Origin of the sequence: Streptomyces sp. I05A-00742 (assembly GCF_013055795.1) — a bacterium.
Taxonomy (GTDB): Bacteria; Actinomycetota; Actinomycetes; order Streptomycetales; family Streptomycetaceae; genus Streptomyces.
In genome coordinates this window covers 56,676-112,641 of record NZ_JABETO010000016.1, presented here as the reverse complement: position 1 = coordinate 112,641, position 55,966 = coordinate 56,676, and the positions used below count along the sequence as shown (strand labels likewise).

Below are 55,966 nucleotides of genomic sequence, written 5' to 3'. Positions count from 1 at the left end.
CCTCCGCCGACATCCAGGTCGACGGCGAAGAGATCCACGAGGCCCGCTGGTTCTCCCGCGACGAACTCCGCACCGCCTTCACCTCCGGCGAAGTCCTGCCCCCCACCGGCATCTCCATCGCCGCCCGCCTGGTCGAACTCTGGTACGGCGAACCCCTGCCGTAGGCCGCCCGGCCCCGGACGCGAGAGAGCCCCCGCCGCGGCGGGGGCTCTCTTCGTGATCCGGTCCCTGTAGTCTCAGACGCCGATCTTGCTCTTGACCTGGGCCAGCGACGGGTTGGTCAGCGTCGAGCCGTCCGGGAACAGCACGGTCGGGACCGTCTGGTTGCCCCCGTTGGCCTTCTCCACGAAGGCGGCGGACTCGGGGTCGAGCTCGATGTTCACCTCGGTGTACGCGATTCCCTCGCGGTCCATCTGGCTCTTGAGGCGGCGGCAGTAGCCGCACCAGGTGGTGCTGTACATCGTCACGGCGGACATCGGGGCTCCTTCAAAAGCGGGGGCTGAACGGGTGAGCAAAGCTCCGGTGGTAGAACGTGCGCCCCCCTCGGGCCATTCCCGTCCCGTCGCGCGCCCGGGCCGGGCAAGGTCGGTGTCGAATAGTACGACCGCGGGGTCCCGCCTGTGGACAGCGTTCCCGGTCGTCTCCGGGAACCTGGCAGCATGGCTGCGTGACAGCAGCAACGCACTCCCCTCTCTTCCCCCAGGTGCCGGAGACCGCCGACGCCGTGCTCGACGGGCTGGACCCGGAGCAGCGCGCGGTGGCGACGGCACTCGGCGGGCCGGTGTGCGTGCTGGCGGGGGCCGGTACGGGCAAGACGCGGGCGATCACTCATCGGATCGCGTACGGGGTGCGGGCCGGGGTGTTCCAGCCGGGGAGTGTGCTCGCCGTCACCTTCACCAACCGGGCGGCGGGCGAGATGCGCGGCCGGCTGCGCCAGCTGGGGGCGGCCGGGGTCCAGGCCCGGACGTTCCACTCGGCAGCGCTGCGCCAGCTGCAGTACTTCTGGCCCAAGGCCGTGGGAGGGGAGCTGCCCCGGCTGGCCGAGCGGAAGATCCAGATCGTCGCGGAGGCGGCGGCCCGCTGCCGGCTCCGCCTGGACCGCAACGAGCTGCGGGACCTGACGGCCGAGATCGAATGGTCGAAGGTCACCCAGACCGTCCCCGAGGACTACCCGGCCGCGGTCGCCAAGGCGGGCCGCGAGGCCCCCCGCGACCCGGCGGAGACGGCCAAGGTCTATGGCGTCTACGAGCAGCTCAAGCGCGACCGGGGCGTGATCGACTTCGAGGACGTCCTGCTGCTCACCGTCGGCGTCCTCCAGGACCGGCAGGACATCGCCGAGACCGTCCGGCGCCAGTACCAGCACTTCGTGGTCGACGAGTACCAGGACGTCAGCCCCCTTCAACAGCGTCTGCTGGAGCTGTGGCTGGGCGACCGGGACAACCTCTGCGTGGTCGGCGACGCCAGCCAGACCATCTACTCCTTCACCGGAGCCACCCCCGACCACCTGATCGACTTCCGCGCCCGCCACCCCCGGGCCACGGTCGTCCGGCTCGTCCGCGACTACCGCTCCACGCCGCAGGTGGTGCGCCTGGCCAACGGACTGCTCGCCCAGGCCCGCGGGAAGGCCGCGGAGCACCGCCTGGAACTGGTCTCCCAGCGGGACGGCGGCCCCGACCCCGCCTACACGGAGTACGCGGACGAGCCGGCCGAGGCCGAGGGGGTCGCACGGCGGGTCCGCGAGCTCCTCGCCACGGGCGTGCCCGCGAGCGAGATCGCGGTGCTGTACCGGATCAACGCCCAGTCCGAGGTGTACGAGCAGGCGCTCGCGGACGTCGGCGTGCCCTACCAGCTGCGGGGGGCGGAGCGGTTCTTCGAGCGCCCCGAGGTGCGCGAGGCCCAGCTGCTGCTCCGCGGCGCCGCCCGGGCGGGCCGGAGCACCGATCCGCAGCTGGCCGGCGTCGAGGACCTGCCCGCCCAGGTCCGGGCCGTGTTCTCCACCCGGGGCTGGACGGCGGAGCCGCCCGCCGGATCGGGCGCGGTCCGCGACCGGTGGGAGTCCCTCGCCGCCCTGGTCCGGCTCGCCGAGGACTTCGCCCGCGCCCGTCCGGGCGCCACGCTCGCCGATCTGGTCACCGAGCTCCAGGAACGGACGGAGGCCCAGCACGCGCCCACCGTCGAAGGTGTGACTCTCGCCTCACTGCACGCCGCCAAGGGTCTGGAGTGGGACGCCGTCTTCCTGGTCGGGCTCACCGAGGGCATGATGCCGATCACCTACGCCAAGACCGACGAACAGGTGGAGGAGGAGCGCCGGCTGCTCTACGTCGGCGTCACCCGGGCCCGTCGACACCTGACATTGTCGTGGGCCCTCTCCCGGTCGCCCGGCGGCCGCCCCTCCCGGCGCCCCAGCCGCTTCCTCAACGGACTGCGGCCCGGTTCCCCGGCCTCCGGGCCGGGCGCGCCGGGCCTCCAGGGGGCGCGCGGCCACGTCTCCTTCGGTTCCGGCTTCGAGGACGGCGTCCGGTCCGCCGGCGAGCGCGATGCCGCCCCGGCGCGGGCGCGCCGCAGACCGGCGCGGTGCCGGGTCTGCGGCCGGACGCTGACCGACGCGGGCGAGATCAAGCTGATGCGCTGCGAGGACTGCCCCTCCGAGCTGGACGAGGGGCTGCACGAGCGGCTGCGCGAGTGGCGGGCGGAACAGGCCCGGCAGCTCGGCCAGCCCGCCTTCTGCGTCTTCACCGACAAGACGCTGCTGGCGATCGCCGAGGCCGTACCGGGAACCGAAGCGGAGCTTTCCGTCATCTCCGGTGTCGGAGGGCGCAAGCTCGGCAAGTTCGGAGCCGACGTCCTGGCGCTGTGCGCCGGTCGTGAGCCGGGGCAGTGCGAGGGCCCGGAAGATTCTCCGAAAAAATAGTTTGCGCGCTTGGACGGCCTACCCATAGCCTTCCGAGCAGGGAAGCAACGGCCCCTCGCGGGATCGTTGACTCTGTGCTGTACTGCTGTATTCAACCGAACACGACGGACCCCGGTCCGTCCCGATGCGCCGAGAGGAGGCGAGCCCAATGATCAGCTTCATCACCAGCAGCAAAATGACCGATCGTCCGGTCTTCGCCATGCGTCCGCTCGGTGCCGAGGCGGGCATTCTCGCCGCCTCGCCGTTCGGTTCCCTCAACGGCACCCGTCTGTCCTCCGTCAAGCTGCCGATCTTCGAGTCGGCGCTGGGCAATGAGCGACCGACCGAGGCGCCCGAGGTAGCGGAAGCAGCAGCACTGGCACAGGCCCGTGCCTTTGCGGCGGAGACCGACGGCGCCGGATCCCGGACCAAGCAGTACCAGCACCACACGATGTGGGCCTTCCGTGGGCTCGAACCCTGGAGAGATCCAGCCTGATCGGCAGATCAGGTCGGCACCTTCCAGGGCCGCGGAACCCACACCGGGATCCGCGGCCCTTTTGTTTGCCCCCCCGCCAGGGGGACCCAGCCCGGCCACCAGCCGGAAAACACACAGACGAGGAACACACACCGTGCACATCAAGGCACACACCCCGTCAGTAGCCACCGACCTGATCCCCCCGCCCGTCCCCACGGAGGACACCTTGACCCCCCTGACCGCGCTGACCGACCTCGACGACGCGATCGAGAACCTCGGCACCCCCGTGCCGTGCCGCACCTACGACCCCGAGGTCTTCTTCGCCGAGACCCCGGCCGACGTCGAGTACGCCAAGTCGCTCTGCCAGACCTGCCCGCTGCGTGAGGCCTGCCTCGCCGGGGCCAAGGACCGTCGCGAGCCGTGGGGCGTCTGGGGTGGAGAGCTCTTCGTCCAGGGCGTCGTCGTGGCCCGCAAGCGGCCCCGTGGCCGCCCGCGCAAGAACCCGGTCGTGGCATGAACCTCCACGGCACCATCGACCGCCCCGTGACGCACGACCCCCAGAAGCAGGATCCGACGATGCAGCGCCCGTCCCCCGAGCCGGCCGGCTCCACCCTTCCCCTCCGCGAAACCTCCGGTGCGATCGTGTCGCGCCAGAACAGGAACCTCGAAATGCAACTCATCCCAGAAGTCCTGGCCCGAGCCCATATGAACGACCTCATGCGGGAGGCCGACTCCGAACGCAGGGCCGTACGCCTCGCCGCCGCCCGCCGGATGCAGCGCCGCGCCGAGCGCGCCTCGCTGCGTGCCCGCAGGGCCTTGGCCATGGCCGTTATGCAATAGACGGTCGAACATCGCTTGGTGAACCGAGGGGTCGGTCCGAACGGACCGGCCCCTCGGTGCGTCGGGGTGCGTCGGCCGCTCACCGGCCGTTCACGGGGATATCGTCTGGGAGTGGACCAGAAGACGCCTGATTCAGCGCAGTTGGACCCTGAGACCACCGGCCCGATCACGTGTGCCCGCTGCGGCACCAAGGCCGACGGCCCGCCGCCGACCTGGACCTGCTCCGTCGAGAACGGCACCCGCCGCTACTTCTGCGACGACTGTGCCCGCGCCAACATCAGAGCGATCGAGGGCCGCCTCGATTCCTCCTGGTGGTGACGGCCGGGGCCCGCGCCCCGCGGGCCCCGGAACACCCCTGTCAGGCGGGGGTCTCCTGGCTCCGGCTCTCGGCCGCGAACCCCGGGACCCACGCCTCCATCTCGTCACGCAACCGTACGGTCGCGCCCAGCTGGCACAGCACCCCTATGGTGCTCGTGGTGACCCGGTGGATCAGCAGATAGGCCGGCGGCAGATTGAGCTGGCGGGCCAGCTGGTAGGCGGGGGAGCGCGGGTCGGCGATCCGCGTCGCCTGCGCGCGCATCCAGTCCCGGGTGAAGGTGAACTCCTCCACCTGGGCCGGTTCGATGATCGGCAGCAGATAGTCCAGCACCGCACCCGGGTCGAGCTCGATCTCCGGCTTGACGAACCCCTCCTCCCGGAGCAGTTCATGGACCGCCTCCGCCTCGCCCTCCAGCGTCAGCCGCAGCACCGTCCCGATCTCCGGGGGGAGCCCCTGCGGCAGCCGGTCCACCGTGCCGAAGTCCAGGACGCCCAGCCGCCATCTCTCCGGCGGGCCGTCGGGCGCGTCGCCGGTCAGCAGCCGGAAGTTGCCCGGGTGCGGATCGGCGTGCAGCAGGCCGGTGCGGGTGGCGCCCGAGAAGAGGAAGCGCGCCAGCAACTGCCCGGCCCGGTCCCGCTGCTCCTGGGTGCCGTCCGCTATCACCTCGGACAACGGCACCCCCTCCAGCCACTCCGTCACCAGCACTTGGTCGGTGTGGTGCACCACGTCCGGGACGGTCACATCGGCGTCCCCGGCGAACTCCCGCGCGTGGGCGGCCTGGGCGCGCGCCTCCAGCCCGTAGTCCAGCTCCTCGGAGACCCGGTCCCGCAGCTCGGTGATCAGGGGCTTGATGTCCATGCCCGGGACCAACGGCCCCAGCAGCCGGGCGAACCGGCCCAGTTGGGTGAGATCGGACAACAGCGCCTCCCCGGCCCCCGGATACTGGACCTTGACCGCGACCTCCCGCCCGTCGTGCCAGACCGCCCGGTGCACCTGCCCGATCGACGCCGCCGCCGCGGGCCTGTCGTCGAACTCCTCGAACAGGTCCCGCCAGTCCTTCCCCAGCCGCTCCGCCAGGGCAGCGTGCACCGACTTCACCGGCATCGGAGGCGCCGCCTCCTGGAGCTTGGTCAGCGCCGCCCGATAGGGACCGGCGACCTGCTCGGGAAGCGCCGATTCGAACACGGACAGTGCCTGGCCGAGCTTCATCGCCCCGCCCTTGAGCTGGCCGAGCGTCACGAACAGCTGCTCGGCCGTGCGCTGCTGCAACTCCGCGGCGATCAGTTCCGCCGGCCGCCCCCCGATGCGTTTGCCGAGCCCGAGCGCGGTCCGCCCGGCGAACCCCAAGGGCAGCGCGGCCAACTTGGCGGTACGAGCGACCGCCTTGCGCGGTAGATCAGACATGCGCCCCTCCAACTAGCTGAACAGCCACGCCGCGGACGGCGGTTACCCGTGCATTGTCCCGTGCGGGGCCCCCGCGACCCGGGCACGGACCCCCTCGGGGCGCCGCGCCGCGCCGCACGGACACCGCGGGTGCGGCTCGACCGGACGCGAGGACCACTCCGGACCCGGCAGAGCCAGCTCCAGGCGTGCCCCCGCACCCGCCACGGACCCGGTGTCGAGGAACGCGAGCGCCCACGACACGGTCAGTCCCGCCACCACCGTGGCCAGTGCCATGTCGCACGACGGTACTCCCGCGCGCCGTCCGGACTTCCACTGGGCGACCATCCGGGGCCACGCCGCGTCCCGCTCCGCACGGCCCAGCCCCACGCACTCCGCGCACGCCGACCGGCCCGGCAGCACCAGCGGGCCGACCACCCCGGTGGCCTCCGCCACCCCCGCGTACAGGTGAGGCGTCCCCGCCGCCATCGTCTCCCGTGCCCCCGCCGGGTCGGGCGCCCACACCGCCACCCCGTCGCGCGGCGCGAACACCGTCAGGGCCAGGGGCGGCCCAGGCTCCCCGGAGCCATCGGCCCGGGCCCGCGGCCGGGCCAGCGGGGCCGCCTCCCGCACCACCCGCCGGGCCGCGGCGTCCCGCCGCTCGCCCGTCCGCTCCGCACCCACCCCGCAGGGGCTCACATCCCACGGCTCGACACAGCCGCCGTCGATCACGTCCACCCGTCCCACCCCCGACGCCGACAACAGCGCGGCCACCGCGGCACCCACCCGGCCCGCCCCCCGCACCTGCACCCGTCTCTCCTGCCGCGCGGCCATCAGCCCCATCGCCGCACCCGGCGCCGGATGCAGCACCGACAGCGACGCCAGGTCCGGACGCAGCCGCTCCAGGGCACCGCCGCGGTTCCGCAGCGCGATGCCGCCCGTGCCACCGCCGCGTGCGTCGTCCAGCACGCCCGCCCGTGCCAGCCGCTCCACCAGCGCGTCCGCCCGGCCTTCCGGAAGCCCCATGGCGGCCGCCTCCGCCCGGAGCAGCGGAAGGCTCCGCGTGCCGTCGAGCAGGCCCAGGAACGACGCCGTCGCCGGGTCCACCGGCCCCATCACCGACGCATGGGCCCGGGTCATCCCCAGCTGGAGGACGTCCCGGCTGCGCCAGGCCCGTCGCAGCGCCGGCTTCACCATCGGATGCGCGGCTCCCGGACCGCCCTCGGCCACTGCCGCTCCGCACATGCCGTCCGTCCCCATGGCTCCCCCTCATCGCCCTCATCGCCCCTCGTCGCCCCTCGCGGCCGGGCACACTCCGCCCCGCCGCCGGCGGATCCACCCGTCCGCCGCCCGTGGACCCAGCATGCAGGGCGGCACGGATCGGCGTGCGGAGTTGTCCACAGGCACGGAGTGATAGTCGTACTAGTGACGTGCTCCGGTGGGGATTCACCGCCCGCCGGGCGGCGGCGGGACTTCCCGCGCTGCCGACGGGGTAACGTCGGGGCGTGCCCGTCGACCCCCTGCACAGTGCCGCACGCCCACCGCGCAGCGCTCAGAATCCACTCGGCCCGTCCTTCCAGGGAACCGAGGCGTTCCCGGCGGCCGAGGCCCGCGCGGTGGAGGTCCGCCGGAGCGCGCGCCGGCGCAGAACCGTCTCCGCCTACCGCGAGGGCGACCGTACGGTGGTCCTCATCCCGGCCCGGATGTCGGACGCCGAGGAGAAGCGCTGGGTGACCGTGATGCTCGACCGGCTCGCGGCCCAGGAGAGCAAGCGGATACTCGGCGACACCGAGCTCGCGGAACGGGCGGAGCGGCTCTCCGGGCAGTACCTCGGTGGCCGGGCGCGCCCCGACACCGTCCGCTGGGTCACCAACCAGAACACCCGCTGGGGCTCGTGCACCCCCGCCGAGGGCAGCATCCGCCTCTCGCACCGCCTCCAGGGCATGCCCGAGTACGTCGTGGACTACGTCCTCCTGCACGAGCTGGCGCACCTGCTCGTCCCCGGGCACGGGCCGGCCTTCTGGCGGCTTCTGGAGGCCTATCCGCGCACCGAGCGCGCGCGGGGTTACCTGGAGGGCGTGGTCGCCGCCGGCCGGCTGCCGCACCTGCCCGCCGCTCGCGGTGAGTGAGGCAGGCGGGTGCGGCAGCCGGCCGGCGCCGCGGCGCTACAGCAGCGCGCGCACCCGCTCGACCAGGCGCACCACCGAGGCGTCGGCCACCGAGGCCACCTCGTCGTAGCCGAACCAGCGCAGGTCCAGCGACTCGTCGCTGATGGCCCCCTCGGCACCCGCGGGCGCGAGCGCCGCGTACTGCACGTCCAGGTGCCAGGCACAGGGCGTGTGGTGCCGGTCCAGCCGGACCGGACCGCCCGGCAGCAGCGTCAGCCCCGCGGCGATGCCGGACTCCTCACGGGCCTCTCGGAGAGCGGCCTCCGCCAGCGTGGCGTCCTCCGGCTCGCAGTGGCCGCCCATCTGGAGCCACATCCCCAGCTTGCGGTGGAGCGTGAGCAGCACCCGCCCGCCGGCCGGGTCCACCACCAGGGCGCTGGCCGTGACGTGCCCGTCCCGGCACGCCTTCCACATGCCGTCCGGCCGGCTCTGGAGGTGATCCAGGTAGGCCAGCCGCAGGGCTTCCTGTTCCGCGTCCCCGGACGGGCCGGACCACTCCTTGAGCACCCGCTCCGCGTCGTCCCGGAGGCTCACTCGCCGTCCTCGCCGTCCGTCGGGCGCTTGCCCTCGGGGTTCTCGGACGTGCCGTCCTTCTTGAGGTCCGGCTTGCCGTGGCCACCGGCGGCCTCGCCGAGCATCTTGTCCAGCTCGGAGAAGTCCAGGTGCTCGCGGTGGACGAAGCCGTCCGGGTCGTCCAGGTCGGCGGCGGTCGGCAGCATGTCCGGGTGCTCCCAGAGCGCGTCGCGGCCCTCGGCGCCGCGCGCGTCCGTGAGGGAGGCCCACAGCCGCGAGGCGTCCCGGAGCCGGCGCGGACGCAGCTCCAGGCCGATCAGCGTGGCGAAGGTCTGCTCGGCGGGCCCGCCGGTCGCCCGGCGCCTGCGCAGCGTCTCGCGCAGCGCCCCGGCGGACGGCAGGTGCGGCGCGGCGGCCGCGTGCACCACGGCGTCCACCCAGCCCTCGACCAGCGCCAGGGCGGTCTCCAGCCGGGCCAGGGCCGCCTTCTGCTCCGGCGAGTCCTCCGGCTGGAACATGCCCTGCTGGAGCGCTTCCTGCATCTGCTCGGGGTGGGTCGGGTCGATCTGGCCGACCACGTCCTCCAGCTTGGAGGTGTCCACCTTGATGCCCCGGGCATAGCCCTCGACGGCACCGAAGAGGTGCGAGCGCAGCCACGGCACGTGTGCGAAGAGCCGCTGGTGGGCGGCCTCGCGCAGCGCCAGGTAGAGGCGCACCTCCTCCTTCGGCAGACCGAGGCCGGAGCCGAACGCCTCGATGTTCACCGGCAGCAGGGCCGCCTTGCCGGCCGGGCCCAGCGGCAGGCCGATGTCGGTGGAGCCGACGACCTCGCCCGCCAGCACGCCGACGGCCTGGCCGATCTGGGTGCCGAACATGGCACCGCCCATGCCGCGCATCATGCCGAGCAGCGGGCCGGCCATGGCCTGCATCTCCTCGGGCAGCACGTCGCCCATGGCCGAGCCGACGCGCTCGGCGACCGGGTCCACCAGCTCCTTCCACACGGGCAGGGTCGCCTCGACCCACTCCGCGCGGCTCCAGGCCACGGCCGTGCCGGACCCCGAGGGCAGCGACGTCACGCCGTCCAGCCACAGGTCGGCCAGGCGCACGGCCTCCTCGACCGCCGACCGCTCGCCCGCGGAGACGCTGGCGTCCTTGGTGCCGTCGGCAGTGCCCTGCGCGACGGTCTGCCGGGCGATGTCCTTGGCCATGTCCCAGTTCACCGGGCCGCCCTCATAAGAGAGCATCTGCCCGAGCTGCTGGAAGGCGGCGCCCAGATCGCCGGGGTTCATGCCGCCGAACGCCGGGTTCGCCCCGCCGAACAGCGCGGCGAAGGGATTGTCCCCGCCGCCCGCACCGGCTCCGAACCCGAACGGGTTCGCCGGCCCCTGACCTGCACTGCCGCCACCCTGGTCACCGCCCTTCTTCTTGCCGTTGTCGCCGTCCTCCGGCTCCTCCGGCGGAAGACCGAATCCGAATGGGGTGTCACTCACGGGTTTCCTCGGCTCGTAGGGCCGCCGGCGAAGGCCGACGGCGAATGCCCGACAACACCACCCAGCGTAGACACCTCCCCGGTATCGGGGCTTGGTGCTCCACCGGCTCGGGGCCTGCGGCAGGATGGACGTCACCTGGTACGTACGGGTCATGACACAGGTGATGACGCATACGTACTGAAGACAACCGCTGGAGACGCCCGGTGAGTTCCCCCGACCGAGAAGTTCGCGCAGCGCGAAACGGTTCCGCGCGAGACAGTACGAGCCCGCCCGGCCGACGGCCCGTGGTCGCGGTGACCGGTGCCGCACGCGGCGTCGGCGCACTGCTCACCCGGCGGCTCGCCGCATCCGAGGAGGTCAAGCACGTCCTCGCCATCGACGAGCGCCGCGGTGACGTCAGCGAGGCGCAGTGGCACGTCCTGGACGTCCGCGACCCGGCGATCGCGGAGAAGCTGCGGGGGGCCGACGTCGTCGTCCACCTCGCGCTCGACCTGGACCTGGAGACCGACCCCGCCGCCCGTACCGCCTACAACGTGCGCGGGACCCAGACCGTGCTGACGGCCGCCGCGGCGGCCGGGGTGCACCGCGTGGTGCTCTGCACCTCGGCGATGGTCTACGGCGCGCACCCCGACAACGACGTGCCGCTCGACGAGGACGCCGAGCTGCGGGCGACCGCCGAGGCCACCGGCGTCGGCGACCTGCTGGAGATCGAACGGCTCGCGCGGCGCGCGCCCCGCGCGCACCCCGGCCTGAACGTCACCGTGCTGCGGCCCGCGGTGCTCGTCGGCGGCACCGACACCGCCCTCACCCGCTACTTCGAGTCGCCCCGCCTGCTGGTGGTCGCCGGATCCCGTCCGGTCTGGCAGTTCTGCCACGTGGAGGACCTGGTGAGCGCGCTGGAGTTCGCCGCCCTGGAGAAGGCGGAGGGCGAGCTGGCGGTCGGCTGCGACGGGTGGCTGGAGCAGGAGGAGGTCGAGGAGCTCACCGGCATCCGCCGCATGGAGTTGCCCTCGGCCGTGGCGCTGGGGGCGGCCTCCCGGCTGCACCGCCTGGGCCTGACGCCGTCCCCCGCGGGCGATCTCGAGTACACGATGCACCCGTGGGTGGTCAGCGGCCACCGGCTGCACGCCGCGGGCTGGCGGCCGCGCTGGACCAACGAGGAGGTCCTGGCGGAGCTGCTGGAGGAGGTGGCCGGACGGCACACGGTCGCCGGGCGGCGGCTCGGCCGCAAGGACGCGACGGCGGCGGGGGCCGCGGGGGCGACGGTGGCGCTGCTGGGCACGGCGGCACTGGTGCGGCGGGCGCGGAAGGCCCGGCGCCGGGTCTAGGCGGCCGGTTTCGGGGGGAGGGGCCGGGGCACGTTTCCCTCGGTCCTCCCGGGTCCCGGTGCGCCCGCGTACGGCACGATGGAACGCATGTCCCGTACGTACGAAGATTCCCCCGTGTCCGCCGGGCCGGGCCCTGTCCGGCTCGTAGCCGTCCGTGACACCGCGCTCTCCCTGGACGAGGTCTTCGCCGCGGTGGGCGACCCCGCGGCGGGGGGTACCGCGCTCTTCGTGGGCACGGTCCGCGACCACGACGGCGGTGCGTCCGTGACCGGCCTCGGTTACTCGGCGCACCCCTCGGCCGAGGACGGGCTGCGACGGGTGGCCGAGAAGGTGGCCGCCGACTTCCCCGTGCGGGCGCTGGCCGCCGTGCACCGGGTCGGTGAGCTGGCCGTCGGGGACCTGGCCGTGGTGGTGGCGGTCTCCTGCCCGCACCGGGCCGAGGCGTTCGCGGCCTGCCGGCGGCTCATCGACGACCTCAAGCGTGATGTGCCGATCTGGAAGCACCAGGTGTTCTCGGACGGGACAGAAGAGTGGGTCGGCGCGTAGCGGTGTCGTTGACGGGTGGGTGGGTCGGCGCGTAGCGCCTTGCTGGGGCCCGCGGTGCCCGGATTGGGTCGCTCAAGTTGCGTAACCCGCCCCCTGACGTGAGCGTTGAGACGGCAGACGATTAATGTGCTCATCGGTAAGTCGCGAGGAGTAAGAGGTCGGAGGCCGTTATGGCGGCGCTCGCTTGGTTGCTGATTCCGGTTGCCGCGGCCGTGGCCGCCGCCCTGTGGGGAAGCTGGGCGGCCCGGAACCGCAAGGCAGGCGATGTCTCGGAGCTCGCGGGGTACGCGAAGTTCCGGGAGGCCATGGAGCGCTCGGATTCGGGGGCCGGGTCCGCGTAGCGCCCCGCGATTCCGGGTAGCTCTTCACAACACGGCCTTCGTCAGGGGCCCCTGCCCCGTACGGACCGCCCCGGGAGTGGACTGTCGGACCCGTCCCGTACTGTCGTTCCATGCCCCGCCGCACTGCGACGATGCTCGCCTCCCTGCTGATGCTGATCGCGCTGCTCTGCGCCGGCGTGCTGATCCCCGTGCCGTACGCGGAGATGTCGCCGGGCCCGACCGTGAACACCCTGGGCGATCACGGCGGCGAGCCGGTGCTGCAGATCTCGGGGCGCAAGACGTACCCGACCCGGGGTCACCTCAACATGACCACGGTCCGGGTGACCGGCTCGCAGTACCGGATGAACATGGTCGAGGCGGTCTACGGCTGGCTGAACCACGACAAGCTGGTGGTGCCGCACAGCACGCTCTACCCCGACGACAAGTCCCCTGACCAGCTCAACCAGGAGACCGCCGAGGAGTTCAGCCAGTCACAGGAGAGCGCCAAGGTGGCGGCGCTCAAGCAGCTGGACATCCCCGTGGGCACCCGTGTCGTGGTCTCGTCCGTGGTCAAGGCCAGCCCCGCCGAGGGTCTGCTGCACGCGGGCGATGTCATCAAGTCCGTGGACGGCGCCGAGGTCAAGGAGCCCGGTGACGTCGCGAAGTTCGTCACCCGGCACAAGCCGGGGGAGAAGGTCGCCTTCCGGGTCGTCCCGGCCAAGGAGGCCGCGGCGGCGGAGAAGGAGAAGCGGCAGCCGCGGGGCGAGGAGACCGTCACGGTGGTGACGCGCGAGGCGCCGGGCGAGAAGCGGGCGATCGTCGGCATCCAGGCGGGGACGGCCCACACCTTCCCGTTCGCGATCAACATCAAGCTGGCGGATGTCGGCGGTCCGAGCGCGGGCCTGATGTTCGCCCTGGGAATAGTCGACAAATTGACACCGGACGATCTCACCGACGGCAAGTTCATCGCCGGGACCGGGACGATCGACGACAACGGCAAGGTCGGGCCGATCGGCGGGATCGAGATGAAGACGGTCGGCGCCCGGGAGAAGGGCGCCCAGTACTTCCTGACGCCCAAGGACAACTGCGCGGCCGCCGCCAAGGACACCCCGTCCGGGCTGACGCTCGTCAAGGTGGAGACGATACGTGACGCGGTGAAGTCCCTGGAGAAGCTCCGCAAGGGGGACGCGGCCGGCCTGCCGCGGTGCACGGCAGGCTAGGCGCGTAGCGAGCGGGGGAGCCCCGGGAGCCTCCGGGGCGGCGGCTCAGTCCGCGAAGGTCGCGGCGAGCGCCTCGGCCAGGCCCGGCACCAGGTCGGGGCCGGTGAGCACCTCGGTCGGCGAGTCCTTCTCGCGCAGCCGGACGGCGGATTCGCGGGCTCCGTCGCGCAGGACGGCGACCGTCATCCGCACCTCCTGCCGCTCCGGGTGCTTCGCGACCCACTTGGCGAGCTGCTTCTCGTTCATCCCATGAGGCACCGAGCCCTCGGCGGACGGCGGCAGCATCAGCCGCTCCACGGTCAGGGCGCAGCCCGTCACCGCGTCCGGCCAGGCGATCGTGGCGAGGAATTCGTCGAGAGCGCCGCCCGCGGGCAGCTCGTCCTGCTCGATGGGGGTGTAGGAGGGGGCCGACGCGCCCGGCGTGCCGTCCAGGCCGAGCTGGGCGGCCAGGGCGGGCTCCTGGGAGCGGAGCTTCGCGGTGTCGACCAGGGCGAAGAGCCGGGCGGGCTGGTCCCAGCCGAGGCCGGAGGCGTACTCGTCGATCTCGAGTACGGCGCGGGTCAGCGGGCTGGCGGCCATGTGCGGCGTGCCCGGTTCGGGACGATCGGGGTGGCTCGGGGAGCCGGCGTTGCTGGACATGCCCAATATCGTGCCCTGACAGGGGCCGAAATCGGGAACCGAGTAAAGCCTCGGTAAGTTGCCACACTGGGTCCTACTATCGCCAGGGCCTGATCGACAGCTCCCTTCACAGCGAACTTCGAGGTGCGCACCTTGGCTTTCCAGATGCCGGACCGCGGCGGAGGCCCGACAGGGCCACGGATCAGAGTCGGCCGACCGTCCCGGCGCGTCCGGACCCTGCTGATGACCTTGGGTGTGCTGGCCGCGCTGGCCATGCTCTTCGTCATGTTCGCGGGGTTCTGGACGGACTGGCTCTGGTACCGCTCCGTGCACTATTCATCCGTCTTCACCACCACCCTCGGCACCAAGATCGGTCTTTTCGCGGTCTTCGGACTGCTGATGGCCCTGGCGGTGGGCTTCAACATCTGGCTGGCGCACCGGCTCCGGCCGCCGCTGAGCGCCATGTCGGCCGAGCAGCAGAGCCTCGACCGGTACCGGATGAGCATCGCGCCCTACAAGAAGTGGGTGCTGCTGGCGATCACCGCGCTGGTCGGGCTGGTGGCGGGCGCGTCCGCGGCGGGGCAGTGGCGCACCTGGCTGCTGTGGAACAACGGAGTCCCGTTCCACCAGCGCGACCCGCAGTTCCACAAGGACATCTCCTTCTACACCTTCGACCTGCCCTGGTACCGCTTCCTGCTGAGCTTCGGCTTCGCCGCCGCCGTTCTCTCGCTGATCGCGGCGGCCCTGGTGCACTACCTCTACGGCGGCCTCCGGCTGACCAGCCCGGGCCACCGGGCCACCGCCGCGGCCACCGGTCATCTCTCGGTGCTGCTGGGCCTGTTCGTCTCGCTGAAGGCCGTCGCCTACTGGCTGGACCGGTACGGGCTCGCGGTGAAGTCGAGCGGGCTGCGGTCGACGGACGGCTGGACGGGTCTGCGCTACGTGGACGCCAACGCCTATCTGCCGGCCAAGACGATCCTTTTCATCATCGCGCTGATCTGCGCGGTGCTGTTCTTCGCGACGCTGTGGCGGCGCACGTGGCAGCTGCCGGTCATCGGATTCGGCCTGATGGTGCTCTCGGCGATACTGATCGGCGGGCTCTACCCGGCGATCGTGCAGAAGTTCCAGGTCCAGCCGAACGAGCAGGCCAAGGAAGCGCCGTACATCAAGAAGAACATCGAGGCCACGCGCGAGGCGTACGGGATCGAGACGGCGGACGTCACCAAGTACAAGGGCGAGAGCAGCCTGTCGGGCAAGGACCGCGAGAAGCTGCGCTCCGAGGTCAACTCGACGGCCGCCCTGCGCCTTCTCGACCCCAGCGTCGTCTCCCCCGCATTCCAGCAGGAGCAGCAGGTCAAGGGCTACTACCAGTTCCCCTCCACGCTGGACGTCGACCGGTACACGGTGGACGGCAAGGAGCAGGACACGGTCGTCGGTCTGCGTGAGCTGAACCTCAAGGGAATTCCCGAGCACAACTGGATCAACGACCACTTCAAGTACACCCACGGTTTCGGTGCCATCGGGGCGAAGGGCACCTCGACCGACACGGCGGGTGCTCCGGACTTCTCCGCCAAGAGCCTTCCGACCGAGGGCTTGTTCGGCCCGTACGAGCAACGCATCTACTACGGCGAGAAGACGACGCAGTACTCGATCGTCGGCGGGCCGCAGAAGGAGCTGGACTACCCGTCCGAAAAGGGCGAGCAGAGCTACAGCTACAAGGGCCGAAGCGGCGTCAATCTGTCCAACCCCATCAATCGCGCGGCGTACGCGGTGGCCTTCGGGGAGCCGCAGATCCTCTACTCCGGTGCCATCGGAGAGGGTTCGCGCATCCTCTACAACCGCACGCCGAAGGAGCGCGTCGAGGCGGTCGCCCCGTGGCTGACCATCGACGGCGACGCGTATCCGGCCGTGGTGAAGGGCCGCGTCCAGTGGATAGTGGACGCCTACACGACGACCAACGGCTATCCGTACGCCTCGCGTACGACGTTGGGTGACACCACGGCGGATTCGCTCACGTCCGGCCAGCGTGCGGTCGTTGCCCAGCAGAACCAGGTCAACTACATCCGTAACTCGGTCAAGGCGACGGTGGACGCCTATGACGGCTCGGTCAAGCTGTATCAGTGGGACGCCAAGGATCCGGTGCTCAAGACCTGGATGAAGGCGTTCCCGGGCACCGTCAAGGCGAAGAGCGAGATCAACCCGGACCTGATGAACCACCTGCGTTACCCGCAGGACCTCTTCAAGGTCCAGCGTGAGCTGCTCTCCCGCTATCACGTCACCGACCCGGAGACGTTCTACACGGGCAGCGAGCGCTGGGAGGTCCCGGACGACCCGACCAACGACAAGGGCAACGCGGTTCCGCCTTACTACCTGAGCATGAAGATGCCCGGGCAGGACAAGCAGGCGTTCTCCCTGACGACGACCTTCGTGCCCAAGAACCGGCCGAACCTCGGTGCCTTCATGGCCGTGGACGCCGATGCGAAGAGCGGTGACTACGGGAAGATCAGAATCCTCAAACTGCCGTCGGAGACCTCGGTCTGGGGTCCACGGCAGGCGCAGGGCAATTTCAACAGTCATCCGCCCGTCGCCGACCAGATCAACATCTGGAAGAAGGGCGATTCCGAGGTCGAGTACGGAAACCTGTTGACCGTGCCGTTGGACGGCGGGCTGCTCTACGTCGAGCCCGTCTACCTGAGGGGTGCGAATTCGAATTACCCGCGCCTGAAGAAGGTCCTCGTCAACTACGGTGACAAGATCGCGTTCAGGGACACCCTCGACCAGGCTCTCGACGAGATCTTCGGTGGCAACGGCGGGCCGGGTACGACCAAGCCCGACAGCCCGCAGAAGCCCAGTGGCCCGTCCCAGGACCCGACCGTCAAGCAGGCCCTGAAGGACGCTCAGGAGGCGTTCGACAACGCGCAGAAGGCCCTGGACGAGAAGGACAAGGACTGGGCCAAGTACGGACAGGCGCAGAAGGCCCTGAAGCAGGCGCTGGAGCGCGCCGCCAAGGCGGAGGCCAAGGCCGCCGAGAAGCAGGCGAAGCCGGCGGACGGGGGCGGCGGCTCCTGACCCGTCCGAGCCCCACCCCGCGCCGTGGTACGGTTGTTCCACAACAGCGCGGGGTGGAGCAGCTCGGTAGCTCGCTGGGCTCATAACCCAGAGGTCGCAGGTTCAAATCCTGTCCCCGCTACTTGAAGACAAGGCCCGGAGTCTCGGACTCCGGGCCTTGTCGTGCGTCCGGAGCACTGCTCCGGGGCCGGCGGACGAGGGACCACCGTTCGCATCCGGCGCCACGCTGCTCTGTGCGGGTTATGTGCGGGCCTTTTGATTAGAGTTTGGGACATCGCTGTGTCGGGAAGTCGGGAAGTCGACAAAACGCTGAAGTGACCTCACTGGCTGCGGCATTCCAGGTGTACACAGGTTGCGGGAGTGCGACGATGGGACGTATGGGGGACAAGGCGAGGCTGGTGGAGACACGTCGGCTTGTAGGGGCTCCCGCCCACGGGAGCGACCAGGACGGGCAGCACCCGTCGTCGTACGGCCCGGGGTCGGCGGACACCTCCGGTGCCACCCCGACGGGCGCGTCCACCGACGCCGCCGACCTGGAGCTGGAGACCGCCCGCCGCCGCGCCGAGTCCGGCGACCCCGCCGCCCTGAGCATGCTCGGGGCCCTGCTGCTGCGCCGCGGTGACCTGGACACGGCCGAGCGCCACCTGCGGGCCGCCACCGCCGAGGGGGACCGCTCCGCCGCCAACAACCTGGGCGTCCTGCTCCACCAGCGCGGCTACCCCGACGAGGCGGCCGGCTGGTGGCGGGTGGCCGCGGTCGCCGGTTCCGCCGCCGCCGCGCACGCGCTCGGCCGCTACCACCGCGAGCGCGGCGACGAGCCGGCCGCCGAGTACTGGCTGCGCCAGTCGGCCGAGTCCGGGCACGCCCTCGGCGCGTACGCCCTCGCCGACCTGCTGGAGCACCGCAGCGACGTGGGAGCCGAGCGCTGGTTCCGGTCCGCCGCCGAACGGGGGCACCGGGAAGCCGCATACCGACTGGCCCGCATCCTCGACGGCCGGGCGCCCGGTGCCGCCGCGGCGACCCGGACGAGCGGCCTCCCCGCCGGCCTGGGCCCGGCCACGGGCGGCCGGCGCACCCCCGTCGGCGGCGGGGACACCTCGGTGCGCGACCTGCGGGCCGCGGCGGCGGTCGGCAGGGACGGCCGGGAGCGCGGCCCCGCGGCCGAGGCCGAGCAGTGGTACCGCCAGGCCGCCGCCCGCGGCCACCGCCGTGCCGCCCTGCACCTGGGCACCCTGCTGGAGGCGCGCGGCGAGATCCAGGAGGCCGCGCGCTGGTACCTGACCTCCGCCAAGGACGGCGAGTCCCGCGCCGCCTGCGCCCTCGGCTTCCTGCTGCGGGACGCCGGTGACAACGACAGCGCCGCCGTCTGGTGGCGCCGGGCGGCGCAGGACGGCGACGGCAACGCGGCCAACGCCCTCGGCGCCCTGCACGCCGACCGCGGCGAGGCCCAGCAGGCCGAGCGCTGGTACCGGGCCGCCCTGGACGCCGGGGACGTCAACGGCGCGTACAACCTCGCCCTCCTCTGCGCCGAGCAGGGCCGCACCGCCCAGGCCGAGCAGTGGTACCGGCGCGCCGCCTACGCGGGGCACCGGGAGGCCGCCAACGCCCTGGCCGTCCTGCTGCTCCAGGGCGGCGACGCGGCGGGGGCCGAGCCGTGGTTCTCCAAGGCGGCCGAGGCCGGCAGCGTCGACGCGGCCTTCAACCTGGGCATCCTCTACGCCGGGCGGCACGACGACCGGGCGGCTTTGCAGTGGTACGAGCGGGCGGCCGCCGCCGGGCACACGGAGGCGGCCCTCCAGGTCGCGATGGCCATGCTGCGGGACGGCACCCAGGAGGGCGCCGAGGAGGCCGAGCGCCACCTGCGGACGGCGGCGCGCGGGGGCAGCGCGGAGGCGGCCTTCCGGCTCGCCACCCTGCTCGACCGGGAGGACCGCGGCGAGGAGGCCGTGGCCGAGTGCGAGGAGTGGTACGACCGTGCCGCCCGCCAGGGCCACCGGCGGGCCCAGGTGCGGCTGGGGATGCTCGTGGCGGCGCGTGGCGACGTCGTGAGCGCCGCCCGGTGGTACCGCGAGGCCGCCGAGGCGGGCAGCCGCAACGGGGCGTTCAACCTCGGGCTGCTGCTGGCCCGCGAGGGCAGCGAGCCGGAGGCCGCGCTGTGGTGGACCCGGGCCGCCGAGGCCGGGCACGGCAGGGCCGCCCTCCGGCTGGCCCTGCTGGCCGCCCGGCACGGCGACCTGGCGGAGGCTCAGCTCTGGTGCGCGCAGGCGGTCGAGTTCGGCCCGGCCGAGGTCGCCGAGCGGGCCGCGCGGCTGCGGGACGCGCTCCAGCAGGAGCTGTCGGCGTGATCGCGGCCCCTCGGAGGCCGTACCGCGGTCCCCTCGGGGGCCGTCCCGCGGTTCCCCTGGGAGGCCGTGCCCGCGGCCCCCGACGCCCCGCCGGGGTGCCCACGCACCGCACGCAGCCGACCCCGCACGCCACCCCAGGATCACCCGTTTGCGCGCGGAGCCGTGACCGGGTTAAGATTGACCTACCGACGCGGGGTGGAGCAGCTCGGTAGCTCGCTGGGCTCATAACCCAGAGGTCGCAGGTTCAAATCCTGTCCCCGCTACTCTTCGAAGGCCCGGATCTCCAAGATCCGGGCCTTTGTGCTGTCCGGGCGCGCATGCCTGCGGCTCCGTCACCCGAACGGGCACCCTTCCGGGCGCCCGTCGCCCGTCACCCGTCCGAGCAGCCCGGGCACAGGCCCCGGTAGGTCACCTCGACCGCGGACACCTGGAACCCGAAGCGCTCCTCCGTCGGCAGCCCGGCGAGGAGGTCCCCGGCGGGGTGCACGTCGCGGATGGTGCCGCAGCGGGAGCACACCAGGTGCTGGTGCGCGTGGTGGGCGTTCGGGTCGTAGCGCTTGGCCCGCCCGTCGGTGCTCACCTCGATGATCTCGCCGAGCGAGACCAGCTCCCCGAGCGTGTTGTAGACCGTCGCGCGCGAGATCTCCGGCAGCCGTTCGGTCGCCTTGGCGTGCACTTCGTCGGCGGTGTAGTGCACATGGTCCCCGTCGAGCACCTCGGCGACGACGCGCCGCTGCGCGGTCAGCCGCCAGCCGCGTCCTCGGAGCCGTTCCAGCAGGTCACTCATGCCATTCACCCATCAGTCAGATAGGACCAGCCTAGCAGCGGCTGCCGTCCATCACTGGATCCGGTTTTTATGTCACTTCCATCTTGACTTAGACAAAGTCCAATGTGAGGATCGATCTCGCCGCAGGGCCGAGGAGGACCGGCCGGGCGGGCAGGACCGAGAAGACGGAGGCGTACGTGTCGGTTCAGGACGAGGCCATTTCCACGACGGGCCCGCTGACCACGGAGTCCGGAGCTCCGGTCGCGGACAACCAGAACAGCGAGACCGCGGGCATCGGTGGCCCCGTCCTGGTGCAGGACCAGCTGCTGGTGGAGAAGCTCGCGCACTTCAACCGCGAGCGGATCCCGGAGCGCGTGGTGCACGCCCGAGGCGCCGGCGCCTACGGCACCTTCACCGTGACGGCGGACGTCTCCCGCTGGACCAGGGCGAACTTCCTGTCCCAGGTCGGCAAGGAGACGGAGACGTTCCTGCGCTTCTCCACTGTGGCCGGCAGCCTCGGCTCGGCGGACGCGGTGCGCGACCCGCGCGGTTTTGCGCTGAAGTTCTACACCGAGGAGGGCAACTACGACCTCGTCGGCAACAACACCCCGATCTTCTTCATCCGGGATGCCATCAAGTTCCCCGACTTCATCCACACCCAGAAGCGCGACCCCTACACGGGCTCGCAGGAGGCGGACAACGTCTGGGACTTCTGGGGGCTGTCGCCGGAGGCCACCCACCAGGTGACCTGGCTGTTCGGCGACCGCGGCATCCCGGCGTCCTACCGCCACATGGACGGCTTCGGTTCGCACACCTTCCAGTGGAACAACGAGGCCGGCGAGGTCTTCTGGGTCAGGTACCACTTCAAGACGGACCAGGGCATCAAGAACCTCACGCAGGAGGAGGCCAACCGCCTCGCCGGTGAGGACCCCGACTCCCACCAGCGCGACCTGCGCGAGGCCATCGAGCGCGGTGACTTCCCGACCTGGACCGTGGGCGTGCAGATCATGCCGGCGGCCGAGGCGGCGACCTACCGCTTCAACCCGTTCGACCTGACCAAGGTGTGGCCGCACGCCGACTACCCGGTCGTCGAGTTCGGCAAGCTGGAGCTCAACCGCAACCCGGACAACATCTTCGCCGAGGTCGAGCAGTCGGCCTTCTCGCCGGCCCACTTCGTGCCCGGCATCGGCCCGTCCCCGGACAAGATGCTCCAGGGCCGGCTCTTCGCCTACGCGGACGCCCACCGCTACCGCGTCGGCATCAACGCCGACCAGTTGCCGGTGAACCGTCCGCACGCCACCACGGCCCGGAACTACGGCCGGGACGGCCTGGCCTACGACGGCCGGCACGGCAGGGCGAAGAACTACGAGCCGAACAGCTTCGGCGGCCCGGTCCAGACCGGCCGGCCGCTCTGGCAGCCGAGCCCCGTCACCGGTGTCACCGGAAACATCGCCACCCCGTCGCACGCCGAGGACAACGACTTCGTCCAGGCGGGCAACCTCTACCGGCTGATGTCGGAGGAGGAGAAGGGCCGTCTGATCGCCAACCTCGCGGGCTTCATCGCCAAGGTGTCGCGCGACGACATCGCCGAGCGGGCGATCGACAACTTCCGCCAGGCGGACCCCGACTACGGCAAGCGGCTGGAGGCCGCGGTCCAGGCCCTGCGCGGCTAGGGCGCTTGCCGTAAGAACCGGAGAGGCCGGACGCCATGGGGCTCCGGCCTCTCCGGCTGCCGTCACGCCGTCAGCGCGGCCCCCTCCGGACGGAGTCCGGAGCGCGCCACCCAGCAGCGTATGACGTCGCGGACCGAGACGATGCCCACGGCCTCGTGGCCGTCGAGGACGATCAGGTGCCGGAACTCGCCGCGCGTCATGGCGGTGGCCGCCTCCTCCAGCGTCCACTCCGGCGTCGCGAAGACGATGTCCGCGGTGGTGTGCGCGTGGGCGGTCTCCCGGTCCGGATCGTGGCCCGCCCCGAGCGCGTTGAGGATGTCCCGCTCGGTGAGGATGCCGAGTCCGCTGGTGTCGGGATCGAGGACGACGGCGGCGCCGATCCTCCGCGCGGACATCAGGCGGGCGGCCTGTCGGAGGGTGTGTGCCGGACCGATGGTGAGGACGATCGTGCTCATGACGTCGCGGACGAGCATGGGGGAGCCACCTCCTGCGAGTGTGGGATTCACACGTTCACAAGCTCGTCGACAGCGTGGCACGGGGGGTTGCGCCGGGGAAGGGGGTCAAAGAGGGTCGCTTTACCAATTTTTTACGACTCCTTGGAGGTTTCGGGTACTCGGACGGACGCCCCGTACCCCGGAGTCGAAGGCACCGCTCCCCGGAACGGCCCGTCCCGGGAAACGGCGGTGCCTCAGGTGCGCAGATACCCCAGCAGTTCGTCGTGGAGCAGCCCGTTCGACGCGGCGGCGTTCCCGCTGTGCGGCCCCCTGCGCCCGTCGAGACCCGTGAACCGGCCCCCGGCCTCCTCGACGATGACGACGTTCGCCGCCATGTCCCACAGCGACAGCTCCGGCTCCGCGCAGATGTCCACCGAGCCCTCCGCGACCATCATGTACGGCCAGAAATCGCCGTAGCCGCGCGTCCGCCAGCACTCCCGCGTCAGGTCCAGGAAGCCGGGCAGCATCCCGCGCTCCTCCCAGCCCGAGAGCGAGGAGTAGGCGAACGACGCGTCCGCCATGCGCTCGACCTTCGAGACGCTCAGCCGTGTGGCCGAGGTCAGGCTGCGGCCCGTGTACGCGCCCGAGCCCTTCACCGCCCACCAGCGGCGGCCGAGGGCGGGGGCCGACACCACGCCGACGACCGGCTGGTAGTCGATGCGGCCCTCGTACTCCGTCTGCACCATGAGGGAGATCAGCGTCGCCCACACGGGCACCCCGCGCACATAGTTCTTGGTGCCGTCGATCGGGTCGATGACCCAGCGGCGCGGGCCGAGGCCCTCGCCGCCGAACTCCTCGCCGAGCACGGCGTCGCGGGGCCGGGCCCGCTGGAGGTGACCGCGGATCAGCTCCTCGGCGGCCTTGTCCGCCTCGCTCACCGGGGTCATGTCCGGTTTGGTCTCGACCTTGAGGTCGAGGGCCTTGAACCGGTCCATGGTCGCCGCGTCGGCGGCGTCCGCCAGGACATGGGCCAGGCGCAGATCATCGTGGTAGTCGGACATACCAGGAACACTACCCGCGGCCCCCGCCTGTGCACGTGCGGCCCGCCCGGGCTCTTGACACCGTCTGGTGGTGCGTCAATTCTGTGGCCACAACCGTCGTGCGGCCGCAAGGCCCGGGAGGCGACGATGCCCGCGGCACGAGAGCTCCTGTTGGACGCGGCCTACACGGCGCTCGGCACCCGCCCCTGGCACGGGGTCCGGATGGTCGACGTGGCGGCCGCCGCCGGGGTGTCCCGGCAGACCCTCTACAACGAATTCGGCAGCAAGGACGGTCTGGCCCGCGCCCTGGTGCGACGCGAGGCGGAGACCTTCCTGACCGGCGTCGAACGCTCACTGGCCGACGCCACCGCCCATGGTGACGCCGACGCCGGGGACTGCTGCGCGGCGACGGCCGTGTGGACGCTGCGCGCCGCGCGGGCCAACCCGCTGGTGCGCGCGGTGCTCACCGGCTGCCGCGGCGAGCGGCTGCCCGTCCAGGCGGCCCCCGCCGTGCCGGCGCCGCGCACCCCGCCGTCACCCATGACGGCGCGGGGCGCCCCGACGCCCGCCGCGCTGATGGAACGCGTCGTCAACAGCACGGCCGGCGCGGCCGGCCGGACGGCGCGGGCGCCGGATCCGGAGCCCCTGCGGCGGGCCTGTGAGGCCGCCGTCCGGATGATCCTGTCGTACGTGATCGCCCCGGGGGCGTCCGACGTGGAGGCCGCTGAAGAGGTGGCCGACGTGGTCAGGGCGCTCGTCGGCGACGGGGAGGGGTGAGCCTCCGGGCCCCGGGAGCGTCAGTGCGCCGAACCCGACAGCTGGAGCCCGATCACCCCGACGATCACGAAGGCGATCGAGACCAGCTTCAGTGTGGAGACCAGGTCGTCGAGGAAGACCATTCCGTAGATCGCCGTCCCGGCCGCGCCGATGCCGGTCCACACCGCGTAGGCCGGGCCCACGTCGAGCTTCCGCAGGGAGAGCGTCAGCAGCCCGAAGCTGCCGAGCGCGAAGCAGGCGAAGGCGATCGTCGGCCACAGCCGGGTGAACCCGTGCGAGAGTTTGAGACAGACGGCGAAGCCGGTTTCGAGAAGTCCGGCGACCACGACCAGCAGCCACGCCATCAGATTGCCTCCCGCGTCGTCGACCGCCCCGTCCGTCCCGGTGCTGATGCACTTGCCATTGGCGGTCATTCGCAAACGTAGGCGATCAGTCGCCTTCGCGCCGCTCCCGGGTGGCCAGAAGTCGTCGCAGCGAGTAGAGCCGCTGCGGATCGGCGTGCCCGTCCGCGACCCACTGGTCCAGCGCGCAGTCCTGTTCGTCGTGGCTGCACGCGCGCGGGCAGTTCTCGGTGCCCGGCACCAGGTCGGGGAAGGCGAGGATGACGCGCGACGGGTCGACGTGGTGGAGCCCGAACGACCGGACGCCCGGGGTGTCGATCACCCAGCCGGAGCTTCCCCCAGGCAGCGGCAGGGCCAGCGCGGACGTGGTGGTGTGGCGGCCCCGGCCGGTGACGGCGTTGACGTGACCGGTGGCCCGCTGGTGGTCCGGGACGAGCGCGTTGACCAACGTGGTCTTGCCGACGCCCGAGTGCCCGACGAACGCCGTGACGCGACCCGAGAGCCGCTCGCGGACCGCGTCGGCGGCCGCGCCGTCGGCCAGCTCCTCGCGGTTGGTGACCACGTACGGGACGCCCAGCGCGCCGTACGACTCCATCAGTTTTTCGGCCGGAGCGAGGTCCGACTTCGTCAGGACGAGCAGCGGCTCCAGCCCCGCGTCGTACGCCGCCACGAGGCAGCGGTCGATGAGCCGGGGGCGCGGCTCGGGGTCGGCCAGGGCGGTGACGATGGCCAGCTGGTCGGCGTTGGCGACCACGACCCGTTCGAACGGGTCGGTGTCGTCGGCCGTCCTGCGCAGCACCGAACGGCGCTCCTCGACCCGGACGATCCGGGCCAGGGTGTCCTTCTTGCCGCTGAGGTCGCCGACGACCGCGACCTGGTCGCCGACGACGACGCCCTTGCGGCCCAGCTCGCGGGCCTTCATGGCCAGGATGACCCGGTCCTCGACGAGGACGGTCAGCCGGCCGCGGTCGACGGTGAGGACGAAGCCCTCGGAGGCGTCCTCGTGCTTGGGGCGGATGGTCGTCCGCGGGCGGTTGCCCTTGCGGTTGGGGCGGACGCGGACGTCGTCCTCGTCGGTGTTCTTGCCGTAGCGGCGCATGGGTGTTCCCGGGTCTCTCAGGCTCTCGGCGCCGTCGTCGCCCCCGCGGCGGATCCGAGCATTCCGTTCCAGAGTTCCGGGAAGTCGGGCAGGGTCTTGGCGGTGGTCGCCACGTTCTCCACCCGGACGCCCGGAACGGTGAGGCCGAGCACCGCCGCGGCGGTGGCCAGCCGGTGGTCCTCGTAGGTGTGGAAGACGCCCCCGTGCAGCGGACGCGGGCGGATGCGCAGGCCGTCGGCGGTCTCGGTGACGTCGCCGCCGAGCTCGTTGATCTCCTTGGCCAGCGCGGCGAGCCGGTCCGTCTCGTGCAGCCGCAGATGGGCGATCCCGCGCAGCTCGGACTCCGAGTCGGCGAGCGCGGCGACCGCGGCGATCACCGGGGTCAGTTCGCCGACCTCGTGCAGGTCCGCGTCGATGCCGGTGATCCGGCCGGTGCCGGTGAAGGTCAGGCCCGCGTCCGTCAGTTCGCAGCTGCCGCCCATGGCGGTGAAGATGTCGCGCAGCGCGTCACCGGGCTGCGTGGTGCGCTCGGGCCAGTCCGGGATGGTGACCCGGCCGCCGGTCACCAGGGCCGCCGCCAGGAACGGCGCCGCGTTGGACAGGTCCGGCTCCACGACCAGGTCGCGGCCCAGCAGCGCGCTGGGGGAGACCCGCCACACGTCCGGCTCGCCGCCCGACTCGGGGGTGTCCACCTGGGCGCCGGCGGCGCGCAGCATCTCGACCGTCATCCGGATGTGCGGCAGCGAGGGCAGTGCAGAGCCGATGTGCCGCACCTCGACGCCCTGGTTGAACCGCGAGCCGGAGAGCAGCAGCGCGCTCACGAACTGGGAGGACGACGAGGCGTCGATCTCCACGGGACCGCCCTCCAGCGCCCCCGCGCCGTGCACGGTGAGCGGCAGCGCGCCGCGGTCGTTGTCGTCGATGCGGGCGCCCAGGGCGCGCAGCGCGTCGATGACACCGTGCAGCGGGCGCTCGTAGCTGCGCGGATCGCCGTCGAAGCGCACCGGGCCGTCGGAGAGCGCCGCCACGGGCGGCAGGAAGCGCATGACCGTGCCCGCGTTGCCGACGTCCACCGTGGCCGGGCCGTGCAGCTGGGCGGGGATCACCCGCCACGCCTCCCCGGAGCCGTCCCGGTCGCCCTCGGAGCTGGAGGAGACGGTCTCCTCGATGCCCACGCCCATGGCGCGCAGCGCCTCCGCCATCAGCAGGGTGTCGCGGGAGCGCAGCGGGCGGCGCAGCCAGCCCGGCTCGGCGGCGAGGGCGGCGAGGACGAGGCCGCGGTTGGTGACCGACTTGGAGCCGGGCACGGTGACGGTCGCGTCGACGGCCCCGGTCGCGGTGGGAGCGGGCCAGAGGTCGGAGGGCGCGGGGCTCGGGGTCATGCCCTTACCTTACGGCCTCACCGGGGGCGGCGAACGGGCCCGCGGCGCCCGTGCCCGGGCGCCCTCCGGCTCACGCCCGGAGCAGCCAGCGGCCGCCGCCCAGCAGCGCGGCCAGGGACACCACGTGGAAGAAGAGCAGCCACAGCACCGGCGTCACACCCGTCAGCCGGCCGAGCTGGTCCGCGTCGGAGTCCGCCGCCCGGCCGTGCCGGCGCTTGCGCTGGAGCTCGAAGCCCGGCCGCACGCCCCCCAGCAGCAGGAACCACACCACCCCGTAGGCGAACGCCGCCCGCACCTCGGGCCCCGCCAGCCAGGAGACCAGGACGAAGGCCGCTCCGGCGAGCACCACCGTCAGGGCGCCGTACGCGTTGCGGATCATCACCAGCATGGCGGCCAGCAGCGCCGCCGCGACCCACAGCAGCGCGGTGACGTGCCCGGTGGACAGCGCCCAGGCGCCGGCGAGGCCGAGCAGCGAGGGAGCGGGGTAGCCGGCCACCGCGGTCAGGATCATGCCGAACCCGGTGGGCTTGCCGCGCGAGACGGTCAGCCCCGAGGTGTCCGAGTGGAGCCGGATGCCGTCCAGGGTCCGGCCGCTGAGCAGCGCGACCAGTCCGTGGCCGCCCTCGTGGGCGATGGTGACGGCGTTCCGCGTCACCCGCCAGACCCGGGGCGCGGAGACCGCCGCCAGGGCGACGAGCCCGGTGCCGACGACGGTCCACACCGAGGGCCCGGGCTGGGTGCCGGCCAGCCGGTCCCAGAGGTCGGTGGCGGTCGTGCTGTCCATCTCGGGCCGCTCCTTGCGCGTTCGTGGTCCGTGCTGAGGGACGGCCGGCGCCGCGTCGTGGTTCCGGAACCGCGGCACGGGAGCGGATCCGGGGCCCGATTGTCGGACCCTTGAGGCAGCATGGTCGGCAGCAGACGTGCGAGGGGAACCGAGGGGCGGTCGGACATGTGCGGGCGGTACGCGGCGAGCCGGAGGCCGGAGGATCTGGCCGGGCTCTTCGAGGTGGAGGTGTGGGAGCCGGAGGAGACCCTGGCCCCGGACTGGAACGTGGCGCCGACCAAGGAGGTGTACGCCGTCCTGGAGCGCCCGGTCAAGGGCGCCGAGGACCGGCGCCCCGTCCGGCAGCTGCGCGCCCTGCGCTGGGGGCTTGTCCCCTCCTGGGCGAAGTCGCCCGAGGGCGCCGCGCGGATGATCAACGCCCGGGCGGAGACGGTGCACGAGAAGCCCTCCTACCGACGGGCCTTCGCGACGCGGCGCTGCCTGCTCCCGGCGGACGGCTACTACGAGTGGGTCACCGGCACGGAGGAGCGCGAGCTGGAGGTCAAGGGACGCCGGAAGCGCCCCCGCAAGCAGCCGTACTTCGTGACGCCCGCCGACGGCTCGGTGATGGCCATGGCCGGCGTCTACGAGTTCTGGCGTGACCGGACGCTGCCGGACGACCACCCGGGGGCCTGGTGGGCGACCTGCTCGGTGATAACCACCGAGGCGGACGAGCAGCCCTTCGCCGACGGCGGTGCCGAGGACGGCCCGCGGTCCCTGGCCGACATCCACCCCCGGATGCCGCTGGTCCTCCCGCCCGACCGCTGGGCCGCCTGGCTCGACCCCACGCGCACGGATCCGGAGGAGCTGCGCCCGCTCCTCACCCCGCCGCCGGCGGGCCTGGTGCGCGCGTACCCGGTGGCGACGGCCGTCAGCGACGTCCGCAACAACGGGCCGGAGCTGCTGACGGAGCTGGCGGCGCCGGAGGAGTCGACGCTGTTCTGACACCGGGCCGGCGCGACGTCGGCCGGCGCGGCGGGGGAGGCGTGCCCTCGAACCGGCCGCCGGACGGCAGGATGGCCGTGTGCAGACGGAGAACGCAGAGACCCCCGCGGGAACGGCCCGCATCCACTGGCACCGCGCGGCGGAGCCCCGCCTGGTGCTCGCCCTCGGGCACGGCGCGGGCGGCGGCATCGAGGCCCGCGACCTGCGGGCGCTGGCCGCCGCCCTGCCCGGGCGCGGGGTGACGGTCGCGCTCGTGGAGCAGCCCTGGCGGGTGGCGGGCAAGAAGGTGGCCCCCGCGCCGAAGACCCTGGACACCGCCTGGCGCGCCCTGTGGCCCGCGCTCGCCGCCCCCGGGCTGCCCGTCGTCGCGGGGGGCCGCAGCGCGGGCGCGCGGGTCGCCTGCCGGACGGCGGCGGAGCTGGGCGCGGTGGCGGTGCTCGCCCTGAGCTTCCCCCTCCACCCGCCGGGCCGCCCCGAGAAGTCCCGCGCCGACGAACTGCTCGGCGCCGGGGTGCCGGTCCTGGTCGTCCAGGGCGCCCGCGACCCCTTCGGCCGCCCCGAGGAGTTCCCGCCGGGCACCGCGCCGGTCGCCGTGCCCGGCGGCGACCACGGCTTCGCGGTCCCGAAGTCCGCGGGAATCACCCAGGAGGACGCACTGATGGTGATCACGGACGCCGTCGCCGGCTGGCTGGCGGAACGGACCGGCTGACGACGGGTCCGGGCGGTCCCGAGAAGCCGTGTCCGCACCGGGAATGGGACGGGCGGTGCCGGTGTTGAGCCCCACGTAGACACGCACCGGCACATGACAAAGGATTGGGAGAACCGCCCCATGGGTTCGATCGCATGCCTGTCCCGCCCGAGCACGGCAGACCGGGGCCGGCCGGTCATGGGCGGTGCTCTGCCCTCGGTGGCCGGAGCGGCGGGTTCGGCGGATCGTCGTCTATTCTCCGAAACGAGCGGGTCCGCCCAGGGCCCGGCCAAGTTTCCGGAGGAGGTGGGTCCGGTCGTGGGTACCGACGCGGGGACGCACGGCGAGGAGCACACCCCTGCCGAGCGCGCGGAGAGCGCGGCGGAGCGCAACGCCCGCTTCGAGCGCGACGCGCTGACCTTCCTCGACCAGATGTACTCGGCCGCCCTGCGGATGACCCGCAATCCGGCGGACGCGGAGGACCTGGTCCAGGAGACGTACGCCAAGGCGTACGCGTCCTTCCACCAGTTCCGTGACGGTACGAACCTCAAGGCGTGGCTCTACCGCATCCTGACCAACACCTTCATCAACTCGTACCGCAAGAAGCAGCGCGAGCCGCTGCGCAGCGCGTCCGAGGAGATCGAGGACTGGCAGCTGGCGCGTGCCGAGTCGCACATGTCCCAGGGGCTGCGGTCCGCCGAGTCGCAGGCGCTCGACCACCTGCCGGACTCCGACGTCAAGGAGGCCCTCCAGGCCATCCCCGAGGAATTCCGCATAGCGGTCTACCTCGCGGACGTCGAGGGGTTTGCCTACAAGGAGATCGCGGACATCATGGGTACCCCCATCGGCACGGTGATGTCCCGCCTCCACCGGGGCCGACGGCAGCTGCGCGGTCTGCTGGAGGACTACGCCCGCGAGCGTGGCCTGGTCCCGGCCGGGGCCGCCGCGCCGCACGGTTCCGACGCGTCGCACAATGGGAAGGGCTCGGACTCATGAGCTGCGGAGACCCGCACGAGACGGACTGCTCCGAAGTCCTCGACCACCTCTACGAGTACCTCGACCGCGAGATGCCGGACGGCGACTGCGCCAAGTTCGAGGTGCACATCGACGAGTGCTCCCCCTGCCTGGAGAAGTACGGGCTGGAGCAGGCGGTCAAGAAGCTGGTGAAACGGTGCTGCGGACACGATGACGTCCCCGCCGACCTGCGCTCCAAGGTGATGGGCCGGATCGAGCTCATCCGCTCCGGGCAGACCGTCCCGGAACAGGACGTCGTGGCCGAGGCCAGGGCGGCCGAGGCGGACGCGCGGAGCGTCCCGCAGGACTGACGGGCCTTCCCGGCACCGCCGGGCGGCCCGGCGGGCGGAGTGCGAACGCGCACGGAACCCGCATCAAAACGGCCGCCCCCCGAACGTCACCCGAACGGACGGCGGTTCCGGCCGATGCGGCCGACCGCGGCCGCTCGTAAGCCTATTCTCCCCATCCCGACAGCGAGTCCGGATGGGGAGGACATGTCATGGAGGCAGTCCCGGCGGCGGCGCGCGCCTGGATCTCCGGTGCCGTGTGCGCCGCGGTCCTGTGCGTCCTCCCCGCCCTGAGGGACCCGGCCGCCGTTCCCTGGGGGACGGTGGTTCTCCTCGGAGCCGTCTGCGTGCTCGGCGAACGGCTGCCCCGCCGCGCGCCGCTGCCGCCGGCGCTGCTCGCGGCCGCCCTGCTCCTGCCGCCGGCCGCCGCGGGACTGGCGGCCGTACCGGGAGCCCTGGCCGTCCCCGAACACCCCGGCGTGGCACGGCGGTTGTGGCGTGCCGCGCTCTCCTGCCTCGCCGCGGGCGCCGCCTCCTGGGTCTTCGGTACCGTCCGCGCCCCGCTGCCGTCCGGCCCGCTGGGTGCGCTGCCGCCGGCGCTGGCCGCCGCCCTCGCCCTCGCCCTCGTGGCCGCGGTCCTCGACGGCGGCGTCCGCGCGGCCGCGGGACAGCGCGCCCCCGCACCACGGCCCGTGCTGGGCCCCGCACTGGGCTTCGCCCTGCTCCACGGGCCGGTCGCCCTGCTCGCGGCGGGGCTGTGGCACAGCGTCTACGGGCCGACGGCGGCCCTGCTGGTGCTGCTGCCCCTCACCGTTCCCACCCGGCCGCGGGCCGGCCGCCGGGGGGAGCGCGCCGCCCGCCGCGCCACCGTCCGGGCGCTGGTCGAGGCCGTGGACCTCAAGGACCACTACACGCGCGGTCATGGCGAACGGGTCGGCCACGCCTCCGTGCTGATCGGCCGCGAACTGGGGGTGACCGGCGAGCGGCTGGAGGCCCTGCGGATCGCCGGAACCCTGCACGACCTGGGCAAACTCGGCGTCCCCACCCGGCTGTTGCGCAAGGACGGCCCGCTCACCGGCGCGGAGCGGCGGATCGTCCAGCTGCATCCCGAGTACGGGGACGAGCTGGTGCGCGGGGTGGCGATTCCCGACGAGGCGCGGGAGGCGATCCTCCACCACCACGAACGGCTCGACGGCAGCGGCTACCCGTTCGGCCTGATGGGTCGTCAGATTCCGGAGGCCGCACGGATCGTGGCCGTCGCCGACGCGTTCGACGCCATGACCTCCACCCGGACCTACAGCCGCGCCCGGCCGGTCGCCGACGCCCTCGCCGAACTCCGCCGCTGTGCCGGAACCCAGTTCGATCCGCGGATGGTCGCGGCGCTGTCCCGGGCCGTGGAACGGGAGGGCTGGCAGGGCCGGCAAGGCGTCCGGGCCGGAAACGAAACCGCAGTTCCCGAGTGCGGAAACGTCCCTCCTGATCACGGCCCGCCGACGCCGGTGGAAGCCGGCGGCCGGTCCGTACGTCCGGCCGTCCCCGGCCGCGCGGCGCTGCCCCCCGGAGCCCGCCGGTGAGCGCCCCGCCCGGCACCCGCCTGGTACGGGCCGTCCACCTGCTGACCGCCGGGGGCGCCCTGTTCGCCCTGGCCTGGACCGCCCGCCACGGCATCCAGCAGCCGGGGACGGCCTGCGCGTACGGACTGCTGATCGCCCTCGGCGAGGCCGCCCGGCGGCGGCCGGGGCCACAGGCCGGGCCGCGCGGGAGCGCACCCGTCGGCACGGCGGGATCGCTGGCCTACGCCCTGGTCGGCGAGGTCGGCGGCGACCCGGCCACGGACGGTGTCCCACAGGTCCTCGCCGTGGTGCTCGGGGCCACCCTCGCGGGCGTCGCCGGGCGGCGGACCTGCTTCGACGGGCTCGAACGCCTCGCGCGCCGGGGCGCGGGCGCGGCCGTCGCCGCGGGCTGCTGCCTGCCGCTGCACCCCGCGGGCCCGGCCTCCCCAGGCCCCTGGCAGGGCCCGTACTACGCCCTGGCGCTGCTGCTCCTCCTCGCCCTCACCACTCTCACCGACGCCGCGCTGGCGGCCGCCTTCGCGCGGGTTCGCGGCGGCTGCCGCTACCCGGTGGCCCTCCGCGCCGAACTGCGGGCCCTGCCCGCGACCGGGCCCGCGGTCTGCGCCACGGGCGTCGTGGCCGCGCTGGCCCCCGCCGTTGCCGGGCTCTGGGTGCTGCCCGTCTGCTGCCTGCCGCTGTTCGCCGTGCAGCTCTCCGCGCGCCGCGGGGAGATCGCCCCCGAGCGCTGCCCGCCGGCCGTCGCCTCGCTCGCCCGGGCGACGGAGCTCGCGGGGTGCACCCCCGCCGGTCACGCACGGCGCGTAGCCGCCCTCAGCCGGGCCGTCGGCCGGGAGCTCGGTATGGCGGAGACCGACCTCACCGTCGTCGAGTACGCGGCACTGATGCACGACGTGGGCCAGCTCTCACTCGTCGACCCGGTGCCGGCAGGGGCGACCGAACCCCTGCCGGCCGAGGAGCGGCGCCGCCTCGCCCGGCTCGGCGGGAGCGTGGTGCGGCTGACCCCGCTGGACGCGGCGCTGGCACCGGCGGTCGCCGCCGCCGTGGAACGCCAGGCCGACCCCTACCGCGAGCAGCCGCTCGCCGCACGGGTGGTCCGGACGGCCAACGCCTACGAAGAGCTCACGGCACCCACCGGCCCCACCGGCTCCGCCCGGGGCGCGGCCTGCGGACCCGCGCGCGCCCTGGAGCGGCTTCGGCTGGCCACCGCGTACGACCACGAGCCCCGGGTGGTGGAGGCGCTCGCGCGGGTGCTCGCGCGCGGTGCGCCGGTGCACCCGGACCTGTGAGACGCCCGGCACGTCCCGAGTAGCACGGCTAACCCACGGGTAATGAGCGGGCGTCCGACGGGGCATGGTTGGATGCGAAGAGGAGCACGCGGAGAACAAAGCGACGAAGAGACATGACGGGAAAGCGGGATCGGGGGGTGTCATGAGCGTTGTCGCGGCCGATGCGTCGTGGGGGGCGCGGCTCCCCGGCAGGGCGGCCCGGCCCGCGGGCGGGACCGTCAGCAAGGCGTGGCGGGCGGCCGTCGGGGAGGACGGCGCCGGTCACCTGGGCCATCCGGCGTGGGTGCACGCGGGACGTCGAGAAAACAGCAGGCGGACATCGTGAGGATCTTCGGCAAGGTACGGCACCGGCCTTCCGCCTCGTGGCGGCAGGCCACCGACCGTGCCTTCACGCTCATCGGCGACGGCCGGTACGAGGACGCGGGTGCGCTGCTGACGCGCGCCGCGGACATGGAGCCGTGGCTGTCCGAGTCCTGGTTCAACCTCGCGCTGCTGCACAAGTTCCGGCACGACTGGGAGCAGGCCCGCGCCGCGGGGCTGCGGGCGGTGGCGCTGCTGGACCGCGAGGCGGGCGCTCCCGACTGGTGGAACGTGGGCATCGCCGCCACCGCGCTCCAGGACTGGCCGCTGGCCCGCCGCGCCTGGCAGGCGTACGGGCTGCGGGTGCCCGGCGAGGGCAGCCCCGCGGGTGAGCCGGTCGGGATGGAGCTGGGCAGCGCGGCCGTGCGGCTCTCGCCCGAGGGCGAGGCCGAGGTGGTCTGGGGCCGCAGACTGGACCCGGCGCGCATGGAGGTGCTGTCCATCCCGCTGCCGTCGTCCGGCCGGCGCTGGGGCGAGGTCGTGCTGCACGACGGCGTCCCGCACGGCGAGCGGGTGACCGCCGCCGGGCCGTCGTACCCCGTCTTCGACGAGATCGAGCTGTGGGCCCCCTCGCCCGTGCCGACCTGGGTCGTCCTGCTGGAGGCCGCCACTGAGGCCGACCGGGACGCCCTGGAGCGGCTCGCGGCCGACGCCGGGTTCGCCGCCGAGGACTGGTCGTCCTCGGTGCGGCTGCTGTGCCGTACGTGCTCCGAGAGCCGGATGCCCTCCGACGAGGGCGACGGCGAGCACCTGGACCCGCACGACCACAGCGAGCCCGGCCACCCCGGTCCGCTCGGCCACCGCACGGCCGGCTCGGGCCTGCTCTGGGTGCCCGAACGCGAATGCGGCATCGCCGCCCCGGCCGGGCTGGTCAGGGGGCTGCTGGACGGCTGGGTCGCGGACAGCCCCGACACCCGCGAGTGGCGGGATCTCGAAGAGGTCTGCTGAGCGCCGGGCGCGGTCCGCTTACCCTGGTTGGGTCCTGGGATCCGGGGCGAGACAGTGCATTCGGGTTGTGAGAGAGGCATACGGCGGCGATGGCCCAGCAAGAGACCGATCAGTCGGTGAACGACGAATTCATCGTGGACACCGAGGACTGCGAGGCGCGGGAGACCGCGCACCGCGAGCGCGGTACGTCCCGTCCGATCACCGTGGTCGGCAACCCGGTCCTGCACAAGGAGTGCAAGGACGTCACGGAGTTCGACGACGAGCTGGCGCGGCTCGTCGACGACATGTTCGCCAGCCAGCGGACGGCGGAGGGCGTCGGCCTGGCCGCCAACCAGATCGGCGTCGACCTCAAGGTGTTCGTCTACGACTGCATGGACGACGAGGGCGTCCGGCACGTGGGCCACGTCTGCAACCCGGTCCTGGACGAGCTCCCGGCCGAGCGCCGGATCCTGGACGACTCCAACGAGGGCTGCCTGTCGGTGCCGACCGCCTACGCCTCGCTGGCCCGCCCCGACTACGCGGTGGTGCGCGGCCAGGACATGAAGGGCAACCCGATCGCGGTCCAGGGCACCGGCTACTTCGCCCGCTGCCTCCAGCACGAGACGGACCACCTGTACGGCTACCTGTACATCGACCGCCTCTCCAAGCGCGACCGCAAGGACGCGCTGCGGCAGATGGCCGAGGGCACGCCGCGCTACGCCGTGGTCGCCAACGACTGACGGTCCTTCAGCAGGACCGGACCGGCCGGCCCGCACCTCACATGGTGTGCGGGCCGGCCGCTCTCATTTCCGGGGAATGTCGGGGAATGTCCGAGGGGGAATCCCTTAATCCCTGGAATGATTTCTTCCATGGAATCAAATAGTGCAATGCTGTACTAAACGCGATCAAGTTACGTTCACCGGCCCATTGTTGGGTTATTCGTGGCTTTACGAATCGGTAACCCCCGGGTAAAGTAACGGTCTCCAGTGGCTGCGCAGAATGCTGCGGACCGCCGGTGTCCCGCGCGGCGCTGCCGGGTGCCGATATGTCGCTTTCCAAGCTCGACAAGCTCGAACGATGACCCGACCCGCGTCGCATCAGGCCGCAGGCCGTGGTGCCCCACGAGGCAGGCCAACATGAGATCACTCGTCGACAACGCCCGGTCCCTCGTGACCGCACCCGTTGCGGATCCCGAGCGTGCCGAGCGCTTCCGGGCTCCGGAGTCAGGAAAGTCCCCGGAAGTCCTTTTCCTCTCGTGCGCGGGGTCCCGCGCGGTGCCGGCGCTCATCACCGGAGCGCACCCCGGTGAACTCTTCGAATCGCGCACCGTCGGCGCGCATCGGCCCTGGAGCGGTGTCCTGCCGTTCCCACCCCTGTGAACCGCCCGGAAGCGACAGACAAGGGAGCCTCACCCATGTTCTCCGCCCTGAAACAACCGGACGTCCTGCGTCAGGACGTCCTCGCCTCTCTCGTCGTCTTCCTCGTGGCCCTGCCGTTATGTGTCGGCGTGGCCGTGGCCAGTGGCGTACCGGCCGAGCTCGGCCTGATCACCGGCATAGTCGGCGGCATCGTCGTCGGCTGCATGCCGGGCAGTACCTTCCAGGTCAGCGGTCCGGCGGCGGGTCTGACGGTGCTGGTGTTCGAGGCCGTGCGGGAGTTCGGCCTCGGCATGCTCGGCGTCATCGTGCTGGCCACCGGCCTGCTCCAGCTCGCCCTGGGATTCCTGCGGTTCGGCCGTTGGTTCCGAGCCATCTCGGTCTCGGTCGTGCAGGGCATGCTGGCCGGGATCGGACTCGTCCTGATCTTCGGCCAGATGTACACCATGGCCGGGCTCAAGGCGCCGCGCACCGGGCTGGAGAAGATCGCCGGCATCCCGGGGTTCATCGGGGACGTCCTGTCGGACCGCGACGCCCTGGCCGCCTTCGCGGTCGGGCTGGGGACCATCGCGGTGCTGGTCCTGTGGAAGAAGCTGCCCGCGGTGGCCCAGCTGCTCCCCGCCCCCCTGGCGGCGGTCGGCCTGGCCACCCTCGTCACCGTGATGACGGGGCTGGACGTGGCCACCGTCCAGGTGAAGGGCCTGGGTGACGCCATCCAGGTGCCCGGCACGGGCGACTTCTCGTCGATCGGCAGCGGCGCGCTGCTCCTCGCCATCGTGACCTTCACGCTGATCGCCTCGGCCGAGACGCTCTTCAGCGCCGCGGCGGTGGACCGGCTGCACTCCGGCCCCCCGACCCACTACGACAAGGAGCTGCTGGCGCAGGGCGTGGGCAACATCCTGTGCGGCGTGCTGGGTTCGCTGCCCATGACCGCGGTCATCGTCCGCAGCTCCGCCAACATCCACGCGGGCGCGCGGACGAAGCTCTCCCGCGTCCTGCACGGCGTGTGGCTGCTGGTGTTCGTGGCGGCGCTGCCGGCGGCCATCGGCGTCCTTCCGATGGCCGCGCTGGCGGGAGTCCTGGTGCACGCGGGCTGCAAGCTCATCCCGGTCAAGGAGATCCCCGGGCTGTGGCGCGAGCACCGCGGCGAGTTGGCCGTCCTGGCGGTCACCGCGGTGGGCATCATCTCGGCCGGCATGTTCGAGGGCGTGCTGCTGGGCATCCTCCTCGCGGTCGTGAAGTCGGCCTGGGAGACCTCGAAGGCCCACGTGGAGGTGCACGACGCCGGCGACAGGGTACGGGTGTGCCTCACCGGCAACGCCACGTTCCTGCGCCTGCCGCGCCTCCTGGAGTCGCTGGAGGCGCTGCCCAAGGACCGTCCGATCGAGCTCGACCTCTCCGGGGCACGGCACGTGGACCATGCCTGCCGCACTGCTCTGGAGAACTGGGCCGACCGGCACAACGACGCCGGCACGGAGCCCGTCCGGCTGCGGCACGCGGCGTCCACCGTGGCCGGAGCCTGACGGATTCCAGCCAACGGCTTATGACGAACCGTTGACAATCCTTTGGGTAGCGCTTTACCGTCCCGTGCACCGCTGTCAAACGGTGCGCGGCGCCCGTAGCCGTCACCCCGTGAATGCCGGAGGCCCGTTATGGAACAGCTGATCAAGAAGATGGCCCAGGACAAGTACTGGAGCGGCTGGGTCGCCGCCAACTCGGCGTCCGCCGAGGCCAAGGACGGCTGCATCTGCGCCGCCCCGAAGAGTGGCTGCATCAGCGCGGCGCCCAAGTCGGGCTGTATATCCTGAAATCCGGGAAGCGGAAGCTCCTTTTCTTCGGGAGCTTCCGTTTCCTGTTTCCGCGCATCCATTCCAGGCCCACCGGAAGGTGTTCATGGACGGTCAGCCAACGGCCGACGTCGTTGAGCAGGTCAGGCATATTCCCTTGTATCGTGCCGCTGTCGAGCGCGGTTATTTCCCCGTACTGGAAAAGCCTGATATCGCCCGGGGATTCCCGGACAACTGGATGACGCCTGCCTTGGCTCAGGCGCTGAAGACCGGTGACGCGGAGTACGTCCTGTCCACCGGGACCAATCACGCCCGCATGCAGATCATCCGGCCGCCCTATTTCCTGCTGAAGTCCTATTACCGGCTCTGGAGTGAGCACCCCGACATCGCCCGCACCTGGCACGAGGGCTGTCCCCGCCTCTCGCTGACCACGGTGCTGGCCACCGAGCACGTGGCCCGGGTGAACGCCCGCAAGCACGGCACCGACCCCATCGCCCTCCCGTCCCTGGAGGACCGGCGGCTCGACGAACGCACCCTCTACCTCAACCTCCGCCTGGACCCGGCGCACTGGACCCGCGAGGACGTCGAGCGGATGATCGCGGAGATCGACACCGCCCGCCGCGCCCACCCGCGGGGCCGCTACCACCTCGACTGCTCCGGCTACCACCTGGCCCATCTGGTGCGCAAGGCCGAACAATGGGGCCTATGGGCCGACTTACCCCGGCCCGACAGCGTCATCCACGCGTACGAGTACACCCCGCACAACGTCCGCCGGTATCTGCGCGAGCACTTCGACTGCCCGGTCGTCGACCTCTTCGGCAGCACCGAACTCGGCTACCTCTACTACTCCGACCGGCACGGACGGTACCGCCCGTACCTGGACGGCATGAGCGTCGAGCTCCTGCCCGTCACCCCGGGGAGCGAGCTGTTCTCCCTGATCGTCACCAGCGTCCGCAATCCCCATATGCCGCTGGTCCGTTACCGCTCGGGCGACTGCGTCCGCACCCTCGACGGCACCCCGGACCCCACCGCGATCCGCAGTTTCTGCGGCCGGGAGAAGGAACTGCTCGCCTCCCCGAACGGCCCCGTCGCCCAGGGCGACCTCGACGACGCCGTCGCCGCCGCCTCGCCCCGGGTCTTCCTCCACCAGCTGCGGACGACGGAACCCGGCACCGCGCGGCTGCTCTGCACGACCCTCGACGCGGAAACGTTCACCCCGGCCGAGACCGCCGCCCTGGAGGACGCCGTCTCCCGGCTCACCGGGCTGCGCTGCACGGCCGAACACCGCGAGCACATAGCCATCGGCAGATCCGGCAAGTACGCCTGGCTCGTCCCCGGCCGGGCCACCGACCAGACGACAGGACGACCATGACCACACGGCCGGCCGTCTCCCCGGACGACCTCACAGCCCTGCTCGGCGAGCGGCTCCACGACGAGGTGGTCCGGTACGCCGCGGACCGCACGGGCGTCGAGCGCGCGTACGCCGAGCGACAGGTGCTGGAGGCCCTGCGCTACCTCTACCTCGTCTCCCGCCACCGCGAGCGGCTCAGCGGGCTCTTCCTCCCGGTGGAGCAGGACATCGACGAGATCTGGCACTACCTCATCCTGCAGACCCGCGAGTACCGGGAGCTGTGCGAGGAGCGCCTGCCGGGACGCTTCTTCATCCACCACCGCAGCATCGCCTACGAGGACTATCAGCAGGAGCCCGGCCGCGAGCGGGCCGCCGAGGAGGCGCTGCGCTGGATCCCGCTCTACTGCCGGGAGTTCGGCCCGTTCGACGAGGGCGTCCTCCCGCACTGGACGGTCGTCCGCTTCCTCCATGAGCGGATGGACATGTCCCTGGACGAGATCTCCGCGCTAGAGGCCCCGCAGGCGGCCTAGCCCATGACCATGACGCGCGTCGAGGCGGTGCAGAAACGCACCCTCATCGTGCTGGCGGTCTCCCAGGTCATCGGCGGCGCGGGGATCGCCGCCGGAATCACCGTGGGGGCCCTGCTGGCCGAGGAGGTCCTCGGCTCCACCGGACTGGCCGGGCTGCCCAGCGCCCTGTTCACCGGCGGCTCCGCCTTCGGGGCGGTGGCCGTCGGCCGGATGTGCGAGCGCTGGGGCCGCAGACCGGGACTGGCCGTGGGCCACGCGATGGCCGCCCTCGGCAGCGTCGGCGTGGTGGTCTCGGCCGCGGCGGAACTGGTGCCGCTGCTGCTGTTCTCGCTCCTGCTCTACGGAGCCGGCACCGCCGCCAACCTCATGGCCCGGTACGCGGGCGCCGACCTGGCCCCGCCGGAGCGCCGGGGCCGCGCGGTGAGCGCCGTCCTGCTCTCCATGACCCTGGGCGCGGTGGTCGGCCCCACCCTGGCCACGGTCACCGGCGACCTCGCCCGGGACTGGGGCCTGCCCCGGCTCACCGGACCGTTCCTCCTCGCCTCCGTCGTCTACGCCGTGGCCGCGCTGGTCCTCTTCGCCGGCCTCCGCCCGGACCCGCTCCGGCTGGCCAAGGAGCTGGCGGACCGGGCGTCGGCGGCGGCGGAGGAGGCGTCCCCGGCCGCCTCCGGCCGTACGGAGTCCCCGGGAGCCGGGCGGCGCGTCGGCCTCGGCACCTCCCTGCTGGTCCTGAACCAGCTGGTCAAGGTCGCCATCATGACCATGACGCCCGTGTACATGAACGCGCACGGCCACAGCGTTCAGGCGACCGCGATGGTCATCGCCGTCCACGTGGGGGCGATGTTCCTGCCCTCGCCGCTGACCGGGGTGCTGGTGGACCGGTACGGCCAGGTGCCGACGGCGGTCGCCTCGGGCCTCACCCTGCTCGTGTCCTGCCTGCTCGTCGCCCTGGCCCCGGCGGACGACGCCTTCCTGCTGGGAGCGGCACTCGTCCTGCTCGCCCTCGGCTGGAACTTCGCCCTGGTGAGCGGCACCGCCATCGTCACGGACGCGGTGCCGGTCGCCCGCCGCGCCTCGACCCAGGGCATGGTCGACGTCGGCATCTCCGTCGCCGGGGCCACCGGCGCCCTGGTCTCCGGCCCGGTCGTGGCGGGCGCCGGCTTCCCGGTCCTGGCCGCCGTGGGCGGCGTCGTGGCCTTCGCGATCGTGCCGCTGGCCGTCCTGACCGCGCGTGACCGCCCCGCCCCGCCCGGGCCCCGCCCCGTCCCCGCCTACTCGGCGGACCCGGCGGGGAAGTCCGACTCCTCGTAGACCCTGCGCAGTTCGACGACCCCGTCCCGGAAGGGGATCCGCTTCGCCCAGTCGAAGGCCTCGTCCATCGAGTCCACCTGGATCACCCAGTAGCCGGCCATCAGCTCGCCGACCTCGGAGAACGGCCCGTCGATGACGCTCGGCGCGCCGCCCGCGAACACCACCCGCGCGCCCTGGGAGGAAGGCCGCAGGCCGTCGGCGGCGAGCAGCACGCCCGCCTTGGAGAGTGCGTCGTTGTACTTCCCCATCTCGGCGAGTTCCTCCCGGGTCGGCAGCACGCCGGCCTCGCTGTCCTCGGTCGCCTTGACGATCATCATGACCCGCATGGGCCCTCCTGGCGTCGCTCGATCCTGACAGATCCCACCTTTACCGGAGGTACGGCGACAAACGCGGAGCCCCGCCGGACCGGGTCCGGCGGGGCTCCCCGAGTCGGGACGGGATCAGAACTCGTCGTCGAAGGCGACCGTGCCCTCGACCGCGACCTGGTAGGCCGAGGCGCGGCGCTCGAAGAAGTTGGTCAGCTCCTGGACGTTCTGCAGCTCCATAAAGGAGAAAGGGTTCTCCGAGCCATAGACCGGAGCGAAGCCCAGCCGCTGGAGGCGCTGGTCGGCGACGCACTGGAGGTACTCGCGCATGGACTCGGTGTTCATGCCCGGCAGGCCCTCGCCGCACAGGTCGCGGCCGAACTGCAGCTCGGCCTCGACGGCCTCCTTCAGCATGTCGGTGACCTGCTGCTGGAGCTCGTCGTCGAAGAGGTCGGGCTCCTCCTGGCGGACGGTGTCCACGACCTCGAACGCGAAGTTCATGTGCATCGTCTCGTCACGGAACACCCAGTTGGTGCCGGTGGCGAGGCCGTGCAGCAGACCGCGCGAGCGGAACCAGTACACGTAGGCGAACGCGCCGTAGAAGAACAGGCCCTCGATGCAGGCGGCGAAGCAGATGAGGTTGAGCAGGAAGCGACGGCGGTCGGCCTTTGTCTCCAGCTTGTCGATCTTCTCGACCGAGTCCATCCACTTGAAGCAGAACTGGGCCTTCTCCCGGATGGACGGGATGTTCTCCACGGCCGCGAAGGCGGCGGCACGGTCCTCCGGGTCGGGCAGGTAGGTGTCGAGCAGCGTCAGATAGAACTGGACGTGCACGGCCTCCTCGAAGAGCTGCCGCGACAGGTACAGCCGCGCCTCGGGGGAGTTGATGTGCTTGTACAGCGTCAGCACGAGGTTGTTCGCCACGATCGAGTCGCCGGTCGCGAAGAACGCGACGAGCCGGCCGATCATGTGCTGCTCGCCCGGGGAGAGCTTGGCCAGGTCGGCCACGTCGGAGTGGAGGTCGACCTCCTCCACGGTCCAGGTGTTCTTGATCGCGTCGCGGTAGCGGTCGTAGAAGTCCGGGTACCGCATCGGACGCAGGGTCAGCTCGAAGCCCGGGTCGAGCAGGTTCTTCTGTTCGTTCGACATTACTGGCAGGCCTCGCAGGACTCGGGGTTCTCAAGGGAGCAGGCGATGGCGTCCTCGTCGGGCGCGGCCTGCTGGACGGGGACGGTGGCGGCCGTGGAGCCGGCCGCGCGGGCGATCCGGGTGGCCGGACGCGAACGCAGGTAGTACGTGGTCTTGATGCCCTGCTTCCAGGCGTACGCGTACATCGAGCTGAGCTTGCCGATGGTGGGCGAGGCCATGAACAGGTTGAGCGACTGGCTCTGGTCCAGGTACGGGGTGCGGGCCGCGGCCATGTCGATCAGGAAGCGCTGCGGGATCTCCCAGGCGGTGCGGTAGAGGTCGCGCACCTCCTGCGGGATCCACGCCAGGTCCTGGATCGAGCCGTTGGCGTCGGTCATCGCGTCGCGCGTGGTGCGGTCCCACACGCCGAGCTTCTTCAGGTCCTCCACCAGGTAGGTGTTGACCTGGAGGAACTCACCGCTGAGGGTCTCGCGCTTGAACAGGTTGGACACCTGCGGCTCGATGCACTCGTAGACACCGGCGATCGAGGCGATCGTCGCGGTCGGCGCGATGGCCAGCAGCAGCGAGTTGCGCATGCCGACGGACGCGATCCGGGCGCGCAGCGCCTCCCAGCGCTCGGCCCAGGTCGGCTCGGTGTTCGGGTAGTGGTCCGGGTGCAGCACGCCGCGCGCGGTGCGGGTCGCGGACCAGGCCGGGTGCGGGCCGTGCCGCTCGGCGAGGTCGGCGGACGCCTCGTACGCCGCGAGCATGATCCGCTCGGAGATCCGGGTGGACAGCGCCTTCGCCTCGGGGGAGTCGAAGGGCAGCCGCAGCCGGAAGAAGACGTCCTGGAGGCCCATCAGGCCCAGACCGACCGGCCGCCAGCGGGAGTTGGAGTTCCCGGCCTGCTCGGTCGGGTAGAAGTTGATGTCCACGACGCGGTCGAGGAAGGTGACGGCCGTGCGGACCGTGCGGTCCAGCTTCTCCCAGTCCATCTCGCCGTCGGCGCCCAGGTGGGCGGCGAGGTTGACGGAGCCGAGGTTGCAGACCGCGGTCTCGCCGTCGTCCGTGACCTCCAGGATCTCCGTGCAGAGGTTGGAGGAGTGGACGACCTTGCCGGGCTCGGCGGTCTGGTTGGCGGTGCGGTTGGCGGCGTCCTTGAACGTCATCCAGCCGTTGCCGGTCTGCGCGAGGGTGCGCATCATCCGGGCGTACAGCACCCGCGCCGGGATCGACTTGACGGCCTTGCCCTCGGCCTCGTACTTCCGGTACGCGGCGTCGAACTCGTCGCCGTAGAGGTCGACCAGGTCGGGCGTGTCGGACGGCGAGAACAGCGACCAGTCGGCGTCGGCCTCGACCCGGCGCATGAACTCGTCCGGGATCCAGTGCGCGATGTTGAGGTTGTGGGTGCGGCGGGCCTCTTCGCCGGTGTTGTCCCGGAGCTCCAGGAACTCCTCGATGTCCGCGTGCCAGGTCTCCAGGTAGACACAGGCCGCGCCCTTGCGCCGGCCGCCCTGGTTGACGGCGGCGACGGAGGCGTCGAGGGTCCGCAGGAACGGCACGATGCCGTTGGAGTGGCCGTTGGTGCCGCGGATCAGCGAACCGCGGGAGCGGATGCGGGAGTACGACAGGCCGATGCCGCCCGCGTGCTTCGAGAGCCGCGCGACCTGGTGGTACCGGTCGTAGATCGAGTCCAGCTCGTCCAGCGGCGAGTCCAGCAGGTAGCAGGACGACATCTGCGGGTGCCGGGTGCCGGAGTTGAAGAGCGTGGGGGAGGAGGGGAGGTACGAGAGCGTGCTGGTGAGGCGGTAGAGCTCGGCGACGTCCTCCAGGGCGCGGACGCTGTGGTCCTCGGCCAAGCCGCAGGCCACGCGCAGCAGGAAGTGCTGCGGCGTCTCGATCACGTCGCGGGTGATCGGGTGGCGCAGCAGGTAGCGGCTGTGCAGGGTGCGCAGCCCGAAGTAGCCGAAGCGGTCGTCCGCGCCGTCGATCAGGGCGGCGTCGACGAGCCCGTCCAGCCGCTCGGCGTGCGCGCGCACGAACGCGGCGGTGTCGTCGGCGATCAGGCCCTCGCGGTGCCCGACCTCGACCGAGGCGGAGAAGGAGACCGCGCCCTGCCCGGCCGCCTCATCGGCGATGGCGAGCGTGAGCAGCCGAGCGGCGAGCCGCGAGTACTCGGGCTCCTCGGAGATCAGCCCGGCCGCGGCCTCGGTGGCCAGCGAGCGCAGCTCGGCCTCGTCCGAGCCGGGGTGCCGGCCGCGCAGCGCGGCGGCGGCGACCTTGCCGGGGTCGGTGGCGGGCAGATCGGCGGTGAGCTCCGTCAGGGTGCGCAGGAGCGCGGTCCCGGGGCCGCCGGTCGCTACCGTGTTCGCCTCGGGCGCTGGGGCCGGACCTGAAACCGGGTCCGCGGGCGCGATCGTCACGTGTGGCTCTCCCTCGCTCGGCTGGGGCCGGCGGGAGGCGCACGGGGCCGCGCACGCGCAGGCGTCGGCGTACGGAATGCGTACGACGAAGGCATGCGCGCAGGCGTCCACCGGCCCAACCCGCGAGGCCCGGACGTGTTCGACACCGTGGCCGGGCGGGCCCGGCGTTGGCGTGCTGCCGGCAGGTCCTCGGACTGCGGCACGGGTGGAAATGCGCCCGTACGTTCACCGTTGCGGGACAGTTCCGGATTTCCACCGGATTCCCCTGCGGCGACAGCGAGGACGAGCATACATCTAGTGCCGACGATCGCGAGTACCCCCAGATGTTGTGTCGTCGCGTCATGAAGTGGTCGCGCAATGTGCTATCGGAAGGGTGCGGCGAGGTGTTCGTTCACGGAAGCGACGCCCCGTCGCGAGGCGGCAGAAGGGACGGGCGGTCCGGCTTCACGAAAGCGTAGGCGCGCCACCGGCCGCCCCCGTCGGCCGGGGAGAGCGCGGACGGCCGGAGAACTCGTACGATCCGGCTATGTCGAACGGGAGATCGATCACAGGCGGCCCCGAGGCCGTACTGGTGCGGGGCGGGACCACGGCACGCTTCGACGGGACGCGCCTGTGCGTCGCCCGGGGCCGGACCACGTGGACGCTCCCGGTACGGGCCCTGGACTCCGCCGAACTGACCCGGGACGGCGCCGTGCGGGTCGGCATCCACGGCGAGCCGGGCCGGAGCGACCACGGCCTCGGCCGGGCCGTGGTGCTGCGCGCACCCAACGCGCGGGCCGCCGAGGCGTTCCTGGCGCGTCTGACGGCCGCCCTCGCGACGGTCGAGCCGGTGCCGGACGGCCACGCCCTGGTCCGCGTGGAGACCCGGGCACCGGCCCGGCGCCTTCCCGCGCTGGGCCGCCGCGGCCGGGCGGCGCTGCGGATCGCCCTGGCGGTCCCGCCGTACGCGCTGGCCCTGTTCGTGCTCGGCCTGGCGAGCCCGCGGGGGAGCGACGCCGTGCCGTCGCTGATCGTGGGCGGGGTCCTCGGGCTGGTCGGAGGGGTTCCGTTGGTGCGGGTGGTGCGTCGGGTGTGCTCACTGTGGCTGCTGCGACGGCGTGGGATCGGGGTGGTGGGCCGAGTGACAGGCCATGTGCACATCTGGGACAAGGGTGGGCATTTGTGGCTGTTCTCCCTCATGGACTTCACCACGGTCGACGGGGAGCGGATGCGCGGCGTCACGTCGGTCGTCACCATCTGGGCCTTCTCGCCGGGGGCCGATTCCGGGCAGGCCGAGCTCGTCTACGACCCCGAGAACCCCACTCGTGCCAGCCGTCCCCTCACCGCCGGGTTCGTCCTCCGCACCCTGCTGCTCACGGCCGTGGCCGCGGTCCCGACGCTGGGTTTCCTCGACAGCGTCCGGTACAACCTCCCGTTCTGACCGGACGGCGTCCTGTCAGCACTCCTACGGTGGCTTCCATGACCGGTTCCCGCGCGCCCGTACCCCTTCCCGTGCCGGTGTCCGGCGTGCGGGTGTGCGTGCGGCTCAACATCGGTGGCTGCGGGCCGTTCGCGTGCGTCGTCGCGGACTTCGAACCCCCGGGCCCGGAGGGCGGGCTGGAGCTGCTGAACGCCGTGCCGCAGCGCCGGCTGCCCCACGCGTACCTTCCGGCACTGCGGGAGGGGCTGCTGGAGGGGCTTGCCGGGGTGGGGGCCGCCGTGCTGCTCACGGACGGCGCCTTTCACGACGTGGACTCCTCCGAGCTCGGCTACCGGATCGCCGGCCGGGAGGCGGGCCGGGCCGCCCTCGTCGGCGCGGGACTGCTGCCGCCGGAGGAGGCCGAGGGCCTGCGCTGGGCGGTCTGGCCGGGACGGCCGAGGCCCAAGCGGAAACAGGGGCGGCCGGGACGACCGGCCCGGCGGGCGTAGCCGCCCGCGGGCCGGGCGTCCCGGCACTCCGGCCGGACGTCAGTGCCCGCCCGGCGCCCCCGCCGTCGCCGGCGGCAGCTCGGTCCTGACGCCCGGCTCGCCCGCGTCCGCCGTGTAGTCGGACGCCTTCGTCTCGTCCACGCCGTCGGGTGTGCCGAGGGCCTTGAACACGAAGGTCAGGATGACCACGACGAGCACGTTCAGCGCGAAGGCCGTCAGGCCGATGTACCCCTTCTCCCCGATGAGGGGGATGAGGTTCGTATTGCCGAAGTGGTCCTGCGTGGCGCTCGGGGTGTCGTACGCCCGCCAGGTCCCGTAGATCATGCCGGCCGCCCAGCCCGCCAGCAGGGCCCACCGGTGGAACCAGCGGGTGAACAGGCCGCCCACCAGGGCGGGGACGGTCTGGAGGATCCAGATGCCGCCCAGCAGCTGGAAGTTGATGGCGACCGTCTTGTCCATGGTGAGGACGAAGACCAGGGCGCCCACCTTCACCAGCAGGGACGCCAGCTTGGAGACCTTCGCCTCGCGTTCCGGCGTCGCGTCCTTGCGGAGGAAATCCTTGTAGATGTTGCGGGTGAAGAGATTCGCCGCGGCGATGGACATGATGGCCGCCGGCACCAGGGCGCCGATGCCGATGGCCGCGAAGGCCACTCCGGTGAACCAGTCCGGGAACATGTCCTCGAAGAGCTGGGGAATCGCCAACTGCCCGTTCTTCACCTTGATCCCGGCCGCGACCGCCATGAATCCGAGCATCGCCAGCAGGCCCAGCATCAGCGAATACAGCGGGAGAATGGTGGTGTTGCGGCGGATGACATTGCGGTTCTTGCTGGAGAGCACCGCCGTCACGGAATGCGGGTAGAGGAAGAGCGCCATCGCGGAGCCGAGGGCGAGGGTCGCATACGCCCACTGCGCGTCCGGACCGGTGACCAGGGCACCGCGCGGCTTGCCCGTCGCCGGATTCTCCGCGGAGAACGCCTCGCCCGCCTTGGCGAAGATGTCGTCGAAACCGCCCAGCCTCATCGGGATGTAGATGATGGCGACCGCGATGACGATGTAGATCAGCGCGTCCTTCACGAAGGCGATGAGCGCCGGGGCCCGTAGCCCGGAGGAGTACGTGTAGGCCGCGAGGACGCCGAAGGCTATGAGGAGCGGCAGGTCCTTCATAAACCAGTTCGAACCGCCGCCGACCCCCATCACGTCCAGCACCGCCTGAATGCCGACGAGTTGGAGTGCGATGTACGGCATCGTGGCGAGGATGCCCGTCAGGGCGAGCGCCAGGGACAGGCCCTTGGAGCCGAAGCGGCCGCGCACGAAGTCCGACGACGTGACATAACCGTGCTTGTGGGACACCGACCACAGGCGCGGCAGGAAGGTGAAGACCAGCGGATAGCACAGGATCGTGTACGGAACGGCGAAGAACCCGGCCGCGCCGCCGGCGTAGATGGCCGCCGGGACGGCGACGAACGTGTACGCCGTGTACAGGTCCCCGCCGAGCAGGAACCAGGTTATCCAGGTGCCGAAGGAACGGCCGCCGAGACCCCACTCGTCGAGGTTGTTCGCGTTCTCGGCCCGCCGCCACTTCGAGGCGAGGAAGCCCATGACCGTGACGGCCAGGAAGAAGATGATGAAGACGGTGAGCGCGACACCGTTGACGCCTTCCTTCATCGCTGCTCACCGCCCTTCCGGGCGCGCTCGTGCCGGCGCACGATCACATAGGCGACGGTCGTCAGCGCGGTGGATACGACCACCCACAGCATTTGGTACCAGTAGAAGAACGGGATGCCGATGAACTCGGGCGTGAGGCGGGCGTAGGAATCGACCCAGAGCATCGCGCCGAACGGCAGGGCGAGACAGACGCCCGCCACGATCAGCGGAACGGTCACGACCGGTCTGCGACTGCCATCGGAAGGTGGTTCGGAAGCGGGTGGTTCGGACATGCGACGGCTCCGTCCCCGTGCGGTCGGCGGCATGGCGAGATCTCCGCGACGCGATCACTCGCATCGCGATCATTCGCGTAATGCGCACGAAATCTAGGTGAGGGAGCCTCCGGTCGTCACCCCCTGTCCGGATATCGGTATGGCAACGTCAAGTGCCGCCGGGCCGGGTGGAGCTGTGCGGAGCGGTCGCCCGCCGCGGCTCGGGACGGTTCCCGGGAGGGCTGCGCGTAGGCTGCGGACCATGAAACACACGCCCTTTGACCTCGTCATATTCGACTGCGACGGCGTTCTGGTGGACAGCGAGCGGATCGCCGTCCGCGTCGAGGCGGAGATCCTGGCCGAGCTCGGCGCCCCCTTCACCGAAGCGGAGATCATCGAGACGTTCGTGGGTTCCAGCGGGGAGGTCGTCACGGCGGCCGTGGAGGAACGCCTCGGCCGGCCGCTGCCCACCGACTGGTGGAAGCCGTACGAGCACCGCTACGTGGAGGCGTTCGCCGCCGAGTTGACGGCCGTGGACGGCGTCGCCGAGGCGCTCGACGAGCTGGACGTCCCGGTGTGCCTCGCCTCCAACGGCGGCCACGCCAACATCCGCAGGAACCTGCGGACCACCGGGCTCCACGAGCGCTTCGAGGGACGCGTCTTCAGCGCCGAGGACGTACCGATGGGCAAGCCCGCCCCCGACCTCTTCCTGCACGCGGCCCGGACCATGGGCGCCGACCCGGCCCGGTGCGCCGTGGTCGAGGACAGCCGGTACGGGGTCCGGGCGGCCCGGGCGGCCGGGATGCGGTCGTTCGGCTACGCCGGCGGGCTGACGCCCGCCGCCTGGCTGGAGGGGCCGGGCACGGTGGTCTTCGAGGACATGCGGAAGCTGCCGGCGCTCCTCGCGGCGGGCTGACGGTCCACGCCGTCGGCATGAGCCACGACTGACGGCCGACGGTCCGCGGTCGCGGCCTCACCGCGGCTCAGCGCAACGTCACCGCGGCGTCAGCGCAACGTCCTTGCCGCGTCCTTGCCGCGTCAGAGGAATTCCGCGTGCAGCGTGGACGGCACCTCGGCGGCGTACTCGCCCAGCGCGTCGTCCAGCCCGACGTGCCCGCTCAGCAGCAGCTCCAGCAGTTCGTTCTGCGGGCGGTAGGAGCACGTACCGCACAGCGCGGTGTCCAGCGGATCCGCGGCCTCCCAGGCGGCGCGGGCGCTGCCGTCCAGGACACCCGCGTAGCCGTCCGCGAGGACGTCGCCGATGCGGTAGCGGCTGTCCGGGCGGACCTGGGGGCACGGGTAGAGCTGGCCGTCGGCGCCGACGGCGGCGGTGAAGCGGCTGTAGTGGCAGTGGCCGAAGCGCGCCCGCCCGGCGCCGTTCCCGTCCGGGGCGCGGCCGGGGCGCGGGAGGTGGACCTCGAAGGCGTCGTCGGCGAGCCGGGCCGCCTCGCGCAGGTCGGCCGCGGGGACCGGACCGCCGCACCGGCCGGGCGCGAAGCGGATGTAGTGCGCTCCCGCGTCCCGGGCCGCGCGGGCGGCGGGCAGGATCTCGGCGCGGTTCCGTTCGGTGATCACATAGTGGAAGCCGATGCGGAAGTCCGGGTCGATGGCCGACTGCCGCAGCCGGCCGACGTCGTCCAGGAAGGACGTGAGGCTCCGGTCGGGGGCGCGGCCCGCGGCCCGGAACGTGGTGGCGGTGCCCGCCGGGAGCCCGACCCGGACCCAGGTGTGGGTGGAGGCCACGCACTCGGCCGTGTCCGGCCGTCCGAGCCGGCTGCCGTCGGTGACCAGCCCGATGCGCAGACCCGCCTCGTGCCCGGCGTCGCAGACGGCCGGGTAGCCGGGGTGGAGGGTGGATTCACGGCCGCCGTGGAAGGTCACGGCCCGCCCGCCGTCGGCCGCGAAACCACGCAACAGGGAGACGGCGTTCCCGGTGGAGAGCGCGGTCCTGGCGTCGTCCGGCGGGACCGGACGGACGGGGGAATTCCCGTGGGTGTCGCTCCGGCGCGTGTGGCTTTCGCTCCGCGCGTGACTTGCGCTTGCCGCGTGGCTTGCGCTTCCCGCGTGGCTTGCGCTTCCCGCGTGGCTTTCGCTCCGTGCGTGGCTTTCGCTCCGCGGAATGGAGGGAGTGCCCAGGAGATCGAGGCGTAAATGCACCGGACGGATTTCCCGGCGCGCGACGAACCTGCGTAACAGGTCGCCGTGGGCGAGGACTTTCCGCGGGGAATGCGCCGGGCCGAGGCCTGCCGCGGGATGGTCGGGGCCGCCGCGCGGAGCGGTCCCTTCATGACTCCGCACGCCTGCGGTGTTGTCCATGATCGTCCTCTCGCAAGGCCAGAGGTCCGGCGCCGGTGACACTATGAGCCGCCGTCATCACCGTCAATAGGCATAGACCAGGAGCCGATCGTTCCGCGTGGCCCGGCACCGTCGTCCTCACCGCCGGATGCCGACGGGCGATTCCGCGGGAACCGTCCGCTATTCCGCCGGACGCCGCAATCGGGCGACGAACTTGTAGCGGTCCCCGCGGTAGACCGAACGCACCCACTCCACCGGCCTGCCCTCCGCGTCCAGGGAATGGCGGGAGAGCATCAGCATCGGAAGTCCCACATCGGTACTCAGCAGACCGGCCTCGCGCGGTGTGGCGAGCGATGTCTCGATGGTCTCCTCGGCCTCGGCCAGGTGAATGCCGTAGACCTCGGCGAGCGCCGTGTAGAGCGAGGTGTACTTGACGAGGTTCCGGCGCAGGGCCGGGAAGCGCTTCGCGGACAGATGGGTGGTCTCGATCGCCATCGGCTCACCGCTGGCCAGCCGCAGCCGTTCGATGCGCAGCACGCGGCCGCCGGGGGAGATGTCCAGCAGTCCGGCGAGCCGGTCGTCGGCGGTCACATAGCCGATGTCCAGGAGCTGCGAGGTGGGTTCGAGACCCTGGGCCCGCATGTCCTCGGTGTAGGAGGTCAGTTGGAGCGCCTGGGAGACCTTGGGCTTGGCCACGAAGGTGCCCTTGCCCTGGATGCGTTCCAGGCGTCCCTCGACCACCAGCTCCTGGAGTGCCTGGCGTACCGTCGTGCGCGAGGTGTCGAACTCCGCGGCGAGGGTGCGTTCGGGAGGCACCGGGGTGCCGGGGGGCAAGGTTTCGGTCATCTCCAGGAGATGACGTTTGAGCCGGTAGTACTTGGGGACGCGCGCCGTCCGCGCACCGCCGGCGGTGCTGCCGTTCTCCGCTGTCCCGCCCTCGGTCGCCATGGCGTGCCTTCCCGACTCCGATCCTGCTGCCGTCACCGGCTCCTCCGTCTATCGCGGTCACATGGTGGCACGGGCAGAGCCCGAGGGGACCGGAGATGCCCTGGTCGGCCCTCAGGTGTCGGTCCGGTAACGGACCTGACAGCGACTCTTATACACCCTTGACACCCCAAAAGGTCTAGGCCAAGCTGCGGGCACTGGTCTAAACCATTAAAGACCACTTTTCGGTCCTGAGGAGAGTGCTGTGAAGCGTGGGCTCATAGCGGCGACGGGTGTCGCGGCCTTGTTGGTGAGTGTGGCTGCTTGTGGCTCCGACAGCGGCGACAAGGATTCCGGTTCCGGATCCGGGGACTCCAAGGGCAAGACCCTCACCGTCTGGTTCATGGACGGCTCGAACCCGTCCGGCTGGACGCAGGCCGTCAAGTCCGAGTTCGAACAGAAGACCGGCGCCAAGCTGGACATCCAGATCCAGAAGTGGGACGGCATCCAGCAGAAGCTGACCACCGCCCTCTCCGAGTCCACGCCGCCGGACGTCTTCGAGATCGGCAACACCCAGACGCCCTCCTACGCCGCGACCGGCGGTCTAGCCGACCTTGAGGACCTGAAGAAGGAGATCGGCAAGGACTGGACGGAGTCCCTCAACAAGCCGTCGGTCTTCGAGGACACCCAGTACGCGGCGCCGTGGTGGGCCGCCAACCGGGTGGTCATCTACAACAAGAAGGTCTGGGCCGACGCCGGGATCAAGGACGTCCCCAGGACCCGCGCCGAATTCTTCAAGGACCTTGAGGCCATTCAGAAGAAGGGCGACGCCGAGCCGCTCTATCTGCCCGGCCAGAACTGGTACTTCTTCGACGGTCTGACCATCGGCGCCGGTGCCGACCTGGTGAAGAAGGACGGGAACAAGTGGGTCTCCAACCTCGGTGACCCCAAGGTCGCCAAGGCCATGGAGGTCTACAAGCAGTACCAGGCGTTCAGCAAGGCGCCGAAGGACAAGGACGAGGCCACCCCGCAGCAGGCCGACGTCTTCGCCAAGGGCAGGACCGGCGCGTTCATCGGCATGGGCTGGGAGGCCGACACCGCCGTCAAGGCGAACCCGGAGATCAAGAAGGACCTCGGGTTCTTCACCATCCCGGGCGAGACCGCCGACAAGCCCGAGGGCGTCTTCCTCGGCGGCTCCAACCTCGCCATCGCCGAGCGCAGCAAGAACAAGGAACTCGCCGAGGAATTCCTGAAGATCGCGCTGTCCGACAAGCACGAGGGCGCCCTCGCCAAGGAGGTCGGCTCGATCCCGAACAAGGAATCGCTGCTTCCGCAGGTGAAGGGCAACGCGGCCGGCGAGGCCGCGGCCCCGGCGGCCAAGGGCGGCGGCACCACCCCGCTGATCCCCGAGTGGGCGGCGGTGGAGAACGCCCCGAACCCGATCAAGGCGTATATGACCGCCGTGCTCAACGGCAAGTCGCCCGAGGACGCGGCCAAGCAGGTCGAGGGCGAGATGAACAAGCGCCTCAGCCAGAAGCAGTGACCGCGCGGGCGGGCGGGGCGCGGGCCGGAACTCCGGCGCACGCTCCGCCCGCCCGGCACCACGTACCACCGTTTCACAGGGGAGAAGGCGGACGACGATGTCAGCGCAGACCGAAGAGGCGGCGACCCGGTCCGCCCCCCGGGCCGGCAAGGGCGGCGCTCCGCCGGCCCCCGGGACGGCCCGGCGGAGGGACCGGGCGGTCCCGTACCTGCTGATCCTCCCCGCGGCCGTCTTCACGGTGCTGCTGCTCGGCTGGATCATGGTCCAGAACGGCCTGCTGTCGTTCCAGAACCTCAACCGGCGGCAGCTCATCCGGCGCGTCACCGAGTGGACCGGCTTCGACAACTACAGCGAGACCCTGGGGAACGAGGAGTTCTGGCGGGTCACCCTGCGGTCGGTCGTCTTCACCGGGGTCAACGTCGTCCTGATCATGGCCATCGGCTGTCTGATCGGGCTGCTGCTCGCCCGGCTCGGCGCCACGATGCGGCTGCTGCTCTCCTTCGGCCTGGTACTGGCCTGGGCCATGCCCACGGTGGCCGCCACCACGGTCTTCCAGTGGCTCTTCGCCCAGCGCTTCGGCGTCGTCAACCACGTGCTGGACCAGCTGGGCTGGCACTCGATGGCCGACTACAACTGGACCAGCGGGCAGTTCTCCACCTTCTTCGTGATCACCGTGCTGATCGTCTGGCAGTCCGTGCCCTTCGTCGCGATCAACCTCTACGCGGCGACGACCACGATCCCCAAGGAGCTCTACGAGGCCGCCTCGCTGGACGGCGCGGGCGTGTGGAAGCGGTTCACGTCGGTGACCTTCCCCTTCCTCAAGCCGTTCTTCTTCGCCACGACGTTCCTCGAAGTCATCTGGATCTTCAAGGCGTTCACCCAGGTCTTCGTGATCAACGAGGGCGGCCCGGACCGTCTCACCGAGACCCTGCCGGTCTACGCCTTCGTCGAGGGCATGAACAACCAGCACTTCGGGATGGGCGCCGCGATCTCCATCCTCACCATCCTCATCCTGATCGGGCTGACCGCCTACTACCTGCGCCTGGTGCTCAAGCAAGAGGAGGACGAGCTGTGAAGCGCTCCCTGTTCGGCCGGATCTGGCCGGGGGCGACGGCGGTCGTCCTGTTCCTCGGTCTTGTCTTCCCCGTCTACTGGATGTTCACGACGGCCTTCAAGGACAACAAGGACATCGTCAGCGACACCCCGGTCTGGTTCCCCACCAGCCCCACGTTCGAGCACTTCGAGAAGGCCGTGGACGCCGAGGGCTTCTGGACCTTCGTCGCCAACTCCTTCATCACGACCGTGGTCGCCGTCCTCCTGTCGCTGGTGATCGCGCTGCTGGCGTCCTTCGCCATCGCGCGGATGCGCTTCCGGGGCCGCCGGAGCTTCATCCTGGTGATGATGATGGCCCAGATGGCGCCCTGGGAGGTCATGGTCATCGCGTACTACATGATCGTGCGTGACGCCGACATGCTGAACAGCCTGCCGCCGCTCATCGCCGTCTACACCCTGTGCGTGCTGCCCTTCACCGTCCTGACGCTCCGCGGCTACGTCGCCGCGGTGCCCAAGGAGCTGGAGGAGTCGGCGATGGTGGACGGCTGCACCCGGGCCCAGGCGTTCCGCAGGGTGATCTTCCCGCTGCTGGCGCCCGGTCTGATGGCCACCTCGCTCTTCGGCTTCATCACCGTCTGGAACGAGTTCCCCTATGTGCTCATCCTGAGCAAGGACCCCTCCGCGCAGACGCTGCCGCTCTGGCTCACCGGATTCCGCAGCACCTTCGGCGACGACTGGGGCGCGACGATGGCCGCCTCCTCCCTCTTCGCCGTCCCCATCCTCATCCTGTTCGTCTTCCTCCAGCGCAAGGCCGTCGGAGGACTCACCTCCGGCGCGGTGAAGGGCTAGCACTGCACCATGGACACGCTGACCCATGACGCGCTCACCGTTCTCCAGCCCGGCTTCACCGGGACGACACCGCCCGACTGGCTGCTGCGGCGGCTCGGCGAAGGGCTTGCCGCCGTAGGGCTGTTCGGCCGCAACATCGTCACGCCCGAACAGGTCGCCACCCTCACCGCACGGCTGCGGGCCGAGCGGGACGACGTGCTGGTGGCGATCGACGAGGAGGGCGGCGACGTCACCCGCCTCGACGTCCGTACAGGCTCCTCGTTCCCCGGCAACCTCGCGCTCGGCGCGGTCGACGACACCGGCCTGACCCGCGCCGTCGCCCGGGAACTG

55 protein-coding genes, 2 tRNA genes and 1 riboswitch (2 of these 58 only partly in view) are annotated in these 55,966 nt (G+C 71.8%); of the genes, 37 read left to right on the top strand and 20 right to left on the bottom strand.

Features of this window, described 5'->3' with window-relative positions:
* Nucleotides 1–164: the 3' portion of an NAD(+) diphosphatase gene (gene nudC / locus HN013_RS17530; RefSeq protein ID WP_171167253.1), read on the top strand. The gene continues 766 nt to the left of window position 1, outside the view; only the last 164 of its 930 coding nucleotides appear in the window; its start codon lies off the left edge, out of view; its stop codon occupies nt 162–164.
* A 72-nt stretch (nt 165–236) separates the two neighbouring features.
* Here the strand turns inward: nudC and HN013_RS17525 are convergent, their stop codons facing one another.
* On the bottom strand, nt 237–476 hold the full coding sequence (locus HN013_RS17525) for a mycoredoxin (protein ID WP_171167184.1): 240 nt from the start codon (nt 474–476) through the stop codon (nt 237–239).
* A 191-nt stretch (nt 477–667) separates the two neighbouring features.
* Between HN013_RS17525 and HN013_RS17520 the strand changes: the two genes are divergently transcribed.
* From HN013_RS17520 to HN013_RS17500, 5 genes are all read left to right on the top strand, one after another.
* Complete coding sequence (locus HN013_RS17520; protein ID WP_312018629.1) at nt 668–2,911, top strand: ATP-dependent DNA helicase UvrD2; 2,244 nt, start codon at nt 668–670, stop codon at nt 2,909–2,911.
* A gap of 148 nt (nt 2,912–3,059) precedes the next feature.
* Nucleotides 3,060–3,386, top strand: coding sequence for a hypothetical protein (locus tag HN013_RS17515; RefSeq protein WP_171167182.1), 327 nt, complete (start codon nt 3,060–3,062; stop codon nt 3,384–3,386).
* Between the two features lie 133 nt (nt 3,387–3,519).
* Nucleotides 3,520–3,882: a WhiB family transcriptional regulator gene (locus HN013_RS17510; protein ID WP_171167181.1), complete on the top strand. Its 363-nt coding sequence runs from the start codon at nt 3,520–3,522 to the stop codon at nt 3,880–3,882.
* Nucleotides 3,879–4,205 carry a hypothetical protein gene (locus tag HN013_RS17505; protein WP_171167179.1) on the top strand — a complete coding sequence of 109 codons (327 nt, stop codon included), beginning with the start codon at nt 3,879–3,881 and terminating at the stop codon, nt 4,203–4,205. The genes HN013_RS17510 and HN013_RS17505 overlap by 4 nt, the downstream gene beginning before the upstream one ends.
* 111 nt (nt 4,206–4,316) lie before the next feature.
* Complete coding sequence (locus HN013_RS17500; RefSeq protein ID WP_171167009.1) at nt 4,317–4,523, top strand: hypothetical protein; 207 nt, start codon at nt 4,317–4,319, stop codon at nt 4,521–4,523.
* Between the two features lie 40 nt (nt 4,524–4,563).
* Here the strand turns inward: HN013_RS17500 and HN013_RS17495 are convergent, their stop codons facing one another.
* Both HN013_RS17495 and HN013_RS17490 read right to left on the bottom strand, forming a co-directional pair.
* The gene (locus HN013_RS17495; RefSeq protein WP_171167178.1) at nt 4,564–5,928 is read right to left on the bottom strand and encodes an AarF/ABC1/UbiB kinase family protein; all 1,365 of its coding nucleotides are present in this window, start codon (nt 5,926–5,928) and stop codon (nt 4,564–4,566) included.
* A gap of 42 nt (nt 5,929–5,970) precedes the next feature.
* Entirely contained in the window at nt 5,971–7,164 is a 1,194-nt protein-coding gene (locus tag HN013_RS17490; protein WP_249375096.1) for a ThiF family adenylyltransferase, read from the bottom strand.
* A gap of 245 nt (nt 7,165–7,409) precedes the next feature.
* Here HN013_RS17490 and HN013_RS17485 point away from each other — a divergent pair, with 245 nt between their 5' ends.
* Entirely contained in the window at nt 7,410–8,033 is a 624-nt protein-coding gene (locus tag HN013_RS17485; protein WP_171167176.1) for a M48 family metallopeptidase, read from the top strand.
* 36 nt (nt 8,034–8,069) lie between these two features.
* On the opposite strand, the gene HN013_RS17480 is transcribed toward HN013_RS17485, so the two are convergent.
* Complete coding sequence (locus HN013_RS17480) at nt 8,070–8,606, bottom strand: NUDIX hydrolase (protein WP_171167174.1); 537 nt, start codon at nt 8,604–8,606, stop codon at nt 8,070–8,072.
* Nucleotides 8,603–10,075, bottom strand: a complete 1,473-nt coding sequence (locus HN013_RS17475) for a zinc-dependent metalloprotease (protein ID WP_171167172.1) — start codon at nt 10,073–10,075, stop codon at nt 8,603–8,605. The genes HN013_RS17480 and HN013_RS17475 overlap by 4 nt, the downstream gene beginning before the upstream one ends.
* A gap of 203 nt (nt 10,076–10,278) precedes the next feature.
* On the opposite strand from HN013_RS17475, the gene HN013_RS17470 reads away from it, so the two are divergent.
* The 3 genes from HN013_RS17470 (at nt 10,279) to HN013_RS17460 (ending at nt 13,489) form a co-directional block, all read left to right on the top strand.
* The gene (locus tag HN013_RS17470; RefSeq protein WP_171167170.1) at nt 10,279–11,403 is read left to right on the top strand and encodes an SDR family oxidoreductase; all 1,125 of its coding nucleotides are present in this window, start codon (nt 10,279–10,281) and stop codon (nt 11,401–11,403) included.
* Between the two features lie 78 nt (nt 11,404–11,481).
* Nucleotides 11,482–11,949, top strand: a complete 468-nt coding sequence (locus tag HN013_RS17465) for a molybdenum cofactor biosynthesis protein MoaE (protein ID WP_398980040.1) — start codon at nt 11,482–11,484, stop codon at nt 11,947–11,949.
* Between the two features lie 451 nt (nt 11,950–12,400).
* On the top strand, nt 12,401–13,489 hold the full coding sequence (locus HN013_RS17460; protein WP_171167166.1) for a PDZ domain-containing protein: 1,089 nt from the start codon (nt 12,401–12,403) through the stop codon (nt 13,487–13,489).
* Nucleotides 13,490–13,534: 45 nt separating this feature from the next.
* Here HN013_RS17460 and HN013_RS17455 read toward each other — a convergent pair whose 3' ends face one another.
* Nucleotides 13,535–14,128 carry a PPA1309 family protein gene (locus tag HN013_RS17455; protein ID WP_249375095.1) on the bottom strand — a complete coding sequence of 198 codons (594 nt, stop codon included), beginning with the start codon at nt 14,126–14,128 and terminating at the stop codon, nt 13,535–13,537.
* A gap of 144 nt (nt 14,129–14,272) precedes the next feature.
* Here HN013_RS17455 and HN013_RS17450 point away from each other — a divergent pair, with 144 nt between their 5' ends.
* The 4 genes from HN013_RS17450 (at nt 14,273) to HN013_RS17435 (ending at nt 19,784) form a co-directional block, all read left to right on the top strand.
* Nucleotides 14,273–17,176: a UPF0182 family protein gene (locus HN013_RS17450; protein ID WP_171167249.1), complete on the top strand. Its 2,904-nt coding sequence runs from the start codon at nt 14,273–14,275 to the stop codon at nt 17,174–17,176.
* A 47-nt stretch (nt 17,177–17,223) separates the two neighbouring features.
* Nucleotides 17,224–17,297, top strand: a tRNA-Met gene (locus tag HN013_RS17445).
* A gap of 247 nt (nt 17,298–17,544) precedes the next feature.
* Entirely contained in the window at nt 17,545–19,521 is a 1,977-nt protein-coding gene (locus HN013_RS33680) for a tetratricopeptide repeat protein (RefSeq protein WP_171167164.1), read from the top strand.
* Between the two features lie 189 nt (nt 19,522–19,710).
* Nucleotides 19,711–19,784, top strand: a tRNA-Met gene (locus tag HN013_RS17435).
* A 107-nt stretch (nt 19,785–19,891) separates the two neighbouring features.
* Here the strand turns inward: HN013_RS17435 and HN013_RS17430 are convergent.
* Nucleotides 19,892–20,308 carry a Fur family transcriptional regulator gene (locus HN013_RS17430; protein WP_171167161.1) on the bottom strand — a complete coding sequence of 139 codons (417 nt, stop codon included), beginning with the start codon at nt 20,306–20,308 and terminating at the stop codon, nt 19,892–19,894.
* Between the two features lie 176 nt (nt 20,309–20,484).
* On the opposite strand from HN013_RS17430, the gene HN013_RS17425 reads away from it, so the two are divergent.
* Complete coding sequence (locus HN013_RS17425) at nt 20,485–21,960, top strand: catalase (RefSeq protein ID WP_171167247.1); 1,476 nt, start codon at nt 20,485–20,487, stop codon at nt 21,958–21,960.
* A gap of 62 nt (nt 21,961–22,022) precedes the next feature.
* On the opposite strand, the gene HN013_RS17420 is transcribed toward HN013_RS17425, so the two are convergent.
* Complete coding sequence (locus HN013_RS17420; RefSeq protein WP_171167159.1) at nt 22,023–22,433, bottom strand: cyclic nucleotide-binding/CBS domain-containing protein; 411 nt, start codon at nt 22,431–22,433, stop codon at nt 22,023–22,025.
* Between the two features lie 215 nt (nt 22,434–22,648).
* Nucleotides 22,649–23,455, bottom strand: coding sequence for a histidinol-phosphatase (gene hisN, locus HN013_RS17415; RefSeq protein WP_171167156.1), 807 nt, complete (start codon nt 23,453–23,455; stop codon nt 22,649–22,651).
* A 126-nt stretch (nt 23,456–23,581) separates the two neighbouring features.
* On the opposite strand from hisN, the gene HN013_RS17410 reads away from it, so the two are divergent.
* Nucleotides 23,582–24,211, top strand: coding sequence for a TetR family transcriptional regulator (locus HN013_RS17410; protein WP_171167154.1), 630 nt, complete (start codon nt 23,582–23,584; stop codon nt 24,209–24,211).
* Between the two features lie 20 nt (nt 24,212–24,231).
* Here HN013_RS17410 and HN013_RS17405 read toward each other — a convergent pair whose 3' ends face one another.
* The 4 genes from HN013_RS17405 to HN013_RS17390 form a co-directional block, all read right to left on the bottom strand.
* Nucleotides 24,232–24,555: a multidrug efflux SMR transporter gene (locus HN013_RS17405; protein ID WP_171167244.1), complete on the bottom strand. Its 324-nt coding sequence runs from the start codon at nt 24,553–24,555 to the stop codon at nt 24,232–24,234.
* An 85-nt stretch (nt 24,556–24,640) separates the two neighbouring features.
* Nucleotides 24,641–25,651 (bottom strand): ribosome small subunit-dependent GTPase A, encoded by a 1,011-nt coding sequence (gene rsgA / locus HN013_RS17400; protein WP_171167153.1) that lies wholly within the window; start codon nt 25,649–25,651, stop codon nt 24,641–24,643.
* Between the two features lie 17 nt (nt 25,652–25,668).
* Entirely contained in the window at nt 25,669–27,033 is a 1,365-nt protein-coding gene (gene aroA, locus HN013_RS17395) for a 3-phosphoshikimate 1-carboxyvinyltransferase (protein WP_171167151.1), read from the bottom strand.
* A gap of 70 nt (nt 27,034–27,103) precedes the next feature.
* On the bottom strand, nt 27,104–27,817 hold the full coding sequence (locus HN013_RS17390; protein WP_171167149.1) for a M50 family metallopeptidase: 714 nt from the start codon (nt 27,815–27,817) through the stop codon (nt 27,104–27,106).
* A 165-nt stretch (nt 27,818–27,982) separates the two neighbouring features.
* Here HN013_RS17390 and HN013_RS17385 point away from each other — a divergent pair, with 165 nt between their 5' ends.
* From HN013_RS17385 to HN013_RS17320, 14 genes are all read left to right on the top strand, one after another.
* Nucleotides 27,983–28,801: an SOS response-associated peptidase gene (locus tag HN013_RS17385; protein ID WP_171167242.1), complete on the top strand. Its 819-nt coding sequence runs from the start codon at nt 27,983–27,985 to the stop codon at nt 28,799–28,801.
* A gap of 79 nt (nt 28,802–28,880) precedes the next feature.
* Nucleotides 28,881–29,510, top strand: a complete 630-nt coding sequence (locus tag HN013_RS17380) for an alpha/beta family hydrolase (RefSeq protein WP_171167147.1) — start codon at nt 28,881–28,883, stop codon at nt 29,508–29,510.
* Between the two features lie 285 nt (nt 29,511–29,795).
* Nucleotides 29,796–30,485: a sigma-70 family RNA polymerase sigma factor gene (locus HN013_RS17375; protein ID WP_312018628.1), complete on the top strand. Its 690-nt coding sequence runs from the start codon at nt 29,796–29,798 to the stop codon at nt 30,483–30,485.
* Nucleotides 30,482–30,814 carry a mycothiol system anti-sigma-R factor gene (gene rsrA / locus HN013_RS17370; RefSeq protein WP_171167143.1) on the top strand — a complete coding sequence of 111 codons (333 nt, stop codon included), beginning with the start codon at nt 30,482–30,484 and terminating at the stop codon, nt 30,812–30,814. The genes HN013_RS17375 and rsrA overlap by 4 nt, the downstream gene beginning before the upstream one ends.
* 188 nt (nt 30,815–31,002) lie before the next feature.
* Entirely contained in the window at nt 31,003–32,364 is a 1,362-nt protein-coding gene (locus HN013_RS17365; protein ID WP_171167140.1) for an HD-GYP domain-containing protein, read from the top strand.
* On the top strand, nt 32,361–33,650 hold the full coding sequence (locus HN013_RS17360) for an HD domain-containing protein (protein ID WP_312018627.1): 1,290 nt from the start codon (nt 32,361–32,363) through the stop codon (nt 33,648–33,650). The genes HN013_RS17365 and HN013_RS17360 overlap by 4 nt, the downstream gene beginning before the upstream one ends.
* Nucleotides 33,651–33,971: 321 nt before the next feature.
* Nucleotides 33,972–34,958 (top strand): hypothetical protein, encoded by a 987-nt coding sequence (locus HN013_RS17355; RefSeq protein ID WP_171167139.1) that lies wholly within the window; start codon nt 33,972–33,974, stop codon nt 34,956–34,958.
* An 89-nt stretch (nt 34,959–35,047) separates the two neighbouring features.
* A complete protein-coding gene (def, locus tag HN013_RS17350) occupies nt 35,048–35,677 on the top strand; it encodes a peptide deformylase (protein WP_171167137.1) in 630 nt (209 codons plus the stop codon).
* 396 nt (nt 35,678–36,073) lie between these two features.
* Entirely contained in the window at nt 36,074–36,316 is a 243-nt protein-coding gene (locus HN013_RS17345; RefSeq protein WP_171167135.1) for a carbonic anhydrase, read from the top strand.
* Nucleotides 36,317–36,351: 35 nt separating this feature from the next.
* Nucleotides 36,352–37,836 carry a SulP family inorganic anion transporter gene (locus tag HN013_RS17340; protein ID WP_171167133.1) on the top strand — a complete coding sequence of 495 codons (1,485 nt, stop codon included), beginning with the start codon at nt 36,352–36,354 and terminating at the stop codon, nt 37,834–37,836.
* A 129-nt stretch (nt 37,837–37,965) separates the two neighbouring features.
* Complete coding sequence (locus HN013_RS17335; RefSeq protein WP_171167130.1) at nt 37,966–38,121, top strand: hypothetical protein; 156 nt, start codon at nt 37,966–37,968, stop codon at nt 38,119–38,121.
* A gap of 85 nt (nt 38,122–38,206) precedes the next feature.
* A complete protein-coding gene (locus tag HN013_RS17330) occupies nt 38,207–39,472 on the top strand; it encodes a hypothetical protein (RefSeq protein WP_171167128.1) in 1,266 nt (421 codons plus the stop codon).
* Entirely contained in the window at nt 39,469–39,981 is a 513-nt protein-coding gene (locus HN013_RS17325; protein WP_171167126.1) for a hypothetical protein, read from the top strand. The genes HN013_RS17330 and HN013_RS17325 overlap by 4 nt, the downstream gene beginning before the upstream one ends.
* A gap of 3 nt (nt 39,982–39,984) precedes the next feature.
* Complete coding sequence (locus HN013_RS17320) at nt 39,985–41,292, top strand: MFS transporter (RefSeq protein WP_212764452.1); 1,308 nt, start codon at nt 39,985–39,987, stop codon at nt 41,290–41,292.
* On the opposite strand, the gene HN013_RS17315 is transcribed toward HN013_RS17320, so the two are convergent.
* The 3 genes from HN013_RS17315 to HN013_RS17305 form a co-directional block, all read right to left on the bottom strand.
* The gene (locus HN013_RS17315) at nt 41,253–41,618 is read right to left on the bottom strand and encodes a YciI family protein (protein WP_171167125.1); all 366 of its coding nucleotides are present in this window, start codon (nt 41,616–41,618) and stop codon (nt 41,253–41,255) included. The two genes, HN013_RS17320 and HN013_RS17315, sit on opposite strands and share 40 nt — an antisense overlap.
* 114 nt (nt 41,619–41,732) lie before the next feature.
* Nucleotides 41,733–42,746 carry a ribonucleotide-diphosphate reductase subunit beta gene (locus HN013_RS17310; RefSeq protein WP_171167123.1) on the bottom strand — a complete coding sequence of 338 codons (1,014 nt, stop codon included), beginning with the start codon at nt 42,744–42,746 and terminating at the stop codon, nt 41,733–41,735.
* A complete protein-coding gene (locus tag HN013_RS17305) occupies nt 42,746–45,148 on the bottom strand; it encodes a ribonucleoside-diphosphate reductase subunit alpha (protein WP_171167121.1) in 2,403 nt (800 codons plus the stop codon). The genes HN013_RS17310 and HN013_RS17305 overlap by 1 nt, the downstream gene beginning before the upstream one ends.
* 162 nt (nt 45,149–45,310) lie before the next feature.
* Nucleotides 45,311–45,468: riboswitch (cobalamin riboswitch) on the bottom strand.
* A 206-nt stretch (nt 45,469–45,674) separates the two neighbouring features.
* Here HN013_RS17305 and HN013_RS17300 point away from each other — a divergent pair.
* Nucleotides 45,675–46,568: a DUF3592 domain-containing protein gene (locus HN013_RS17300; protein WP_171167119.1), complete on the top strand. Its 894-nt coding sequence runs from the start codon at nt 45,675–45,677 to the stop codon at nt 46,566–46,568.
* Between the two features lie 38 nt (nt 46,569–46,606).
* Nucleotides 46,607–47,056, top strand: coding sequence for a hypothetical protein (locus HN013_RS17295; protein ID WP_171167117.1), 450 nt, complete (start codon nt 46,607–46,609; stop codon nt 47,054–47,056).
* A gap of 39 nt (nt 47,057–47,095) precedes the next feature.
* On the opposite strand, the gene mctP is transcribed toward HN013_RS17295, so the two are convergent.
* Together mctP and HN013_RS17285 are read right to left on the bottom strand one after the other, a co-directional pair.
* The gene (gene mctP, locus HN013_RS17290) at nt 47,096–48,721 is read right to left on the bottom strand and encodes a monocarboxylate uptake permease MctP (RefSeq protein WP_171167115.1); all 1,626 of its coding nucleotides are present in this window, start codon (nt 48,719–48,721) and stop codon (nt 47,096–47,098) included.
* A complete protein-coding gene (locus tag HN013_RS17285) occupies nt 48,718–48,993 on the bottom strand; it encodes a DUF3311 domain-containing protein (RefSeq protein WP_171167113.1) in 276 nt (91 codons plus the stop codon). Before HN013_RS17285 ends, mctP begins: the two co-directional genes overlap by 4 nt.
* A 241-nt stretch (nt 48,994–49,234) precedes the next feature.
* On the opposite strand from HN013_RS17285, the gene HN013_RS17280 reads away from it, so the two are divergent.
* Nucleotides 49,235–49,888: an HAD family phosphatase gene (locus HN013_RS17280; protein WP_171167111.1), complete on the top strand. Its 654-nt coding sequence runs from the start codon at nt 49,235–49,237 to the stop codon at nt 49,886–49,888.
* A 122-nt stretch (nt 49,889–50,010) separates the two neighbouring features.
* On the opposite strand, the gene HN013_RS17275 is transcribed toward HN013_RS17280, so the two are convergent.
* Complete coding sequence (locus HN013_RS17275) at nt 50,011–50,886, bottom strand: SPASM domain-containing protein (protein WP_171167109.1); 876 nt, start codon at nt 50,884–50,886, stop codon at nt 50,011–50,013.
* A gap of 561 nt (nt 50,887–51,447) precedes the next feature.
* Nucleotides 51,448–52,215: a GntR family transcriptional regulator gene (locus HN013_RS17270; RefSeq protein WP_171167107.1), complete on the bottom strand. Its 768-nt coding sequence runs from the start codon at nt 52,213–52,215 to the stop codon at nt 51,448–51,450.
* A gap of 241 nt (nt 52,216–52,456) precedes the next feature.
* On the opposite strand from HN013_RS17270, the gene HN013_RS17265 reads away from it, so the two are divergent.
* The 4 genes from HN013_RS17265 to HN013_RS17250 form a co-directional block, all read left to right on the top strand.
* On the top strand, nt 52,457–53,734 hold the full coding sequence (locus tag HN013_RS17265) for an extracellular solute-binding protein (RefSeq protein WP_171167106.1): 1,278 nt from the start codon (nt 52,457–52,459) through the stop codon (nt 53,732–53,734).
* Between the two features lie 97 nt (nt 53,735–53,831).
* Nucleotides 53,832–54,809 (top strand): carbohydrate ABC transporter permease, encoded by a 978-nt coding sequence (locus tag HN013_RS17260; RefSeq protein WP_171167103.1) that lies wholly within the window; start codon nt 53,832–53,834, stop codon nt 54,807–54,809.
* Nucleotides 54,806–55,636, top strand: a complete 831-nt coding sequence (locus HN013_RS17255) for a carbohydrate ABC transporter permease (protein ID WP_171167100.1) — start codon at nt 54,806–54,808, stop codon at nt 55,634–55,636. Before HN013_RS17260 ends, HN013_RS17255 begins: the two co-directional genes overlap by 4 nt.
* 9 nt (nt 55,637–55,645) lie before the next feature.
* On the top strand, nt 55,646–55,966 hold the 5' end (the start) of the coding sequence (locus HN013_RS17250) for a glycoside hydrolase family 3 protein (RefSeq protein ID WP_171167098.1). Its footprint extends 1,248 nt past the window's final position; the window shows 321 of its 1,569 coding nt (coding positions 1–321); the start codon lies at nt 55,646–55,648; the stop codon falls past the right edge of the window.

Coding starts and splice junctions, on each gene's coding strand:
- mctP (WP_171167115.1), bottom strand. CDS start 48,721: ATGAAGGAAGGCGTCAACGGTGTCGCGCTCACCGTCTTCATCATCTTC.
- HN013_RS17410 (WP_171167154.1), top strand. CDS start 23,582: ATGCCCGCGGCACGAGAGCTCCTGTTGGACGCGGCCTACACGGCGCTC.
- HN013_RS17505 (WP_171167179.1), top strand. CDS start 3,879: ATGAACCTCCACGGCACCATCGACCGCCCCGTGACGCACGACCCCCAG.
- HN013_RS17260 (WP_171167103.1), top strand. CDS start 53,832: ATGTCAGCGCAGACCGAAGAGGCGGCGACCCGGTCCGCCCCCCGGGCC.
- HN013_RS17455 (WP_249375095.1), bottom strand. CDS start 14,128: ATGTCCAGCAACGCCGGCTCCCCGAGCCACCCCGATCGTCCCGAACCG.
- HN013_RS17450 (WP_171167249.1), top strand. CDS start 14,273: ATGCCGGACCGCGGCGGAGGCCCGACAGGGCCACGGATCAGAGTCGGC.
- rsrA (WP_171167143.1), top strand. CDS start 30,482: ATGAGCTGCGGAGACCCGCACGAGACGGACTGCTCCGAAGTCCTCGAC.
- HN013_RS17460 (WP_171167166.1), top strand. CDS start 12,401: ATGCCCCGCCGCACTGCGACGATGCTCGCCTCCCTGCTGATGCTGATC.
- HN013_RS17515 (WP_171167182.1), top strand. CDS start 3,060: ATGATCAGCTTCATCACCAGCAGCAAAATGACCGATCGTCCGGTCTTC.
- HN013_RS17405 (WP_171167244.1), bottom strand. CDS start 24,555: ATGGCGTGGCTGCTGGTCGTGGTCGCCGGACTTCTCGAAACCGGCTTC.
- HN013_RS17365 (WP_171167140.1), top strand. CDS start 31,003: ATGGAGGCAGTCCCGGCGGCGGCGCGCGCCTGGATCTCCGGTGCCGTG.
- hisN (WP_171167156.1), bottom strand. CDS start 23,455: ATGTCCGACTACCACGATGATCTGCGCCTGGCCCATGTCCTGGCGGAC.
- HN013_RS17495 (WP_171167178.1), bottom strand. CDS start 5,928: ATGTCTGATCTACCGCGCAAGGCGGTCGCTCGTACCGCCAAGTTGGCC.
- HN013_RS17310 (WP_171167123.1), bottom strand. CDS start 42,746: ATGTCGAACGAACAGAAGAACCTGCTCGACCCGGGCTTCGAGCTGACC.
- rsgA (WP_171167153.1), bottom strand. CDS start 25,651: ATGCGCCGCTACGGCAAGAACACCGACGAGGACGACGTCCGCGTCCGC.
- HN013_RS17465 (WP_398980040.1), top strand. CDS start 11,482: ATGGAACGCATGTCCCGTACGTACGAAGATTCCCCCGTGTCCGCCGGG.
- HN013_RS17330 (WP_171167128.1), top strand. CDS start 38,207: ATGGACGGTCAGCCAACGGCCGACGTCGTTGAGCAGGTCAGGCATATT.
- HN013_RS33680 (WP_171167164.1), top strand. CDS start 17,545: ATGGGACGTATGGGGGACAAGGCGAGGCTGGTGGAGACACGTCGGCTT.
- HN013_RS17300 (WP_171167119.1), top strand. CDS start 45,675: ATGTCGAACGGGAGATCGATCACAGGCGGCCCCGAGGCCGTACTGGTG.
- HN013_RS17340 (WP_171167133.1), top strand. CDS start 36,352: ATGTTCTCCGCCCTGAAACAACCGGACGTCCTGCGTCAGGACGTCCTC.
- HN013_RS17525 (WP_171167184.1), bottom strand. CDS start 476: ATGTCCGCCGTGACGATGTACAGCACCACCTGGTGCGGCTACTGCCGC.
- def (WP_171167137.1), top strand. CDS start 35,048: ATGGCCCAGCAAGAGACCGATCAGTCGGTGAACGACGAATTCATCGTG.
- HN013_RS17270 (WP_171167107.1), bottom strand. CDS start 52,215: ATGGCGACCGAGGGCGGGACAGCGGAGAACGGCAGCACCGCCGGCGGT.
- HN013_RS17325 (WP_171167126.1), top strand. CDS start 39,469: ATGACCACACGGCCGGCCGTCTCCCCGGACGACCTCACAGCCCTGCTC.
- HN013_RS17390 (WP_171167149.1), bottom strand. CDS start 27,817: ATGGACAGCACGACCGCCACCGACCTCTGGGACCGGCTGGCCGGCACC.
- HN013_RS17490 (WP_249375096.1), bottom strand. CDS start 7,164: ATGGGGACGGACGGCATGTGCGGAGCGGCAGTGGCCGAGGGCGGTCCG.
- HN013_RS17285 (WP_171167113.1), bottom strand. CDS start 48,993: ATGTCCGAACCACCCGCTTCCGAACCACCTTCCGATGGCAGTCGCAGA.
- HN013_RS17280 (WP_171167111.1), top strand. CDS start 49,235: ATGAAACACACGCCCTTTGACCTCGTCATATTCGACTGCGACGGCGTT.
- HN013_RS17420 (WP_171167159.1), bottom strand. CDS start 22,433: ATGCTCGTCCGCGACGTCATGAGCACGATCGTCCTCACCATCGGTCCG.
- HN013_RS17385 (WP_171167242.1), top strand. CDS start 27,983: ATGTGCGGGCGGTACGCGGCGAGCCGGAGGCCGGAGGATCTGGCCGGG.
- aroA (WP_171167151.1), bottom strand. CDS start 27,033: ATGACCCCGAGCCCCGCGCCCTCCGACCTCTGGCCCGCTCCCACCGCG.
- HN013_RS17345 (WP_171167135.1), top strand. CDS start 36,074: ATGAGATCACTCGTCGACAACGCCCGGTCCCTCGTGACCGCACCCGTT.
- HN013_RS17295 (WP_171167117.1), top strand. CDS start 46,607: ATGACCGGTTCCCGCGCGCCCGTACCCCTTCCCGTGCCGGTGTCCGGC.
- HN013_RS17430 (WP_171167161.1), bottom strand. CDS start 20,308: ATGAGTGACCTGCTGGAACGGCTCCGAGGACGCGGCTGGCGGCTGACC.
- HN013_RS17320 (WP_212764452.1), top strand. CDS start 39,985: ATGACCATGACGCGCGTCGAGGCGGTGCAGAAACGCACCCTCATCGTG.
- HN013_RS17315 (WP_171167125.1), bottom strand. CDS start 41,618: ATGCGGGTCATGATGATCGTCAAGGCGACCGAGGACAGCGAGGCCGGC.
- HN013_RS17335 (WP_171167130.1), top strand. CDS start 37,966: ATGGAACAGCTGATCAAGAAGATGGCCCAGGACAAGTACTGGAGCGGC.